The sequence below is a fragment of the Nannocystis sp. RBIL2 genome, from assembly GCF_026626745.1.
GTDB lineage: Bacteria > Myxococcota_A > Polyangia > Nannocystales > Nannocystaceae > Nannocystis.
In genome coordinates this window covers 4,629,950-4,686,724 of record NZ_JAPNJW010000001.1, presented here as the reverse complement: position 1 = coordinate 4,686,724, position 56,775 = coordinate 4,629,950, and the positions used below count along the sequence as shown (strand labels likewise).

Below are 56,775 nucleotides of genomic sequence, written 5' to 3'. Positions count from 1 at the left end.
CCGTCGGTCAGCACGACGACCCGCGCTCCTCGGTGCCGGGCGCCGAGCTGCGCCGGTGTCCGGCGGTTGCCGTCCTCGAGCTCGAGCAGCTCGGGAATCCCCGAGAACATGGCCCGATGGACAGGTAGGCCCGCGCTCGTCAGCGTGCTTTCGATCTCGTCAGCCAGGCGAAGCGCATCGCGCTGAACCCGGCTGCGACGATCGATCCACAGCCATACGCCGCGGTATGCGCGGGCTTGTTCGAAGTGAAGCGACAGGAGTCCCCCACGTTCGGCTGTCGCGGTGACAGTACGCTCGGCGTCGAGGCGATCGGTAAAACTGTCCGAGAGAGCCTTTCCAATCCCCCAGACCAGCGCGTCCTGGTCGGCGCGGCTGAGGATGAGCAGCCCACGGCTCGGCGGCGTCTCGGCGCCCGCTCGCGCATCGCCGCGGACACGCGGGGCGGGGAGGGGCGGCGGGAAGCGGGGGCGCGCGAGCGCGGCGGCGAGGAGGCCGACGGCGAGTCCGACACCGAGGGCGCCGAGCCCGAAGAGCCACCACGGACAGGGCGGCGTCGATTCGGGGGTGGTGGGCCCAGGCTCGGGTGCCTGTTCAGGTTCCGGCTCGTCGAGAACCGGTCCCTGCTCTGGTTCTGGTTCTGGTTCGGGCTCCTGCCCAATTTCCGGGGTACGAGGCCACAGGACCGCGAACAGCCCCATGGTGACGACAAGCGGTGCGAGCACCCGCAGAGATCGTCGCCATGAACGTCCTGCATCCCCGCGCTGCGGGAGCTCCAGGTGCCAGGCCGGCGAGGATCGCGAAGGTGACGGAGCTGCGGGTCGCGGCAACGTGGCGACCCACGCGGTGAAGCCTTCCTCGACCGCGCGCCCCAGCTCCGTTGACTTGGCGAGTAGCGCCCGCATCTGGCGGCGGAGCGTGTCGCGTCGATTCTCGACGAAGGCAGTGAACGCGAACGGCTCGCCTGGAGCCCCGGCTTGCTCGAGCAACCACTCGAGGCGCACACGCTCGAGTACGCCGGTGTCGACGTTCCGCGCCGCCAACAGCGCGTACAACCGCTCGAGCTCGCCGTAGGGCAGATCAGCCAAGGCTCTCCCTCGCACTCGAGTCTTTCACCAGGGCCGAGAGCAGCGGCAGCTCGCGCGTGGGGACCTTCGCCAGGTCCTCGGCGCGCACACTGCAGGCCTGCAGCGCGGCGAGCCAAACCAGGAATTCGGCCGTCGCGGGCGGCTTGTGCTGGTGCGCCAGGAGCTGCCGGCGGACCTCGAGGAAGCGCCTCTGGGCCGTCTCACTCAGGGCCTGCTGTTTCTGTAGTTCGCGCCGCGCCGCGACGGCGTCGCGCAACACTTCCTCGCTGAACTCGATGCGATGCACGACGCAGCGGCGCAGGAACGCGTCGGGCAGGCGCTTTTCGGAGTTACTCGTCACGACGACGACGGGCGGCGGCGCATTGCGATCGGCGGTGATCACCTCGCCTGTCTCCGCGACCCTGAAGCTGTACTGGTCGAGTTCGTGGAGCAGGTCGTTGGGGAAATCGCGCGGGGCCTTGTCGATTTCATCGATCAGCACGATCGCCGGTTTTCCGGAGCGGATCGCCGCGAAGGCGCGCCACAACGGGCCTTTCTCGATGAACGACTGCTTGTCGATGCGCGCGCCGTCGCGTCGCTGTGCCTCGTGAAAGTAAGCGACCGTGTCGAAGCGATAGAGGAGATCGCGGGCGGCGCTGTTCGACTTGACTTCGAGGGTGAAGGGCTGCTCGGGCTGAAGGCCGAACTGCCAGGCGAGGTAGTACGCAAGCTGGGTCTTGCCGGTCCCAGGCTCGCCGGTCAGCAGCAGCGGCGCGCCGACCGCGAGGGCGACGTTGACGGCCTCGGCGAGGTCGTCGTCAATTTGAAAGCACTCGGCAGCGGCAGCGAGGTCATGGAGGCGCCGGGGGACGTTGCGCTGGGCGAGGAAGGCCGGAGGCCGAGGAGGTTGTCCGCGGCGAATCAGGGCGAAGGTCATCGGAATTCCTCGTCGTCGAGAGTTTCAGGAGGGTCGTGGACGCGGGCGCGGGCGAGTCGATCCCAAGTCTGTTCGCGGTGTTCGACCGCCTCGATGCGCTCGACGAGCGCCTCGAAGCGGCCGCCCGTCGCGTGAAGCAGCGCGTCCGCGACCGCACCGATCTGGCAGGAAGGACAGCTCGAGTGATGCTCGAGGTAGTCGACGAGGTCGCTGCGCTGGACAGGGAGAAGCTCGGGTAGCGCCGTGTAACTCGCGGTCGCGGTACGGGCGACGTCGTCCGGTACGCCCCGCTCGAGGAACGCCCCGAGCTTGCGACAACCGGGGGCCGACGCGGCGACGCACAGCGTCGCTACGATCCGACCCTCCGCTGGGCAGTGCGCCCCGAGCCTCTGAACGTGGTAGCGCAGCCACGCGAGCAATTGCGTGCGCTGCAGCGGCTCGTCGGTGCCGACCACGCCCCAGTCGATCCACAAGATCTTGCGGGTCCCGCGATCCGTGTGAATCGACGTGAAGCGGATCGTCAATGCTCCGCCGAGAGTGCCGCCGAGCGAGATGTTGAGGGCGCTACAAACGACGTCGTGGAGGCTGGTCTCGAGGTCGTGTCGCGGTTCGGGCAGGAGCAGGCGGTCGCGGACGACGTGGATCGTCGCCCGCACTTCCTGGTCGCACGCGTCCTCGACGTGCTGTTCGAGCAGGTCAGGGAGCGCGACGATGCCGTGCGGCGCCTCGCCATAGGCGATCACGGCCTCGACTCGGCGGGTCTCGTGGCGCGCGAGGTTCTGCAGGAGGTCTTAGAAGCGCAAGCGCTGATTGCGGCGGTCGACGTGTAGCCGGGCGCGTCCGGTGTAGAGCTCAGCGGGCGCGGGCGTGGTCCTCCACCCGCGGTAGCGCGTCATCGCCTGCATCGTGCCCGCGCGCGCGCTTGCCTGCTCGCGCGTGACGACGTGCAGCGCAGAGACGGGGTCATGACCCTCGCCGAGCAGAGCACGGAGCCACTGGCGCCCTCCGGCCTCCGCTTCGGAGCCGAATCCCGCCGTCCATGGGGCGATCACGGCTTGTGGTCCCGGAAGGTCACACAGCCCCGGCATCAAGGCACCGGTCCTCGGGACGGCGACGTTGAGATGGACGACCTTCGCCGAGGTCTGTAACTCGCGTAGGAACAGATCGAGCCGGACGTCCTCCTGGGCGCCCTTGGGACGATCAAGACGGAGCGTCCACCGCCCGCCGTGGTCGGACGCTTGGGCGCACACATACACGACGTCGGCCCGTGGTGCGAGATCCTGCACTTTGGACCATGTGTTCGCGGTCAGGATATACGAGCCGAGGAGGGGCTGATCGACGACCTTGCGCCACAGATCCGTGAGCAGCGCGACGAGGTCGTCGCGGTGCCGGGCCGGGTTGAAGTTCGCGGTCCGGCCGATGTCGGGGACGATCAGCAGCGTCGTGCAGGGCGCTTGAAGGTGGACCTGCGCATGGTTGCGAGCGACCTCGAAGGCTGCGAACTCGAACAGCCAGCCGTCGTCCGCGAGCCAGTGCCCGTCCTCTGCGAGCAGCGACCATGGCAACGCGCGCAGCTCAGGGTCGGAGAAGCGCAGGCGGCAGCGGACCGGGCGACGCGCGGGGCCGATCCGCAGGGCGGGTTCATCGGGCTGCCGGAACAGACTGCGGAACAGACGGTGATAAGCGGCCTCGCCGGGGAGCCCGAAGAGCAGGGTCGTGAGCGCCTGACCGATGGCGAGCGCGGCGGCGCCGTCGAGCGTCGGCCCACGTTCGCGCACCCGCTGGACGATCGCCGCGATGCCCGGCGCGTCGCGGGAGTGCACGAGCGCGGCGTCGTTGTGGAGGTGGAAGCGGAGGCGAAGGACATCGCCGTCGCGGTCGCCGACGATGTCGAGCTCGGCGCGCTCCTGGTTGGCCACGAAGACCTGCCCCAATGGTCCGGGGAAGGGGGCGAGACGGGGAATGGTGCCAGGCGCGGGCGACGGCCGGGCGGAGGGGCCCGGTGGATGCGAGGACGCGCCCCAGGCCGTAGCGGCGCGGGCGATGTCGTCGCCGCGGCGCGGGAACTTGGTGCGGAGCCGCTCGAAGAAGTAGGCGTCGATGTGTCCGCGGCGGCGCAGGATATCGAGGCCACCGAAGATCGTCGCCGAGGTCGACGCCGTGCCGCTGGGGAACTCGGCGACGAGCTCGGGACCATCGGGCCCGAGGGACATCCACTGGCGAAACGAGTCGCCCGAGGTGAAGAGCGAGAGTAACAGGCGGTGCAGCAGCTCCGCAGGATCGATCCGCACGTCGTCGCGGCCTTCGGAGCGGACCATGATCGCCTTCAGTGCGCCACCGGCCGGGGACGATCAAGGGGGAGAACGGGGTTCGGGAAATTTCGACGAGGTGTGCTTTTCCACCGGTCGTTGCCGGCAGGACGACGACAGATCAGAGCGAAAGCACTTCAAGCGCAGCAAGAACTTCATCGGGATTAAACCCTTGCTGAATCGACGGTCTCAAAGACCTTGACGCGCTCGAGTTCGCCAGGAGACGCAGCGCCAGCCGCTCTGCCGCCGGCACCGTCCAGGTAGCAGCACCTCCATCAGAGAAAGAGGTTGAGCAGGTGCTGAAGGACCCGGCGCAGGAGCGCGGCGGCAGCGAGGTGAGCGACGCGACGGAACCACTTTGCGAGCGTGGGGCGCAGCGATCGGCCAGGTCCGCGAGGAGCCGAGCGGCGGAGGATCTTGGGATGGTGCATGCCGGCAAAGTAGCGCCGTGGGCCCTGTCGTCGACGGTTATCTGTCGGTTGTGCACGGTGCATGCACTGTGCACACTCGTCGCATGGGACGTCTTGCAGCGCACTTCAGCGACCGTTCAGCGGACGCCGTGGCCCTCGAGCTTCACGCACGCTGGCCAGCCGGACTCGGCGAGCGCCCCGCGAACCCGCGTTCACTCGGCAACCGGCTACGCGAGCTCGACCGCGGCGCGAACCTCGAGTGGTGGCGCAAGCGTGGGCCGCTCATGCAGTTGCTCGCGCGGGTGCTCGAGATCGACGAGGGAGAGCTCGAGCCGCTGCTGAACGACGCGACCGGGACGCCAGAGACAGCCCCGAGGTTCGCGGCGATCGGTGAGCTGCGTCCACTGGCGCTCGAGCGCGAGGAGCTGTTCCCGGGGCTCCCGGAGGAGGCGCTGGCACCCGAGCGCTGGACGCGGCACTGGTGGCACCTCTCCGACGGAATCATGCGCGACCTCGTGGCGCGTTGGCACGAGCACCACTCACGCGCCGCGGTGGTGCGCAAGCCGACCTGGGAGGAGGCGCTGCCGGATCTACCGCGCTCCGGACGCGTGCTGCTCGTGCTCGACGCGCCGCCGCGTCTTCCTCTCGGAGTGTCGCCAGAGTCCCCGCTCGCGCACCTGCCGGTCGTCGATCTCGACGCAGAGGACGCGCCCGGGAGCGGCTCCCTGGGAGACCTCCCCGGGCTGTTTCTGTGCGTGCTCGCGCCGTACGACGTGGGCTCCGACATGGGGGTGGCGACCGCCCCGGACGGTTGGCAAATGCTCCACTGGCCGGACCCTGAGCGGTGGATCGAGTCACTCGCCGCGTGGGCCCGAGAGCGTGCACGAAAAGGGGGCGGACTGCGCAAGAAGTCCGCGCGCACGCGGCTTCCCGAAGCCCTGCAGCGTTACGCGCGGTGGTTCGACGGCCCGCGCGAGGCGCTGGAGCTGTGCGCGCTGTTCGACGAGATCGGCTGCAGAGAGCACGACGGCCGCATGCTCGCGCGCCGGTACCTCCAGTCGCTCTGGCGAGTACACGAGGGGGCACTCGGCTCGCGCTACGCGTGGCTACGCGAGCAAGGATTCTCGACGTTGCTCGCGCTGATCGAGGAGGCCATGTTCCGCCACGGCGAGGCATGGCTCAAAGGGCTGCCCCGCGCAGCTTGGGAGGCGCTCGTGCCGGTCGAGGCGCTGGCGCGCGACGTGGACGGGGCGCGCGCGCTGTTGCAGCGGGGCGAGCTGACCGAAGCGCTGCGGAAGCAAGTGCTCGCCAAGCTCGAGCCGAGCACCCGGCGTCTGGTCGAAGACCTGGTCGTTACCGGCACGCTGTGTGCGCGTGCGGGCGGCAGGTGGAAGCTGACGCCGCACTGGCTGGCGATGTGCCTGCGCGAGGCTGTCCTCGAGGACATGTTTTCTGCGTCCTTCGACGTTTGGACCGCGCGGCTTGCCCAGCCCGTGGTCGCCAATCTTGCCGTGCAGGCACTGACGCGATGTCTCGCGGCCGGCGATTTCACACGGCTCGATGAGGTGCTCGCCCGTACGACCGACCTCGAGTACACGCACCTGCTCGCGGTCGACACGTGCGTGCGCGCGGCCGGGCTCGCCCTCCTGCATGGGGCAGAGCTCCCGCGCGAGCGGCTGGCGGCGCTCTGGCGGGCGCTCGGCCGCACGCTGCAGTCCGGCGGGCCCGACGTGCTGCCGCAGCTGCCGTTCTCGGGCACGTCGGACCAAACGAATCTCGGAGACAGGGTGCTGGCGGTCGCCTGCATGCTGATCACCGAGGTCCTCACGGAGGACGAAGCGGGCACGTTCGCGACGCTTTGGCGACCCGACTCGGACCCCCTAATGGCGTGGGCGATCCACGGCCCTGTGGCGGTTTGGTTCGGTGAGTTGTGGAAGCGGCCCCGATCGCAAGCGCTCGACGGCCTGCTTCGCCTCGGCGCGCGGATCCTCGCCCGCTGCGGACCCCCCCGCGCGGAAGTCCGCGTCAACGAGCTCGTGCTCCCGGCGTGGGTCACCCGCGAGCTGCTCACAGACGAGCCGGCAGTCGAAATTTGGCGGTACCTGCGGACCTGGCGCATCGCTTCGGTGCTCCCTGCGCTCATGCAGCGGCACTGCGAGCTCGTCGGGTTGCCGTTTGCACAGGTGATCGAGCGCGCCTGGCAGGCGTGGGATCCATCGGCGCACCATGGCGAGCCGCACCCGTGGTCGAGGTGGGCTCGCGACGCTCTGCGGCAGGCGGCGCTCGTGTGGAAGTACCTCCCGGTAGAGGTCATGCGTGGCCACCTTCGTCCGCATCTGATGGCGCCCCAAACACAGCTCTATCCGAACGCATGGCGACTGTTCGAGCGCGTGCAGTGGGATGCCTGGCTGGAACTCGCCCAGGAGGATCCCGACCTGTCCAACCGAGATGAATGGGTGTCGGCCTGGAAATTTGCGCCGGAGGATCTGGTGGCGTCAGCGCTGGCGAAGGGGCTGTTGGAGGCGTTCCCGCGTGGAGTCTTCGGGATTGCGTGGCAGCGCCTCGGGCAGGTGCTGCCGGGACAGCTCGCCGAACTGAGGCGCGAACGTCCGCGAACCGCCTGGTCGTTGCTGCAGCAGGCGCCGGAGGCCCAACGCGAGGTCTGCCTCGGCTTGCTGCTCGCATGGCTCGACACGCTCGACGTGGACGAGATGGCGCAGGCCGAGTCGTTCTTGCGCAGGATTCTGGCGACCCGCGGTCCGCTCGCTCCGCGGGCGTGGGATGGGCTCCGCAGACTCAGTGCTCGCTCTCGCTGACGCGTCGGCACAGCGACCGGGGATGCGCGCGCCGTGATCCACGTGGGAGGCATGTCGGGGGGCGGCGGCAGACCCGCAGAAGTTGGTGGCCATGGGGTGGCCGTCGACCAGAGTTGAGCGGGCCCTGGCGGCCCGAGCGGGACCGGCCCGTTTCGCTGTCGACGCCCGCTGTTCGGAGATCTCCAGCGTTTCGCGGAGCGGGGGCGTTTTTGGCGAAGCGGGCCGGCGAAATTGCGGCGATCGCCGCGATCGGCTCTAAAGGAGCTCTGCCGGCCGGTTTTGCGGGATGGTGGCCGTTGGTGGCCATTTGGTGGTCATCGTCCCGCGCTTGGCGACGACCGCGGCCGCCCGGCGCGCCATCTCTTCGTCGCGCGTGTGGACGTACCGGAGCGTCGTCTTCATGTCGGCGTGTCGCGCCTGGGCCATGATGGTCCAGACGTCGGCGCCGGCGTCCGCCATGGCGGTGACCCCGCTGTGGCGGAACTTGTGGGGCGTCCACACGGGCAAGCCTGCGCGGGTCTGGACCTGTCCCATGCGCCACATGATGCTCGCCCGCGTGTGGCGCTGGCCGGTCTCGTCGCGGACGAACACGTGGTCGCGAGATCCCCGTCGCGGGAGATCTCGGAGCGCGGCCTCGAGGTCGGGCGTGATGCCGACCGGCTTGACCTTCTTGCCCTTCGGCCGCCAGGGCTCGCCGCCCGAGAAGTTGTGGCGGACGGTGATGAGGCCCCTGGCGAGGTCGACGTCGCCCCAGCGGAGCGCGCAGACCTCGGACACGCGCAGGCAGGTGTCGGTCATGACGAGCACGAGCGCGACGTGCTCGGGGCTGAGGGACCTCGCGGTTGCGACCAGCAGCCCGATCTCCTCGGCCGTGTAGGCCGGGGTCTCCTTGCAGGGCAGCCCCTTCTCGGAGGCGATGCGTGGCGCCTCGGCGAGGTGACCGAGCTCGGCCGCCATGTCGAGGAGCTTGCGGACCTTGGAGATGATGGCGTTGCGGGTCGCGGTGGCGAGCGGCTTGATCTTGCGCCGGAGCTTCAAGACCTCGGGGCGACGGATCGCGTCGAGCGGCAGCTCGCCCAGCACCGGTGCGATGTGGTCGCGCCAGATCTGTCGCCACCCCTTCCGCGAGCCGGGCGCGAGCGTCTCGAGATAGCTCTCGACGTCGTCGAGCCAGAATTCAGCCAGGGTCAGCGCGCTGGAATCCGGGGTCCTTGGGATCGGCTTGGGTTCAGGGGGCGGGGGCTCCTCTCTCGCGGGCGTGGTCGCCATGTGCTCCCGCAGCACGTCATTCAACATCCGATGACCCCACGCGATCGCGGCCGCGCGGTCCATGCCGGCGGGCGCGGTTCTGCGGGGCCGTTTCCGGCTCCCGTCGGTGGAGGGCAGAGTGAAGGTGACCTGCATGCGGTGCTTGTCGCGCGGATGGGGTCGGGCAGTGATCTTCACTTGGCGCTTCGCTTGCTGCGATGCGCTGTGGCTCTCCGCGAGGAAGGAGAGCACGTCTTCGCGCGTCCAGGCAAGCCGGCCGGCCACCCGCCGCGGGGTCGGGAGGGCGCCGCGGTAGACGGCGTTCTTGATCGCCTTCTCGGAGCGGCCGAGAGCGCGGGCGAGATCTGGGATGTAGAGGACGAGTGGGGGCTGGTCCGCTGGGTCCTCGGCGCTCCGCTTCATCGTCCACCTCCCTTCACGCGTCATCCTCCGGGCAGGCGCCATCGCTCGAGCTCGGACGCTCGGAACGGTGGGCCATGACCATGGCCTTTGAGACAGGTTGATTCCTCGCGCTCGAGGTGAGCGCTACGCGTCGGCTGTCATGCGCGCTTCTTCGCCACGCTCAGCGCGGGTGAGCACGCCGTCAGGGCGAGCCTCGTGGCGAGCGTGGTCACCAACTGCGGCGCGGCTCGAGCACCCGGCGGTCCGAGTCGGCTTCGCACGCGTCGGGCTCGAGCGACGCGCGGCTCCTCGCCAGGTTCGATCGGGACTGCGGCGTCGCGACCTGCGCCGACGCGCGTGGGCGTGGGCTCGGCGGTGGTCAGCCTGGTAGGTGCTGCGAGGGCCAGCGAGGTGGTGGGCTCGGCCTGAGGGACGTCGGGTTCGCGCGGGCGCAGCTCGACGTCGACGCGCGTGACTTGCGGGACCTCGGGCTCCTGCGCGCGCAGTTCGACCTGGGCGGAGTCGATCGCGGTCGAGTCCGTCGGGTTGTCCAGGCGCGCCTCCGTTCTCGGTGCGCGACGGCGACGACGGCTCTCGCCTTCTTGCCGCGGACTTTCGACCCGGCGGATGCCCATCAGGTGGTGGCCGGAGAAGGAAGTCGCGGCGACGAACGTGCCCGCGTCCGTCTCGACCTTGACGGTGGGCGGCGACGTGGGCGGCGCGGGCGCGGCCCACCAGCCTGGCGCCGCTGCTCGGTCCTTCGGGGCAGGGTTGTCCTTCGGGACGTGGTCACCAGCGGGTGGCTCGGCGCGAGGGGGTTGCTCCTCCCACCACGGGCGCTCCTTCTGGTCCGGGCCCTTGCCGTCGTTGAACAGGGAGTCATCGACGATCCCCCAGAAGATCCCGCGTAGGATCGCCCAGATCACATCCAACACCTTCACGACGAGGCACCGTAGCACGCCGCTCCGAGAGGCCATACGCGGCCCGAAAGAATTTCAGCAGGCGCGCCGACTGACCATCTTCGGGGCCGGGGACGCTGGCGCTCGTGTTGCTGTCTCGAAGGACATCCGCGGGATTTCTTGGGATGTCCCTTAAGACATCAGTGGATGTCTTTGGGGACATCCAGTGGTGTCCTTTCGGACATCCGGTTGAGCGCTGTCGCCCCTCCGGGCCGGCCGCCTGGTTGGGCGCGCTTCCACGACTGGGCTTAGTCCGCGGCTTCGCGGGGTGCCTTGCCCCGCTCATGGCCGTGCCGAGCGCGCGGGCGATCAAGGTGCTGGCGTGCCGGACCCACCACGACGTGGCGCCGAGGCGCGCGCGGGCAGCCACGGCCAGGCGGCCGACGATCACGCCGACGCTTGCGAGGTCCTGGCCGAGCTCGAGCTGGTGGACCGCCGAGCGCGAGCGGGCAGCGCTGTGCGCACTCTTGAACCGGCGTTTGTCGTGATCACGACAAAGCCCGGCAGGGCGGCCGCGCGCGGGCCCGATCTAAATCTGTCCCCGAGGACAGTCGAGGGCCTCCGCCCGATTTCCATGGCTGTCTCTTGAGACATCCGAGAACAGGGCCGGGATTTCTAATCTGCCCCTCAGACATCCGTGCGGCGCAGAATGGTCGCGGGCGCGCGCGGGGGCCACGTATGCGTGCGAGCCGACGAGGACCCCGCCGTCGTCGCCCGCAGTTTCAGGTCCAGCGGCTTGATCGCGCCGAGGTCGATGAGCTTCACGTGGCCCTCGGGCGAGACCATGCAGTTGGCCGGCTTGATGTCGCGGTGAAGCACACCCGTGCCCAGGGCGGCGACGACACCCGCGCTCACCCCCAGGGCCCACCGCTGTACCGAACACGCGGCGGCCGACCTCGAGGACGTGCTCGCGCCCCTCGAGCGCTGGACGTTCATCCGCCGCCGTTCAAGACCTCGTCCCGCGCGCGTCGCAACGCGCGCGGCCTGCTCCATCTTCGCAACGCTCGCCGACAACAGAGCTCAACGATGCCGCTCCAAACTTCGGTGAGGGCGATGGCTAGCAACACATGGTGCCACCACAGGAAATCGCTGACGCTGACGCCCAGAAGATAGGCGAGCGCCGCGATCAGGCAGATGTAGCCCACCACGCACAACGGCCAGAATGGCGTGAAGAACGCGAGCTCCCAGAATTCCCGGGTCGGCAAGAAACCGAATCGCTGCGGCGGTAGAGGCGCCTTGAGCGGCACTAATTCTGTGCGCCTTCGCATTTGTCCTTGATGTAGCCGAAGACGGATGTGGCGATACCGACCCCAACCTTTTTACACGTCTTGAACTTCTTGAAGAACCACCAGCAGCGGGCGCCGGCGGCTACCCCGATCGACCCGCCACTGAGCCCGCCGGCGACATCGCACAGCACCGAGCGCGAGGGCGCCGCCTCCGCAGCGTCCGCGAGAGCCTGCTCGACCTCCGACGTGGTCCAGACCTGGACGAGGCTGTTGAAGAGAGAGACCGCCTCCTCGTGCCCGAGCGTAGCGAGGTACTCGGTATTTAATGTCTTCCAGGTTTGCTCGGGTAGCTCGGCCAACTCGCCGCCGAAGTCGAGGATGGTGGTGTCGTCCACGAGCAGGATGAAGGTCGCCCACCCGTCGAGCTCACCATGCCCCGCGAGCCTCACGTGCCCCACGCCCTCGAGCTCGTAGGCAATCTCGATGTTCACGCCCTCGGAAAGGTCGACGGCGGCGGTCACCGCATCGGCCGAGAAGTCCACCGGCGCCTGGAGGCTGTCCGAAAACTCGTCCGGCGTGGCGGGCGCGGGACTGGAAGCGGCCGCCGCGAAGAGCGAAACGGCGATGAAGAGTTCGGAGAGCATATCCCGCCATGGCAAAGGCTCGGCAGACCACAAGCGGACGACAACAGATTCCCGGCGGCGAGCGGCGAGCGCGGCGTCGCCGGAAAAGCTCCAAAAAAGCCCCAGCGAGGTTTTAATAAACCCGTCGCGCAGGAGGACGCCGGCCCCGGCGCGCGCCGTCGTGGGGCTCGACCTCGGCCCTCCGGCGGACGCGCCCACGCGCACCGGCGACCCACGAGACCCACGCCCAGGGCGGCGACGACACCCGCGCTCACCCCGGAGGTCGACCGCCGCACCGAACGCGGCGTCGGCGTGGCCGCGGCGCCCTGCGCCGGGACGTCCACGCTTTCAGCGTGACGCTTCGACGTGCCGCCGAGCTTATCCGGCCGAGGACGCGGCAGGAGGTCGAGCAGGAAGGATTCGACTTGCTGAAGGGGCCGAAGCTGCCGCAATCACTGGGTGACGCACTGGGGTTGTTGCCGCTCGCCCCGATGTCGGACGGGACGGGCTCGGCAGAGCCGCCAGGGCCGTCGACCAGCTAAAACTTCGCCAAGCGGTGGTGTGGGGATCGCAGCTCGCCCCGTCCCCGTACTCGCCGTCGCTGGAGCAGCCGCCCACGCAGATCCGCAGCTCCGAGAAGCGGCGCGCCTACCGCGGCAACCCCGCAAGCCGCGGCGGCGAATCCGACCGCTGCTGATGCGGCAACGGGCTGACAGAGCATCGCGGGGCCTCTACGCTTGCCCCGTGCGTGTCGCCACCCTCGCCGTCCTTGCGCTCGCCGCCTGCAACAGCGGCGGCGGGTACAGCCCACCCGAGACCACGCCTGCGCCCGCGCTCCCGACGAAATCTGCGGAGCGTGCGCCCCCCCCGAGGGGGCCCGCCGAGTTCAAGACCGACGCTCCGCAGCGGCTCGACCGCTTTGCGGCACTGCCGCTGAGCTCCGAGGAGAAGTACCGCGAGACCATCATCCCGTTGAAAGATCGCCTTGTCCCGGTTCGAGTCAAGCCCGCGGACCTGCGCCAGCCCGCTCTGTACGGCTTCAACGTGGTCCTCGACGGCAGCAATCGCAGCTTCATCGTCGACGGCGATGAGCAGCTGGGCTACCGCCTATTTGTCGACCTCGACGGCGACGGCGACCTCCAGGATGAACGTCCTCGGCACTTCGTCGCCGACAACGGCCTTCCAACGGTTGTCCTCGAACCGGACCCCGCCGAGCGGGGTAGCGAGCCAGGAACAGCTCCCGCGCCCGTCATCGTGTTCGAGCTCCGCGCACCAAGGCCGAAGGATTCGACGCCTTTCAGCGTGTGGAAGTCCGACCAGACATTGCGGCGAGGCGCTGCGAAGCTCGAAGACCGCGAGTACGCCTTCGCCTTGCTCGGGGACAGCGGCGTCTACGGCCGCGACTACCAGGTAGTGGTCTTCGACGTCGACGGTGACGGTCATCTCGACCTGACCGAAGATCCTCTCTCGCCAGAGCGCTACACCCTGCGGGAGCGTTATGTGCATCTCGGGGGACGCGGTTATGAGCTCGGAGTAGCGAGCGATGGGGCAACGTTGACGCTCACCCCGCTCGCGGAAGAGCGGCCCCCACGACCTGATGTCCGGCCGGGCTTCCCAGCCCCACCGCTGCGCCTCCCCGACCTCACCGGGCGGGCGCGCGAGCTCGCCGAGTTCCGCGGAAAGTGGGTCGTACTCGACTTCTGGGCGCCGTGGTGCCAACCCTGCGTTCGAGCGGCCCCTGAGCTGACGCGAGCTCAGCGCGAGCTCGGTCCGCGAGGCCTCGAGATTGTCGGCGTGCATGATGGCGAGCTCGACGAGGCCGCGCGAAACTTCGTCCACGACCACGCGATGTCATGGTCCCAGCTCATCGACGCCGACAAGGCTGCGCAGTCGCTCTACCGCGTCGATGCCTTGCCCGCGTATGTGCTCATCGATCCCGTGGGGACGATCGTTGCTCGAGAGAGTGCGTGGTCGTCGGTGCGCGCCGTTCTCGACGAACGGCTACCGAGCCAGCCGCGGGGCTAGCAGACCCAACCGGAGTTGGCGATAGAACGCACCTCTTTGGGGCGAGTTTAGCCCTTGAACCGACTTTTGGGCCCGCTACATCTTTGGCCAACCGATGGTGTCCCGCTCCTCCTGATGAGGCGCGAGCATCATCGACAACCAGGATCTGGAAATTCTCATGGCAAACGCTACTGCTGATACTCCCGCTCAATGGCTCGCACTGCTGCGCGATTCCTCAGTCGATCTGATCCGCTCGCAGAGCGACTGGGACAACTTCGTGGCCCTCCCGAGCAATCGGCGGGCCGCCTTCTTCACCGGAACGCCGAATGCGGGGGTCGATCCGCTGGCGAACGCGTCGCCGACGGCAATTCGGGCATTTTCGGCGAGCCTGAAGTTCGCCGGAGGGGGGCTGGGACACGCAGACTACAGCTCGTTCGTCGGGGTGCTGTCTGCTGCGCAGTTCTCTGCGTTGTGGGGCGCCTTCGGCATCTCCAATGTCCTGATCGCCGACTACAATGATCGGTACTGCCGTGAGTCCGGCACCTGCGCAGCGCAGGGCGGAAGCATCTGCACGAGTAACTGCTAGTCGTTGTTGACCAGCCGAGCCATCGCCCGCAGACGACGGGGACCTCATGTCCCTGTCGTCTAGGCTCGCCGCACCAGGCACGCGACTGTCGTCCGGTGCCGCGCCACGCGGGCGTTGGCCGGCGCTCCAGTTCGGCGCCGATGAGGCGCAGTGGGACCTCGGCCCCAGCAGTTCCGCTGGCGCGGGTTGCAAATCGCCGCCCTGGCCGAGCTCGGCGCCACACGGCGCGAAGCGGCTGACTCGCTCGCCGCGCTCGCGCTTGGCGGCGATCGCCGCCCGCGTGCTGCCCCGGATCACATTGCGCTCGTAGACGGCGAACACGTCTTCCGGTGCCGGTGCGCTCCCCCACCGCCGATCGAGCGCAGGCGGCATCGGAGGGCGCGTGCTTGAACCGCCGACCGTCGACCTTGAAGCGCGCTTAAGGTCGAGCGGCTCGTGCTCCAGTCTTCCTGCAAAGCTGCATGGGTCGACGGGGACGGCGAGCTCCTTCGCCCCGCTCACCGACGCCAAGACGCGGCAGTTTGACTTGTTGATCGAGCGATGCGCTCGCCGTCACTACCTTCGCTTGGGCGCGTAGCGGTCGATCAGGGTCTGCGTGTCGTAGCCCTCGGCCTTGAGACGAACGATCTCGCGGACGCGCTCCACGGCTTCGGGTGCCCAGAGCCGGCGGACGCCCCGTCGATCCCCGCCTTGCTTCGTCGAAGCGACACCCTCGAAGAGGCCGAGTCGGCGCCATTCCAGGATGGTGGCCGGCGACACGTTTGCGAGTTTCGCCAGAAACTCCGTCGTGTGGGGGAACACGGCCGGACCGTACACAGCGCTCGGCTTTTGCCGCAAGACCTGTTCTGTAAGCACGCTTACAAAGCCTGCAGTGAGCGCGTCTGCGTGGGATCTCGTTGCGTGGGAGACCTTGAGCTTACGTGCTCTCCGGAACCGCCCGGGCGGCTTGACCGCCGCCTGCGGGGCGGCGATGAGATCGAGGCGGCCTCCTACCAGGCGGCGCGACGTAGTGCCGCGTCGCGGCTGAGCAAGCGGGCTCATCGCGGGGCGCGTTCGCGCCCCATACTGGCTTACCCCACAGAAGCCTGGTATTGCACCGCGAATAGACCGGTGATAAGGCTCGAATGAGCCATGGCGCCCTCGACCGACGCGCGTTTCCGCTGCCACAATGAGGCTCGAATGAGCGCGGACGAACACCCTGACGTGGTCCGGTTCGCCGTGTGGATGACCGGCTCCCGCGAGGCGGGAATGGCGGCGCTGCGCGAGGTTCAGCCCAGCGCGCAGGCACTGTGCCTGCGCATGGCCGAGATGGTGCGCTGGTTCATGGCCCGTGCTCGACGCCGGTTGCCCGTCGATCTGGACGCGATCCTTCGCCAGGAGACGGCGATCCTGGATCTGGATCACCCCGAGATCCGCGGCGACGTCCGGCGGCTCTACGTGCTGCAGCGCGAGCTACAGCGAGCGTGCCTCACGACGACGTTGGTCAACCTGCCAGCGGGGCCGCGCGCTGCCTTTGTCCTGCAAGAACTCCTGGGCTGGCCGGCCGAGCAAGTCGACGCAGTGTTCGACACGCCCGTTGCTGCGCGGACGAACTACCTCCGGGCAGTCCGCGCGCTCACCAACTATCTCGGCGTCCGCTGCGAACACGTGGATCCCGGCAACCCCTGTCGGTGCGAGCGACGCCTTCCCGCCGCCCTGGAGAACGGGTTCTTGACCTGGCCGGACCGCGAAGACCTCGCCGCCGATGCTCCGCTCGTGGGCACCCGGCCGCGCACCATCGAGACTCTGTTCGCAGACGTTCCCGCGCCGGTCTGAGTCATGGAGAGCGCCCTGTCCTCGCCCTCGCAGCCCACGGTCGACATCGACGACGCGCCCGGGCCGCTCACGAGCGACTCGATCGCGGGCCGGTACCAGGTGATCCGCGAGCTCGGCGTGGGTGGCATGGGGGTCGTGCATCTCGCGTACGACAAGACCGCGGCTCGCAACGTCGCGCTCAAGCGCATGCGCTCGGTCGGCTCGGGGTTTCGAGAGCGCTTCCGTCGGGAGTATCGGGCGCTGGCGGCGGTGCGGCACACCGGCGTCCCCGCGATCTACGACATCGGCGAAGACGGCGGCCCGTTCTTCACGATGGAGATGATCGCCGGCGAGACGATCCGCGATCTTTTGAGGCGGGGCCCGCTCAAGCCGGAGCGAGCCGTCGCCCTGGCGATCGAGCTGGGACGCGTGTTGATGGCGGTGCACGCGGTCGGGGTGATCCACCGCGACGTGAAGCCATCGAACATCATCGTCGAGGACGGCGACCGCGTGCGGCTGATCGACTTCGGCGCGTGCCTGCTGACCTCCGAGTACTACAAGCTCCCGCACCTGCGAGACGTGACTGCCGCGGGGAAGCGCTGGCATACGTCCGAACACGAGTACATCGGGTGCGCGCCCTATACCTGCCCGCAGTACTGGTCCGAAGGCCTCGTCGCACCGCAGAGCGATGTTTTTTCGGTGTGCGTGGTGCTGTACGAGATGCTCACGGGGCGGGCCCTGTACAGCGAGGCGGGGGGCTTCCGGAGGATCAGCGCGGATGAATTCCCGCCGAACCTTGCGCCGCTCGTCGCGGAGCTCGAGCGCGGCCTGGCGGAGGCGGACGAGCGGCACGCGACCATGGCGGATCTCGTGCGCGCGCTGGAGATCGTCCGCTCCAGGATGCTCGCGCCCCCGCGTCTTCGCAGCGTGGCTGCGTCTGCGGCGTCGTTCCTGCTCGGGGTCGGGACGGCGGTCTTGATTCTGGCAGGGGAGAGCTGGCGCGCTGCCGAAGCGACGGCCGACGACGCGGCGATGAGCGCCGAGGCGGCTGGTCCTGCCTCGAGGCTCTTCGACGCGAGGAGAGGCGGGGAGGACCAGGCAGCCCGGTCTCCAGGCAAGGGCGATGCCGACGCGACGAGTGTCGACGGGGTGAGCATCGATGCGGTGCCGAGGATCGACGCGATGCCGGGCGCAGAGGCGGCTCCGGACGCAGTGCGAGACGCCCAGGCTATGCCAGGCGCCGAGGCGAGGTCGGGTGCGGATGCGACGCCAAGTGCAGGCGCGAAGCTGGGCGCCGAGGCGACGCCGGGTGTTGGCGCGACCATCTCGACCGCGACGAGGGACACGGCGAAGAAGCGACGGGCCGTACCCCTGTCCTGGGACGAGCGCCTGCGCAAAGCCGAAGCTCGCGCCCGCCGCTGCTTCGAGGATGGCGGCCTCGCGCTGTCGCCTCGCCTCACCACGATTGCCGCCGGCGCTCCGGCCCGTGTCCGCGGCGTCGCGTCCGACTCGGCCGAGGCGCGATGCATCCGCGATGCGCTCGACCGCTTCGAGCTGCGCGTCGCCGAGGGTCAGCGGCAGCACACCTTTTTCGCCGAGTAGGAGCCGTCATGTTTCTGTGCTTCGTCCTCGTGTTGACCATGCTCGCGCCGCCTCCGGAGGATGCCGCGGTCGCGGCCTACAACCGCGGTGAGCTGGACTTGGCGCTCAAGCTGTACCAAGAGCGGGCGGCCGCGCCGGGTGTACACCAGCCTGACGCGCTCTACGGCGTCCACGACGCCCTGCGCGCGCTCCACAGCGCGAACAACGACCTCGTGCGCCTGTGCGAGGCTCATGACCTCGCGCGGGACCTGATCGCCCGCGGGGGCTTCGCCAGCGACGACGAGCGGGCTTCGTGGGTCGAGCTCGAAGCCGAGGACGCGAAGCTCTTGAGCGAAGCGAAAGCCTCGTGCCCCGAGCAAGCGCCCGGTCCCGAGCCGTTGCCCGCGTCGCCCGAGGAGATGTCGAGCGCCGCCGAGGAGATGCCCGACGACGGCGCGAGCAAGCCCGAGGGACCGCTGCCTCTACCTGTCTCGAAAGACAGGTCGACACCGGGCCGGCCGATCAAGCGCATCGCCGGGGGCTCGGCCCTTGTCGTGGTCGGTGCTGGCCTGCTGGGCGGGATGGCTGGCGCTCTTGTCGGCGCATCGCGGGCAGACGGGACGATCGAGGCGATCACGGCGAACGCCCGCGCCGAAGATCGCAACTTCACCTCTGCCGAACAGGCCGAGGCGTACCGCGCGGATCGCAGCCATTACCGGCTCGCGGGCGCGGCGATCGGGCTCGGTGCGGCCGGAGTTGTAAGCCTGGTTACAGGACTTGCAGTCATGCTCGCCCCGGCCCGCGCGGCCTCACGTGAGCGGGTTCGGGCGCGGGGCGCGGGGCTCGTATATTCGTTCTGAGCGCTTCCGCGCTTGGAGGTCTCCATGGTTCGCCGCACCCTCGCCGTCTTCCTGGCCGCGTTCGCCGCCTGTCAAGCGCCGTCGTGGGGCGACTTCGTTGCCCACGACGCGGCCCACGACTCGGACATGTCCGAAGGAACAGGTAGCAGCACGACCCCGGGCGAGCCGACGCCGGATGCCGACGAGAGCACGACCTCGAACGCAACGTCGACGAGCGCCGTGACGGGTGAGCTGCCGGAGGAGACGACCGGCACGAGCGCGAGCCCGGGCTCGACGGGCGCGTTGCTGCTGCAGCCGCGGATCCTGTCGGTCGACATGCCGCCGACGATCCACCTCGCGGGCCCCGTCGACGTGGTGGTGGCTGCCGAGGACGCGACCCTCGTCCGCGCGAAGCTCGACGGGGTCGAGCTCGACGAGTTCGCCGACCAGGGCGGTGGCGTGTTCGCGGGGACGGTGCCGATCTTCGGCTCGGTCGACAACGGCGCGCACGTCCTCGAAGTGATTGCCGCGACTGGCTCGCTCGCTGATCTTCGGCCAGTGAGCTTCGAGGTCGCCGCGCCGCCGGCGGGCGATCAGGCGTGGGCCGTGCAGTACCCGACCGGCTCGACCTCGCGGCGCGTGATCGTCACGGACGAAGGAGACGCGATCGAGGTCGGAGCGGTCGATGTCGACGGCGCTCCGCGCCCGTCGATCCGCAAGCGTGCGGCCAAGAACGGGGCGGAGGTCTGGCCGGAGGGAACCATCATCCTCGACAACCGCGAGGGCTCGGTCGACGCGGCCGCGCTCACGCCCGACGGTAGGATCTGGGTCGCAATGAACGTGCGGCAGGCGGACAGCAAGTGGCGGCCGCGGATCCTCCTGCTCGACGCCGAGGGCCACGAGACCGGCGTCGAAATGCCGACCGAGCCGGGCGCGACCGTGAGGGGGATCGGCGCCGACGAGGCGGGCGGCTTCTTCGCGGTCGGCTTCGCGGGGAGCGGGTTCGGCGACATGGACGTGGCGCTGTGGCGGATGAACGGCGATCACGTGGCCGTCTTCAGCGCAAAGCTCTGGGATTATGTCCCGGAGACGAACAAGGATTGGAAGCATAAATACAGTGACTTGGCGTTTGACGTGGTTCTCAAGGGCAACGCCGCATGGGTCGTCGGTGCTTCCGCGGGCTACCACGAGAAGCAAGATCCCGAGACGCGCGGCTTGCTCGCGCCGATGGACCTGGAGACCGGTGTCCCGCTCGACCCGGTGATCGTCCAGGCTGCGAGCGGCGGCTGGCGGCAAGGGATGTATCTCGGTGCAGCGGCTCACCCGGATGGGGTCGCCGCGGTCGGATACGGCGCCACGCTCGACGGCACGGCGCAGCGGATCGAGCTGGCGATCTACGACGCCATGGGCTCGCGTGTCTGGTTCCAGCCCGAGGCGGTCAAGGATGTCGCCTATGCGACGGCGGTGGCGGTGAGCGCCCACGGCGGCGTCGTCGTCTCCGGCGTCGTGCAAGACGGTGACGTGCTCCGCGGTGTCCTGTTCGGACGCAAGGGGCTCGTGTTCGACTACATGTTCCCCGCGAACGGCTCGCCCTCCGCCGCCACCGACCTCGCGCTCGATGCATGGGATCAAGTCGTCGTGGTCGGCGAGGTAACCTCTGCCGGTGTCCGACACGCCCGGGCGGCGTTCGTGCGGCAGTAAGGGCTTACTGACTACTGCGGGATGAAGTTGCTACACGCCTCATGCACGAGGTCGGCGGCCTGGTCGAAGAAAGGAGCGTAGCTGTCGGCGCAGATATCGCCGTCGAGGTGATAGGGGAAGGTCTCGACGACATCGAGGGAGTAGTTGTTCCCCAGTTCGTCGTAGACGCAGTCGGGGACCGGCTCACCCACGAGCGGCTGCGCGACGACGGCGAGCCCGACGATCGAGTCCTCGTCGCCGCCCTTCGCTGCGACCACCGCGTCGTGTACCTGCTTCACGCTCGAGATCGATTTGATGTCGTTGGTGTCGGTGATGAGCACGAACACGAGCAGCGCGTCGGGACGGAGAAAACCCGCGTTGCAGCCTTTGGGATCGTTGAGAGCGTCGGAGACCGCCGCGACGAGCGTGTCCCCCATCCGAGGGATGTCGCCGAAGGTGCCCACGCGCGCGATGCACTCGAAGTCGTCCGGGTCGGGCTCGATCATGTAGCGGTGGCCGCCGTCGAGCTCACACACGTGGTTGGCCGCATAGGGCCCGGCGTTGTAAAGGAGGCCGGCGCCACGCGTGCGGTCGCACTGGAACACGGTGTCGGCGTGCGAGCCGCAGACGTAGTCCAACGCGTATGGCCCACAGTTGTTGATGCTCAGGCAAAATTCGGGCGACTCGCAGCCGACGCCGCGCCACTCCTTGTCCGTGTTCACTGAGATAATGTGCGTGTCGAAGTCGGCGAACTTGTCGCTGATCGTCGCCATGAACCCCGGGAAGCTCGCCAGCAGTTGATCTTGTTCGTGTTTCATGGTCCCGAGCGCCGAGATCACGAACAGGAAGTCGATCTTGCCCTTGCAGCCCTCGGGCTGTGGGTCGCCGAAGTCCGGCACGTCGACGGGCCCCGCATCGCTGGTGCTGGCGGCGGCGCTGTCCTCGGCGCCGCCCGAGGTCGAGGTCGTCGAGCTCGACCAGGCGGACGTCGAGCCGCCCGAGGTCGTCGACGTGGTCGAGCTGGCCGAAACGGAAGTGACGCCGGGCCCCGTCGAGAACGCGGGCTGGTTCTCGTGGTTGCAAGCGGCGAGGAGAGCCGCGGCGGCGAGCGGGAGGCGGCGCACGGGCGCATGATAGCGCTCCCGCCACCCCGAGTCGACGGCACCGTCGACGAAGCCGACCTCCGTCACGACGGCGTCCTCGACCTTGACGAGGCCAACACCGGCACCTGCATCGTCCGCCGTGCCGCTTCGCCGCGGGCACGCGCATGGCCTACGACGTGGTCGGCGAGACGCGGGTCGAGATCGACTTCGCCTGAGTGAGCGACGGCGTCGACGCCGGCGCGAGCGCCCGGGTCGAGGCCTCGCTCGTGAGCCACGATTCGTGGGCGTCGCAATCGCTCGCGGGTGGACGTGCTCGCCGACGCCGCGCGATCGGCCTTGACGAATCGCGGGGGCCAGCGCCTAGACTTTTAACGAAACTGATGCAGCTCTCCGAAGATCAATTGGCGGCGATCCGTGTCCGGCTCGAGGACGACGGCCCGCGGTTGGCCTTGGCCCAGCGACTGCGCGAGCGCGGCGATCCGCGCGGCGAGTTCATCGAGCTGCAGTGCGCAGCGGCTCGCAGCGACGACGACCACGACGCCCGCGACGAGCTCACCGCGCGGGCCGACGCGCTGTTCGCCGCCCACGAGGACGAGTGGCACCACGAGCTCGGCTTGCGGATCGGCGAGGCGACCTGGGCGCGCGGGTTCGTCGACACCGTGTCGCTGGCGCCGGGTCGGGTCGCTGCGGTCGGCGAGCGGCTCGCCCGCGCCGCTCCGGTCCGCGCGCTGCACCTGCGCGGGCTCGGGAAGGACGCCGGGGCGCTCGCGTCGGTGCTGGGCGACCCGCTGCTGGCGATCGTCACGGCGCTCGACCTGTGCGCCGACAAGAACAACGTCGGTCCCGCCGGCGCACGCGTGCTGGCGAAGGCGACCCACCTGACGCAGCTCCGCGAGCTGCGGCTGCGTAACAACGAGATCTTCGAGGCGGGCGGGCGCGACCTCGCCCGGGCGATGCACTTCTCCGGCCTGACGAAGCTCGACCTGCGAAGTTGTCAGGTCGGCACCGACGGCGTGCGCGCGCTGGCAGCGGCGACGCACCTGGCCGGGCTGCGCGAGCTGTGGCTCGGGGGCTCGTTCTTCGACAACAACAGCAACCCCTGCCGCGACGCGGGCGTGTTTGCGCTGGCCGCGGCGAGCCACTTGAACGGCCTCGTCACCCTCGACCTGCAGTGGAGCGAGGTCCGGCTCCCCGGTGCGCGCGCGCTGGCAGCAGCGCCGCAGTTCGCCGACCTGCGCGAGCTGTGGCTCGGCGCCAGCCACCTCGGCCCGCTCGGTGCGAAGGCGGTGGCGATCGGCCTGCCGAACTTGACCCTGCTCGATCTCTACGACAACGGGATCGGGGCCAAGGGCGTGCGGGCGATCGTCCGGCGGCTGAAGCACCTGCACACCCTCGATCTGAGCCACAACGACATCGGCATCGAAGGTGTGAAGGCGATCGCCGACGCCGAGTCCCTGGCCGGCTTGCGCGAGCTCCGGCTGCCTTACAACAAATTGGGCGACGAGGGGGCCACGGAGCTGTCCCTGGCGGACCAGCTGACGCAGCTCCGGCTCCTCGACCTCCGCGACAGCGGCGTCGGGCCGTCGGGCGTCGAGGATCTGCTCGAGGAGGCGTGGCTGTCCCGGCTCGAGTGCCTGCTGCTCGACGCCAACCGGCTGGGCAATACGGCCTCGGAGGCGCTGGCGAAGGCGACGCACATGACCCGGCTGAAGGAGCTTCGCCTCCGGGGCACGGGCTTCGGGCCGGAAGGGGCGAGGCATCTCGCGTCCGCGCCGCACCTCGCCGGCCTGCGCGAGCTCCTCGTCGACGGCAACCCGATCGGTGACGAAGGCGTCGCCGCGCTGCTGTCGGCGCCCTGGCCCCGGCTCCGGCTGCTCGTCCTCGGGTCCAGCGGAATTACCGACGAGGGGGTGCGTACTCTGGCCCGCTCGCCGCTGCTCGCCGGGCTCGCCGGGCTCGATATCAACCGCAACAAGATCGGTGACGCGGGCATGCGGGCGCTGGCGGCGGGGCGCCTCGACGCCCTGACGGAGCTTTGGTGCATGGGCCACGCCCTCAGTGCGGCTGGTGTCGCTGCGCTCGCGGCGGCGCCGCACCTCCGCCGGCTGACGCGCCTACACCTGGACAGCCAGCAGCTCTCGTCGGAGGAGCTCCGCCCCCTGGCCCGTGCGCCATGGCTGAGCTCGCTTCATCAGCTCCGCTGCGGCGCACGATACGAGCCCGAGGATTTCGAGCCGGCGTTGAGCGAATTGCACGCGGCCGCGCCGGACCTGCAGATCATTTGATGCACCGGTCGCGCGCTATCTGTTGACGGGCCGGGAGCACGAGGCCGTGGTTCGCGAGGTCGTGGACCAGCTCCGCGCGATTCATACGCTGCTCGTCGTCGAGAACCACGGATGAAGGCCGGTGCAGGCCGCACGCATCGGTGGTGATGGGCAACGGCACGGCGACCGTAGCGACTGCGCAGCGGGTCGTGCTGCGCGACGCGCATCAGCCCCGCCGACGAAGTGGCGATCACGGCGGGAGCCCCGCAGAAGTTGGTGGCCATTTGGTGGCCGTCGGCCGGGCCCGAGCGGGCCCCGGCGGGCCCGAGCGGGCCCGGCCCGTTTCGCTCTAAACGCCCGCTGTTTGGAGATCCCCAGCGTTTCGCGGAGCGGGGGCGTTTTTGGCGAAGCGGGCCGGCGAAATTGCGGCGACTTGGCGGGGGCCGCGGCGCTGTGGCATCCTCGCGGCATGGCAGCCACGCCCATCGACAACGACGCCCGCGCGCAGCAGCTCGCCCGAGCGATCGCCTCGGACATCCAGCTCTACAACAAGCAGAAGATCGAAGAGGCGCTGATCAACGACAACTTCTTCGACGCTCTCGGGGAAGAGATCATGGAGGGCCGCGACCTGTTCCGCGGCCGCGTGACGCCCGAGCTGTTCCGCAAGAACTACTACGACCGCGCCATCGTCGACCGCGTCATCAAGCCGATGGCGAGCCTCAAGACCCACATCTGGTAGGCTTCGGGCCTGCGCCTCCACCTCGGAACCGACGCCATCGGGCGTCGCCTCGACCAGGCTCTCGTCGCCGAGCTCGCTCGTCGCGGGAGCCCCTGCACGCGCTCCCAGCTGGCCCGCGCCTTCGCGGCCGGTAAGGTGTGTGCGGCCGGCGGGGGCGCGCTCAAGGCCTCTCGCCTGGTCGACGCCGAGGTCGAGGTCGAGGTCGAGCTGCAGGCGCCCGAGCCGCTGCACGCGACGCCGGAGGCGCTGCCGCTCCAGGTGGTGTTCGAGGACGAACACCTGCTGGTGATCGACAAGCCGGCCGGGATGGTGGTCCACGCCGGTCCCGGCCACTCGCACGGGACGCTGGTCAACGCGGTGCTGCACCACCTGGGGATCGGCGCCGAGGCGCTGCCGGTGCTGCCCGGCAACGACGCGACCCGGCCGGGCATCGTGCATCGCCTCGACCGCGACACGAGCGGGCTGCTGGTGGTCGCCAAGCACATGCAGGCGCAGGAGGGGCTGGCGGCCCAGTTTCGCCGGCACTCGCTGCGCCGCCGCTATCTCGGGGTGGTGCGCGACGCGCCGGCCTTCGCCGAGAAGACGCTGCGCACCGGTCACGGACGTGACCCGATCGATCGCCGCCGCTTCACGTGGGACGCGAGCGACGGCCGCCGCGCAGTGACGCACCTGCGCACGCTGCAGCGGCTGACCGGCGCGGCGCTGCTCGAGTTCCGCCTCGAGACCGGGCGGACGCATCAGATCCGCATGCACTGCCGCATGCTCGGTCACCCGATCGTCGGAGACGCGCTCTACGGCGGGCTCGGCGGACCTCCTGCCATCCGCGCGCTCGCCGAGGGGTTGGGGCGCCACGCGTTGCACGCCGCGGTGCTCGGATTTTCTCACCCGATCTCCGGGGCCGAGCTCGACTTCGAGAGCCGCCTCCCGCCCGAGCTGCAGGGCCTGGTGGCGGCGCTGGGCGGCGCGGAGCCGTGAGCGGTCGCTGCGGACGAGTTCTCGAGGTCATCGGCGTGCGCACCTCGAGATGAGCGGCGGTGTTGGTGACGCTCGGCGGGGTGGACGAGTTATCGAGGTCATCGGTCTGCGGGCCTCTGGATGAGCGGGGTGCTGGTCGCGCTTCGCGAGGTAGGGGTCTTTGCCGAGCTCGGCTTCGAGGCCGACCGCTCTCGCGGCGCGCCATGAATGTTGCGCTCCGCGGCGCGGGACCCTAAGAGGTCGGGGTGCTCGCTCGTGCCGCGCTGTTCGCCTCCTCGCGCCTCGTCCACGGCTTCACCGATCGCACCGGCGGCGTCAGCCGCGGTCGCTTCGAAAGCCTCAACCTCGGTCGTCGCTGGGGCGACGAACCCGGCAACGTCGACGAGAACCTGCGGCGCGTCGCTGCGGCCGGCGACTTCTTGCCCGAGCAGCTGCGACTGGTGCGGCAGGTCCACGGGGCGGCGGCCTGGCGGGCGTCGGCGCTGACGCCGGGCGCAGAGGGCGACGCGCTGTGGGCCCGCGCGAGCGATGGGCCGGTGGTGGTCGGGGTGATGACGGCCGACTGCGTGCCGGTGCTGCTGGCCGACCGGGCGGCGTCGGCGGTCGCGGCGATCCACAGCGGCTGGCGCGGGACGGTGGCGAACGTGGTCGGAGCGACGGTCGCGGCGCTGGCCGACGATGGCGTGGACCCGTCGCAGCTGGTCGCGGCGATCGGTCCGTGCATCGAGGTCGAGGCGTTCGAGGTCGGCGAGGAGGTCGCCGAGCATTTCGCGGCGGAGCACGTACGCCGAGAGCCCGGGGCGCGGCCACACGTCGATCTGGTGGCGGCGGTCCGGGCTCAGCTGGTGGCGGCAGGTGTCCCGAAGGACAGCATCGAGCGCGTCGGCGGGTGCACCTGCCGGCACCCGGAGCAGTACTTCAGCTATCGTCGCGACGGCGCGGGCATCGGTCAGATGCTCGCGTTCATCGGGATTCGCGGCGCCTGAGCGCCGGGCTCACTCGGCAGCGGGAGCGGCGGGCGCGGCTTCCTTCTTCTTGCCGTCGACCGTCAGGTTGCCGTACTGGTCGGCGAGGCTCTCGCGCTTGGACCCGAAGATGCCCTGGAAGGTGAACAGCATCATCCAGGCGAACATCAGGGTGAAGGCCCCGACCACGATGATCTGCAGGATGCCTCCGACGTCGGAGACAGGGGGCTTGGAAGCTTGGAGCTCCCACTTGTTGTCGGCGATTTCAGAAGCGGACATGGCTGCTCTCCAGGCGCCCGTGGGCGAGCACGCAGCAACCTAGCACGAGCGGCGTCGGCGAAACAAGCCGAGCGCACGGCTCAGGGCCGGCGGAGCCCGCGCCCCGGCGCTCCCGGCGGCCCCGGCCGGAGATCTCGCCTCGCCGCCCGCCTGGCGCTTGCTACACGAGGCCCGGCCGCTCGGGGCGTCCTGGTCCATTGCGGAGGGGCGCTGCGCGGACTCGCCAGTGCTCACGCGCGGCGGGCCGACCGAGGGGCCGGTGGGCCGGGGAATGATATGTCCTTTGGGACAGGCCTTTCGCGCTGCTCCTCTGCGAGCACCCTCCTCGACGGCGCCGGCAATGGTCGGCGCGCGAGGAGCTGCGCGTGGGCGGTACCGGCCACGAGCGAGGCTCGACGTCGGGCGCGACCTCGGCGGCAACCGTCGCGTCAGCGGTACTTGCCCGCGGGTGAGGCTCGAAGTCGGTGAAGCCGGCGGCAGCGGTACTTGCTGCGGTGAGGCTCGACGACGGGCGCGGCTCGGCGGCGACGGTCGCGTCAGTGGTGCTTACTGCGGCGAGGCTCGGCGTCGGGTGCTGCTCCGCGGCAGCGAACCGGCGTAGCGCGCAGCGAGTCAGCGGTACTTGCGGCGGGTGATGCTCGACGTCGGGCGTGGCATCGCGGCAGCCATCCGGCACGAGGCGGTGCCGCGTCGCGGCGGCCTGCGTCAGCGGTACTTGCCGCCGGTGGGGCTCGACGACTGGCGCGCTCCGGCGGCGCCGCTCAGCTCGAGGCCGTAGGACGGGAGCAGCTGGCCGGTGAGGGTCTGCAGCTCGACGGTCGCGCGGAGGAAGTCGATCTGGGCCGAGAGCGCGTTGAACTGGGCCAGCGCGAGCTCGTCCTGGCGGAACAGCACGTCGTAGCTGGTCGAGCGGCCGACGCGGAAGCGGGCCTCCTCGGCGCGCAGGTTCGACTCGGCCAGGCGCACTGCCTCGCTCGTGATCGTGAGGCGCGCGCTGGCGGTGCGCATGGCGTTGGCCGAGCGGATGACGGCGATCGAGATCTGCTGCTGCGACTTCTGCAGGTTGTACTCGGCCTTGCGGATCTCGAGGATCACGCGCTCGTGGTTGGCCTTCGGCGTGCGGCCCTGGATGTCGAAGTTGAAGTTGAGCGAGCCGCTGATGTTGAAGTCGGCGAACGGGCCGGTGTTGAAGTTCACCTTGGCGACGTCGGTCGCGGTGAAGAAGTTCTGGAACGCCTCCGGCCACGAGGCGCGCTTGGCCGGGATGCCGGTGTCGTTGACCGCGATCTGGTCGATGCTGCGGCCCTGCGGGGCGAACTGGAACCGGAAGTCGAGGATCGGCAGGCGGGCGTTGGCCGCCACGAGCTCGTCGACGCGGCGGCTGGCGATGCCGATCTCGAGCGAGCGCAGCTGCGGGTTGGCCTGGAACGCCTTCTTGATCTCGGCCTCGAGATCGATCTCCCGCGGCGCGAGCGCCTGCGGGTCGGTCTGCGGCAGCACGCCGAGGACCTTGCGGTTCGAGAAGTCCTGGCCCATGAACTGTCGCAGCGTCAGGCTGCGGTCGAGCAGGGTGTTCTCGGCCAGCACGACCTCGTTCTCGCGCGCGACGAGCGACTGGTAGATGGTGTCGAGGTCGAGCTGCGACTTGCGGCCGGCCGCGACCTCGGCCTTGACCCGGCGGTGCTGCTCGGACGTGGTGGCGGCGCTGCGGCGCTTGTTCTCGAGGTCGCGCGAGGCGAACAGGACGTCCCAGTAGGCGAGGATGATGTCGTGGATCGCCGTCTGCGCCATCTGCAGCTGGTTGGCTTCCATCTGCGTGCGCGCGATCCGGGCCCGGTCGATGTCGGCCCGGTTGACCCGCACGCCGGCGTTGCGCAAGAGCGGGTGCGTCAGCGTCAGGCTCGGCGAGACGAAATACGCGTTCAGCGAGCGGACGCCGGCCGCCGCGTTCTGGATGTTGAGCGGCTGCAGCGTCGAGCTGCGCGTGGTCGTGACGGTGAAGTTGATCGTACCGCCCGACTCGAGCTTGCGCTCGAAGCCGAAGTTGCCGGACAACTGCTGCTGGCCGACGTTGAAGGTCAGCTGCGAACCACGCTGCGGGGTGACGGCCTTGCTGGCGGTCACGCCGGCGAGGAAGAACACGTCGTAGGCGCCGAGCGCCGCGGTGATCTGCTTCTCGGTGATGGCGATGTCGATCGCGCTGTTGCGCAGGTCGATGTTGCCGTCGAGCGCGCTCTTCAACACGTCGCTGAGCGACAGCTCCTCGGCCGCGAACGACAGCGGGTAGAGGGTGGCGGGATCAGGGGCCGGGGCGCTCGGGGCGAGCTGGTCCGAAGGACCTGTCCCGGGGGACGTGGCCGAAGGGGCAGCATCGGGCCGCGGTCGCATCAGCGGGGTACGCGGCGCGGTGGGATCGGAGGGGCTCGGAGGACGCGTCGCCGGCGGCGTGACGCTGGTGGGCGACTGGCCGAAGTTGACGCCCGGCGCTGGACGGGCCTCCACCGGCGGCGGATTGGCCCGCTGCTGCACGTCGACCGGCATGCCGGTCGTCGGGTCGAGGGTGCCCGGCGCGGGGGCGGCGAGCAGGGCGGCGAGCAGGGTTACGGTGAGGCCCAGCACGGATCCAGAGGGCTACTAACGCCGGGGGCCGGCGGGGTCAAGCGGCACCTCCCGGGTGTGCGGCCAGGCCGGGAGCCGGCGCAGCCGGTGGTGCCCGGCCGGGCAGGGACGCACCGGCGGGGCGGGGCTCGGGGCTGCCTTACAGGCTGAAACTATCGGGGCTGACCGGGGGTCGGCCCGACCACGTGAGCCAGGTCCGGCCGAAAACCCGTCGATCGCGGCGGCACAGGCCCGGACGGCGCTCTTTGCGGGGCCGCGAGGCGGGCTCACCCCGACCCCGGAGCCGACCTCGGTGGAACCCGCCGGTACCTGTCTTCGCGGACAGAATCAGGGCTCGACCTCGACCTCGAGCCACCACCAGTCGACGCCGAGACGGCTGTCCCTGAGGACATAGAACAGGGTGGCGCGGCCGTCGGGCGGGAGCTCGTCCGCGTCCTGCTCGCCCTTGCGCATGGTCCATTGATTGAAGGCCTCGCGGTCGTCGCTGCCGCCGGACAGCAGGCGGCCCCAGGTGCGGTACCACGAGCCGTCGATGCGCTCGGTCTGGAGCTCGTTGCCCGTGCCGCCGATGCCGTTGTTGATCGGCACGGGGTAGGTCTGGAGGTCGTGGGCCGGGGTCTCGGTGTCGATCTCGAGGGTCTGGCCGCGCTTGACCTTGACCACGGCGCCGCGCGGCAGCTCGCCGAGCTCGAGCGCCTCGTCAGCCTCGGGGTCGAGGACCGTGACGCGGAAGCTGGAGATCCGCGGGTTGCGGTCGCCGTCCGGGATGTCCTCGGGGTCAGGTACCTCGCCGAGCTCCGGCGGCAGGTCGAAGCCGAACATGCCGGCGAACGACAGCAGCTTCTCGATCGGCCCGACCGAGACGCGCGTGACGGCGTAGATGCAGTCGTTCGGCAGGTCGGAGGCCTTGCTCAGCATGGCCTCGGCGCAGTCGCGGGTGCTCGGCGAGCCGGGACCCTGGCTGATCATCGTCAGCTCGATGTCGCCGCCGAGCAGCAGGTTGGCGGCGAACGGGGCGACGAAGTCGAGGCGGCCGTCGTCGCTGCCGTCGTCGGGCAGGCGACACGGGCTCGGATACTCCGGCAGCCCCATGGCGCTCGGGTCGATGTCGGTGAAGCTCGGGACCGGGCACTCCTCGAGCTCGTCCAGCTCGAGCGGGACAGCGGCGCGCAGGCAGGCGAACAGGCCCTGGCCCGGGCCGAGGCCGCAGGCGATCCAGATCGGGTCGAAGTCGGGGCCGGCGATGTCGAGGACGCCGGTCGGCTCGACCATGAACGGGGTGACGCGCACCGTCTCGAACGGCAGGGCCTCGCAGCGAGCGCCGGCGTCGGCCGGCTCGTCGCCCGGGAACAGGGGGACGATGACGTCGCTGCGCAGGGCGAGGATCCGCGCGTCGGCGATCCGCTGGCTCACGGGCAGGTCGGGGGCGCAGGCCAGTCCGAAGAGACATGTCCCGAGAGACAGAGAGCAGGCGAGCGACGCGCGGCGGGCCGAAGCGGACGGACCGGGGTCGTGAGGACGGAGCGCGCGCGGCACGGCGGCCCGGACGATAGCCTCGATCGGCGGCGGGGGGCAAACGCGCGCCCGCACGCGCCCGGGGCCGCCGAGCCTCACTGCACGCCGACGAACTCGTACTCGTAGCGGATCGTGTGGGCGACGGGGCGGCCGTCGGTGGCGATTGCGGGGAGGAACGCGCCCTCGCGCAGGGCGGCCGCGGCGATCTCTCCGCAGCCGCCGCCGATGTCGTGATCGATGTGGACCAACTCGACCCGGCCGCCGAGGCCGACCTGCACGGACAGGACGACGGTGCCGTGGACCGCTCCGTCCGTCACCGCGGGGCAGGTCACCTGCGGCACGGAGATGGTCACCGGCAGCTGGCTGATCCCGGACGGGAGCTTCGCGGCGCAGGCGAAGAGCAACAGCACGAGCGACAGCAGGACGCCGGCGAGCATCGTCAGTCGCCGAGCTGGAACTCGTACTCGTAGCGCAGTTCGAAGTCGGCGGGCTGGCCGTTGGTGGCGATGGCGGGCCGGAACTTGGCCTTGCGCAGGGCCTTGGCGGCGATCTTGCCGCAGCCGTGGCCGATGTCCTTGGCGATCTTCACGTCCTTGACGGTGCCGTCGCGGCGGACCTGCACGGTGAGGATGACGACGCCCTCGATGCCGAGCTCCTGTACCGCAGGACATTGCTCTTGGGGCACGTTGACGACGGCCGGGAGCTCGCGGATGTAGAGCTCGCCGCGCGGCTCCCAGGTGGGGCCGCCGTCGCCGGTGCCGCCGGGCGTGCCCTTGGGGCTGCCGCCCTTGCCCTTCGATTCGGGGCTGCCGGTGCCGCCGGGCGTGCCGCCGGGGGTGCCGACGCCGATCTTCACCCCGCTGTTGCCGGAGGAGGTGGTCTGACTGGCGTCCATGCGCAGCGGCGGCGGGGCCTCGTCGGGCTCGGCCTGCGGCGTCTCGGCCTTGGCCTTGGGCCGCGGCTTGGGCGGGGGCTCGTTCTTGCGGACCTCCGGCACCGGCTGCGGCTCGGGCGGGGTCTCCTGCGGCTTCTCGGGCTCCGGTTCGGGCTCGGGCTCCGGTTCGGGCTCGGGCTCCGGTTCGGGGATCTCGAACTCCACGAGGTCGATCTGCGGCTCCTCGGGCTTCGGCGGCTCGACCGACAGGTACGACAGCAGCACTGCGAGCACCGCGTGGAGCCCGAGCGAGCCGAACGCCCCGGTGCCGGATCGAGAGAGAAAGCTGCCGCCGAGGCGCATCGCAGATCTCGCTCAGCTCGGCGCAGGGGTGGCCTTGGGCTTCTCCGTGGCGATCGCGTACTTCTTGACGCCGGCGTCCCGCAGCAGGTCGACGAGGTGGATCATCGACTTGACCTGGGCCTCCTCGTCGCACTGGATGACGCCCTGGAGGTCACGGCCCTCTGCGAGCTTGCGCGTGATCGCTTCCTTGATCGCGGCGTCGCCGTCGACCGGCTTGTGGTCGACCTCGAGCTTGCCGTCCTTCGCGCAGGTCAGCAGGATGTGGTGCTGCTTGGGCTCGAGCTTCTGGCCGGTCTGCGCGTCGGGCTTGTCGATCGCCAGCGCCTCGGACTCCTGGATCTTCGTGGTCGTGACCATGAAGATGATCAGCAGCACGAGCATGACGTCGACCAGCGGGGTGACGTTGATGCTGTTGATGCCCTCTTCGTCGTCCTGATTGGTGTCGGCGGCCACGGCGTCGATCCCCTTGCGCAGGCCGGCGGCTCAGTGCGCGGCGTCCTGGTTGCCCGAGCTCGACAGCGACAGCACCATGTTGGTGAGCGCGTCGGCCTCGCCGAGCAGCGCCTTGACGCGGCGCTGGAAGAAGTTGAAGGCGATGACGGCCGGGATGGCGACGATGAGGCCGACGGCGGTGGCGACCAGCGCCTCGTAGATGCCGGCCATGACCGCGTTCGAGTACTCGGCGCTGCCCATGACGCCCGAGCGCTCGATGGCGCGGAAGGTCTCGATGATGCCGAGCACCGTGCCGAGGAGGCCGATGAACGGCGAGTTCGAGCCGACGGTGCCGAGGAAGTTGAGGTTGCGCTCGAGCCGGAGCTTCTCACCGGGGCGCAGCGCGGCCATGATCGCGGCCATCGAGCTCGCGCCGCGCTGGCTGGTCTCCAGCATCTGCGCGGCGATCCGCGCCCCGGGGCTGGTGGCGCCGCGCAGGATCTCCTGAGCCTTGGCGATGTCGCGGTCGGCCAGCGCGGCGTGCAGCGCCCGGACCAGCGCCGCGTCGCGCCCCTGGACGCCCGAGTAGAAGATCAGGCGCTCGATCATCACGGCCACGCTCACGACGGAGAGCCCGACGAGGATCCAGAGGATCCACTCCGAGCCGACCGCCGAGAGCTCGAGGAATTTTTCCGAGAGCTTCATTGGTGGGCCCGCGAACCGTAGCCCAGCCGGCGCGAAACGGCCAGTGTTCGCCGGCGACGCGGGCGCACGGCTGCTCAGGCAGGGCGCTGAAGCTCGCGCAGGAGGGCCGTCGCGTAGCTCCCGGAGGGCAGCTCGAAGCTGAGGGAGACCCCGGGGCCGAAGTCGTCGTGCACGGCTTCCATGTCGACCGCGAGCGGCGCGATCTGCAGCGGCCGCCGCGTCCCCTCGAGGGTGTGACCTAAGCCTTGCAGGGTCGCGAGGTCGATCTCCGCGCGCGCCAGGATCTCCGCTTCCAGCGCCCCCGAGGGGGTGTCCGGACCCGGCGCCCGCATCTTGCTGCCGAACATCGGCCCGGTGATGCCGAGTTCTCCGGCATCGAGCCGGGCCTTGTCGGTGACCGGGTCGGTGCACTCGAAGAGGCCGCCCGTGGCCGTCTTCTTCAGGATGTCGCCGAGCAGCACCTCGCGCATGAGGCCGCGGGCGCGGCGCTCGAGCAGGTAGAGGTTGAACAGCGCCGACTGCCCGGCGCTGAGCAGGAAGTCGGCCCGGCCGCGCCGGCGCGCGCGCGCCAGAGCGGCGAGGCCTCGCGTCAAATTGTCACTGCCGAACCGCTGTTCGCCGTAAAGATTGTCGAGCCCGCCGAGCGCGCGCAGGCGCTCGACCTTGGCGCGGCAGCGGGCCAGCGACTCGTCGACCGCCACGACCAGGTCGCGCACGACGATCGTGAAGCGATTGCCGCGCAGGTGGCCGCGGCGCAGCTTGTTGCCGTGGGGGTGAGCTGTCCCGAGGGATATGTCCGAATGGACAAATTGCCCGAGGCGCGCGGCCGCGGCGGCGGGCAGCGAGATCCACTGCTCGGTGACCGCGTCCTTGTCCTTGAGGCCGGCGAGCCCGACCTCGGCGCGCGGGATGGCGAGCTGGCGCGCGACCTCGGCGACCGCGTCCTCGCTGCCGACGCCGCGCTTCGTCAGCACCAGCAGGACGTGGGCGTTCGGTCGGCCGTCGGGGTCGTAGGCCGGGACCTCGCGGACGCGAAAGTCCTCCGGACGGCTGCGGATGGCGCCGCCGACGCCAGGCAGGTCGGCGGTCTGCAGCGGGGGCTCGCGCAGGCGCTCGAGGTCGGCGGCCGACAGGCCGCGGCGCGCCCGGGCGTCCGCGGCGCCGTGGCGCCTGTCCGTTCGGTCAGGTGTGTCCTCCGTCGCCGAGGGGCTGTCCTCGGAGACAGGTGGGCTGTCCTCGGAGACAGCCGCCTCGGGGCTGTCCGCGGGGACAGGTGCCTCGTCGTCCTGGCGGTCGCGGCTCACAGCGAACCCGTGCGGCCCTCGAGGGCGGCCTTCGGCTTGCCGCCCTTGGCCTCCGTGTCGTCGACCTGCTTGGGGCGCGGCGGGGCGACCGGGCGCGGCGGGCTGCGGTCGGGGCGCTTGCGGCTGGCGTCGGCCGGGCCGTAGGTTTCCTGGATGTACTTGAGGTAGAGGCGAGCCTGGCGGCCGTGGTGGTGCTTCGGGTGCTGCGCCTGCAGCTCGGCGAAGGTCGTCCGCGACAGCTCGATCTCGTCCATCTTCAGGTACGTCAGCGCCAGCAGGAACAGCACCTCGGCGTCGAGGCCGATGCCCGAGTACGACTTGTGGGCCGTCTCGAGCCGGCCGATCGCGGCCTCGGGGCGGTCGCGGTCGAGGTAGAACTTGGCGACGTAGAGCTCGTGCTCGAGCAGGCGGCGGCGGACCTCGTCCTGCAGCTTGATCGCCAGCGGGTGCATCGGGCTGCTCGGGTAGTGGTCGAAGAAGTAGGCCAGCTCGACCAGGGCGTCCTGCAGCTGGTCCTGGTCGCGCTGGTAGTGCGGGGGCATCAGGAAGAAGCCCTCGGGCGCGTTCATGTAGGCCGAGACCGCCGCCATGTACGCGCACCAGCCGTTCAGCACGTGCTTGTGCGTCGGGTGCAGCTTGTAGAACTGCTTGAACTGGTCCTGCGAGGTCGTGTAGTTGCCCTGGGCGAACTCGGCGCGGGCGATCAGCAGCTCGGCCTCGACGGCGTAGCGGCTGAACGGGAACCGGATCCGCACGAAGTCGGCGTACTGGATCGCCTCTTCGTAGTCCTTGTCGGTGAACTCACCGATCGCCAGCTCGTAGTTCTCGCGCGCGGTCTGGCCGTAGTCCGTGCTGAGGTTGGGACCCGTCTTGCAGGCTGCAAGGCTGAGCCCCACCGCCAGCGCCGCGCTGCACAGCCGCCGCATGCCGGCCGCGAAGCTAGCCGCGGCCCGGCCCGCTGTCAAAGGCCAAAGTTCCTCGCGCGCCGGTTATCTGCGGGCGGCTCGCGCGGCGACTCCGGTTTCTTGCGTCCGGCCGCCCGGACTCCGATCATCGGTTAGGCTGCCCCGGATGGAGACGCGACACCTCGGCCGCTGGGCGGCGCAAGCGCTGGTCGCGGGCTCGATGCTCGGCATCGGCATCTTCATCGCCCCGCCGGTGGTCGCCACGCACGTGCAGAGCCCGTTGTGGTTCCTGCTGCTGTGGGTCGCTGGCGGCCTGGCCGCGCTGTGCGGGGCGCTGTGCGTGGCGGAGCTCGGGGCCATGATGCCGCGGGCCGGCGGCGAGTATCCCTACCTGCGCGCGGCTTACGGGCCGGGCATCGCCTTCGCTACAGGTTGGCTGCAGCTGCTGGCGACCTTCCCCGGCTCGCTCGCGACCATGGCCGTCGGGACAGCCGCGTTTCAGCTGCCGGTGCTGCTCGGGCCGAGCTTCGCCGCGCCGATCGACCTCGGCCTTTTGACGGTCGAGGGCCCGACGTTCTGGGCGATCGCGCTGGTGGTCGCGCTCACGGGGCTCAATCACGTCGGCATCGTGCTCTCCGGGCGCGTGCAGCTGGTGCTGACGGTGGTGCCGCTGGCGGTGCTGCTGGCGGTGAGTCTGTTCGTGGTCGGCGACATCGGCACGGTCGAGGTCTCGCGCGAGGCCCTGCGGGTCGGGCTGGACCCCGGACCGTCGGGGTTCGCCGTCGCCCAGGCATACCTGTCGATCTACTTCGCTTATTCCGGGTGGAACGCGGCGATCTACATCGGCGGGGAGATCGCGGACCCCGGGCGCAACCTGCCGCGGGCGGTGGTCGGCGGGACCCTCATGGTCGCGATCCTCTACTTCGTGCTGTGCGCCGGCTATCTCTCGGTGTTCGACATCGACAAGCTGGCCGGCGTCGGCGAGGCCGGCACCGCGGCCGCGGGCGCGCTGTTCGGCCACGCCGGCGTGATCGTCGTGACTCTGATGATCTTGCTGGCCATGCTCGGCTCGATCAACGGCACGGTCATGGCCGGCTCGCGGATCGCCTACGCCATGGCCGAGCAGGGCCACTGCATCCCCGCGGCCGGGCGGCTGTCGGAGCGCTTCGGCACCCCGGTGGTCGCGCTGTGGCTGCAGGCGGCGCTGGCGATCGCGCTGATCCTCAGCCACCGCTTCGAGCAGCTGATGGACTACGCGGCCGCGGCGATGCTGATCTCGGGCTCGCTCGCGGTCGCCTGCGTGATCGTCCTGCGGCGCAAGGATCCAGAGCATCCGAGGCCGTACCGCCTCGGCTTCTACCCGTGGGCGCCGCTCGTCTACATCGGCTCGAGCGTGTTCGTGCTGGGCGCGCTGGGTGCCAAGGGCGACCTCTCGGTGCTCATGGCGGCGGGGTGGTTCGCGCTGGCGCTGCTGCTGCACGCCCTCGTCGTCGCGCCGCGGCTGCGCTAAGGTTCGCGCCATGAACCGGCCCTTCACGCTGCTGACGTGGAACGTCAACGGGATCCGCGCGCGCCTCGACGACGTGCTCAGCTTCCTCGCCGAGAAGAGCCCCGACGTCGCCTGCCTGCAGGAGACCAAGTGCGAGGACAAGGTGTTCCCGCGCGTGCCGTTCGCGGAGCTCGGCTACACCGTGCACATCCACGGGGCCAAGGGCTACGCCGGCGTGGCCACGCTGTCGAAGGTCAAGCCGACCGAGGTCGTCACCGGCTTCCGCGGCGGCGACGCCGACTCGCACTGCCGGATCTTGAACACCGAGATCGACGGCCTCCGCCTCTACAACCTCTACGTCCCCAACGGCACCGCGCTCGGCACCGAGGCCTTCACCTACAAGCTCGCCTGGCTGGCCCGCCTCAAGGCCGAGCTCGCCCAGCACTACTCGCCGGACACGCCGGTCATCCTGTGCGGCGACTTCAACATCGCCCCCGACGAGCGCGACGTCGTCGACCCGCGCGCGCTCGAGGGCTGCACCCACTTCTCGCCGCAGGAGCACGCGGCCCTGCGCGAGCTGCTGGCGTTCGGCCTGCAGGACTGCTTCCGCAAGCACGACGACCGGCCCGGCCAGTACACCTGGTGGGACTACCGCCGCGGCGACTTCGACCGCAACCGCGGCATGCGCATCGACCACGTCTACGCCAGCGCCCCGCTGTACGCCCGCTGCGAGTCGGTGGTCCACGACAAGACCCCGCGCGGCTGGGACGCGCCGTCCGACCACATCCCGGTGATCGCGACCTTCGGCGGGCCGTGACGCTTGACGGCCGCCGCGCCGCGCGGTGAACTCGTGCGCGTGTCGCCCGGCCGCGTCGTGTCGCTGGTCTTGATGCTGTCTCTCGGGACAGGTTGCGAGCGCAGCCCACAGCCCGCGGTCGCTGCGCCGTCGCCGGCCTCGCCGCCCGAACCGCCGCCGCCGGACGTCGACCCGGCGGCGCTGCCGGTGTGCGGCAAGGACATGTCCCAAGAGCCACTGGCGGCGATCTGCGCGCTGTCGCGACCGGCTCGCGACCTGGCGATCGGCTGCGCCGAGCCGGAGGAGATCATGTGGTGCTCCTCCACCAAGCCCGGCTACACCAAGTGGGGCTGCCAGTTCCCGCTGCAGGAGCTGCCGCCGACGGTGATCTTGCTGCAGACGGCGACGGAGGGCGAGGCGCCGCGGCCGAACACGATCATCGAGCCGAAGCCGATCTCCGGCACCGTGGCCGCCGCGGAGGTCAGCGTCGCCGCGGCCGACGAGGCCGCCGGGGTCGCGCTGGTGGCCGGCTGGCGCGCGCAACTGGAGAAGTGGGGCTGCGTCGCGGCCGGCGACCCGGAGCCGGCGTGGGTCGAGCTGCAGTGCGGCCGCTTCGAGGTGCTTCTCGACTACCTCGACGTCACCGACCGCGCCTACGTGAAGGTGATGTCTCCCGGCGTGGCCGCCTGCTGGCAGTGAAGCCGACGCGATGAGGACGGCTGCGTCGGGGCCTTGCCGATGAGGCCGGCCGCGGGGCCGGTCGCGCGTATGCGTGCGTTCGCCGCGAGCTCGGCCGGGCCGCCCGCTGGGCCGGCTGCGGTCGGCGTGGTCGGGACAGCCACGCTGCGGCCCTCCGCGGTACTCTAGTCGTTGCGCTTCCAATGACTGGGACCGACGCACTGGAGATGCTCGGGGCGCGCGACCTGCTGGAGGCGCTGCCGCACGCGACTTATGTCTGCGACCTGCACGGTCGGGTCGTCGCGTACAACGCCGACGCCGCGGCGCTGCTACGCCTGCCTTCCGCCGCCTCGCCGCCGTACTGCCCCGCGGACGAGCTCGCCACCCTGTCGGGAGCGCCGCTGCGGCGCGAGGACTCGGCGGTGGCGGTCGCGCTGCGGACGCAGGCGCGGACCTCGCCCTACAGCTACGCGCTCAGCTGGCGCGACGGGCGGCAGCTCCGCGTACGCGAGAGCGCGAGGCCGGTGCTCGCGGCCGACGGCAGCTTGCTCGGGGCCGTGTGCGTGGTCGAGAACCTGCGCGAGACCGCGGTCTACGAGGCCGCCAAGGCCGGCGGCCTCGCCCAACTGGTCGGCATCTTCGTCAGCGACATGCACGGCGAGCTGGTCGAGGCCACCGACGAGTACTTGCGGATCCTCGGCTACACCCGCGACGAGCTCGAGCAGGGCACCTTCCGCTGGGACCGCTGCACCACGCCCGAGCACCTGATGCGCGACCACCAGGGCATCGAGGAGGCGCTGCGCACCGGCCGGTGCCGGCCCTACGAGAAGGACTACGTGCGCAAGGACGGCAGCCGCGTGCCGGTGCTGATCGGCTACGCGCTGGTCCGGCCGCAGCTCAACCAGTTCATCGGCTACGTCGTCGACCTCAGCACGCGCCTGCGCGAGTACACCTCCGTGAACGAGGTGATGCGCGCAGCGGAGACGGGGATCTGGGACTGGGACACGCGCACCGGCCAGGTCATCTGGTCCGACACGACCAAGACCCTGCTCGGCATGTCGCCCGAGTATCAGCCGCACGACGTCCACGACTTCATCAAGCTGCTGCACCCGGAGGACCGCGACCGCGTCGGCCAGGCGCTGCAGGCCGCGATCGCCACCCGCACCACCTTCCGCTCCGACTTCCGCCTGCGCGACCCCGACTTCCCCGACCGCTGGCTGTTCTCGCAGGGCGGCGTGTTCTGCGACTACGGCGGCGAGGCCGTGCGCATGTCCGGCACCCTCGTCGACATCTCCGCGCGCAAGCAGGCCGAGCAGGTCCTGCGCGACGCGATCGCCGTGCGCGACGAGTTCCTGTCGGTCGCCAGCCACGAGCTCCGCACCCCGATCACCTCGATCCTGCTGCGCGCCGAGTCGCTGCTGCGCCGGCTGCCCGCGCCGCCCGACCCCTCGATCAAGGAGCCGCTGGTCGCCGCGCTGCAGCTCATCATCCGCCAGGCGCGCAAGATCGACTCGCTGGTCGGCGACATGCTCGACGCCACCCGGCTGTCGCACAAGAAGCTGTTCCTCGAGCCGCAGGACGCCGACGTCGTCGAGCTGCTCACGACCTTCTGCTCGCAGCTGTGCGAGCACGACGCCCGCGCGCGCACGCGGCTGCACCTCGAGCTGCCGCAGCGCGGCGAGGCGCCGGTGGTGGCCGCGTGGGATCGGCGGCGCATCGAGCAGGTCCTCGACAACCTGGTCAGCAACGCCTTCAAGTACGGCGCCGATCACCCGGTCACGCTGCGGCTGACCCTGCCGCGGCCGGACACCGCCCGCATCGAGGTCGAGGACCACGGCATCGGCATCGCCCCCGAGGCCCGCGCCAAGTTGTTCCAGCCGTTCGAGCGGGCCCACCGCGTCGGCTCCTTCAGCGGGCTCGGGCTCGGCCTCTACATCGCCCGCGAGATCGTCCAGGCCCACCACGGCTCGATCACCCTCGAGTCCGAGCCGGGCGTCGGCACGACCTTCCGCGTCGACCTGCCGCTCGCGCCGGCGACGGCGTAGCTGGCCGGGTCCACGACGTCGAAGCGGGGGCACCTGGGCCCCCGCTGCGCGTCGGCGACGGGCGTCGCCGGTTTACTTCATCTCGCCGCGGGCGAAGATCGAGGCGACGTAGGTGAGCACGTCGGACGCGCTGATCTCGTCGTAGCCGTAGTTGCGGATGAGCCGCTGCTTGACCACGTCGATCTTCTCCTGGGCCTCGCGGTCGACCACCTGGGAGACCAGGCTGGTGAGCTTGATGCTGTCCTTCTGGTCCTCGAACAGCTTGAGCTCGAGCGCCTTGTAGAGCCGCTCGTTGGTGCGGTAGTCGAACTGCTTGCCCTCGATGGCGAGCGCGCCGATGTAGTTCATGATCTCGCGGCGGAAGTCGTCCTTGCGCGACTCGGGGATGTCGATCTTGGTCTCGATCGACCGCATCAGCCGCTCGTCGGGCTCCTCGTCCTGGCCGGTGTACGGGTTCTTGACCTTCTCGCGCTGGGTGTACGCCTTGACGTTGTCGATGTAGTTGCCGCAAAGGCGCGCGATGGCGTCGGCGTCGGCGCTGATGGCCCGCTGGACCTCGTTCTTGACGATGTCCTCGTACTCCTGTTTGACGACCGCGAGCAGCTCGGTGTAGCGCTTGCGCTGGTCGTCGTTGTTGATGAGGCTGTGGCTGCGCAGGCCGCCCTCGAGCTCGTTGAGGACCATGAACGGGTTGATGCTCATCTGCCCGCGCTCGGACACCAGGCAGTTGGCGATCTTGTCCTGGATGTAGCGCGGCGAGATGCCCTCCATGCCCTCGCGGATGGCCTCCTTGCGCAGCTCCTTGACCGAGTCCTGGGTGAACCCGGGCAGGGTCTTGCCGTCGAACAGCTTGAGCTTCTGCAGCAGCGACAGCTGGTGCTTCTTCGGGTCCTCGAGGCGGGTGAGGATGGCCCACATCGCCGCCATCTCGAGCGTGTGCGGGGCGATGAAGCGGCCGCGGACCTTCTTCGGGTTGTAGTCCTTGGCGTAGATCTTGATCTCTTCGCTGAGCTTCGTGATGTACGGGACGTCGATCTTCACCGTACGGTCGCGCAGCGCCTCCATGAACTTGTTCTCGAGCAGGCGGTTGTACTCGGCCTCGTTGGTGTGGCCGATGATGACCTCGTCGATGTCCGTCTGCGCGAACTTCTTCGGCTTGATCTTCTGCTCCTGCGTGGCGCCGAGCAGGTCGTAGAGGAAGGCGACGTCGAGTTTGAGGATCTCGACGAACTCGATCACGCCGCGGTTGGCGACGTTGAACTCGCCGTCGAAGTTGAAGGCGCGCGGGTCGGTGTCGCTGCCGTACTCGGCGATCCGGCGGTAGTTGATGTCGCCGGTCAGCTCGGTCGAGTCCTGGTTCTTCTCGTCCTTCGGCTGGAAGGTGCCGATGCCGATGCGGTCCTCCTCGGACAGCAGCAGCCGCTTGACCCGCACGTGGCGCACGACCTTCGACCAGTCGCCCTTGTAGTGCAGCATCAGCTCGCGGAAGATGAAGCGGCACGCGGGGTTGAGGTTGCCGCGGATGTACGGGCGGAAGCCGTCGCGCTCGAGGCCCAGCGAGGTGATCGCCTGCTCGCGGACGTCGGACGGGATCAGCTTCAGCGGCTCCTCGTTCATCGGCGACGAGAAGCTCTCCTGACCGGCCGTCAGGTAGCGCAGCCCCTCGGGCAGCGTCCACTCGTAGGTGTAGAGCGCGCCCTCGGGCGAGCGGCTGTACTCCTCGATGCCTTTCTTCAAGAGGCGCGCGATCGTGCTCTTCGACGAGCCGACCGGGCCGTGAAGAAGGATGATGCGCCGCTCGGTCCCGTAGCGCAGCGCCGCGGCCTTGAGCACGCTGACGAGCCGCATCAGCGGGATGTCGAGGCCGAAGATCGCGTCGCGTCCCTCGTGGACCTCGTCCTGGAAGAACCGGTAGCGCGTGATCTTCTTCTTGCTGTCGACGTACTCCTCGGTGCCGTGCGACAGCACCATGTCGTACAGGCGCTCGTAGGCCGTCCGCGCGACCCGGGGGTTGCGCCGCACGAGGTCGAGGTACTCCTCGAACGTGCCGCTCCAGTGCAGGTCTTCGTAGCGCTTTTGGTCCTGAAGGGCGGCGACGCGGTCGACGAGCGAGACGGATGACATCGTACCTGTCATGGTACACGAGGGTCGCGGAAGCGGCCACCGCGGAAGCGACGCGCCCGCAGGCACGCCGGCGCGCACCGCGGAGAAACTCGCATTAGCGCCGCCGGGCGCGCGTGCCCTTGCATCCGCCTCGCATCTGCCGCGCACCTCGCATACTCTGATTATCCATGATTTCGCGCATCGAGCAGGACCACAGCCGCTTCCGAGAGATCATTCGCGGCAAAATTCGGCAGAACTTGCGCAAATACATCTCGCGCGGCGACATGGTCGCCCCCAAGGGGCAGGGCACGGTGGCCATCCCGATGCCGCAGATCAACATCCCGCGGTTCGTCCACGGCGACAACAGCGGCCAGGGCGTCGGCCAGGGCGACGGCGAGCCCGGCGACCCGGTCGGCGGCAGCGGCAAGGACGGCCAGGGCGGCGCGGGCAAGGCCGGCGAGCAGGAGGGTGGCAAGGCGCTCGAGGTGGAGGTCACCCTCGAAGAGCTCGCTCAAATCATGGGGGAAGAGCTCGGTCTGCCGAACATCCAGCCGAAGGGGACGCACTCGCTCGAGACCCGCAAGGACCGCTACGTCGGCCTGCGCAACACCGGCCCCGAGAGCCTGCGCAACTTCAAGGCGACCTACAAGCGCGCGCTCCGCCGCCAGGTGGCGATGGGCTCGTACGACCCGGCGCGCCCGGTGATCGTGCCCATCCGCGAGGACCGCCGCTACCGCTCGTGGCGCACCGACCCGCGCCCGCAGACCAACGCGGTGATCATCTACATGATGGACGTGTCCGGCTCGATGGGCGACGAGCAGAAGGAGATCGTCCGCATCGAGTCGTTCTGGATCGATACGTGGCTGCGCAGCCAGTACAAGGGCCTCGAGTCGCGCTACATCATCCACGACGCGACGGCGCGGGTGGTCGAGCGCGACGTCTTCTTCCGCACCCGCGAGTCGGGCGGGACGATGATCAGCTCGGCCTACAAGCTGTGTGCGGAGCTCATCGACGCCGAGTTCAGCCCCGAGCAGTGGAACATCTACGCGTTCCACTTCAGCGACGGCGACAACTGGTCGGTCGACGACACCGCGACGTGCATCCAGCTGGTCAAGCACCAGCTGCTGCCGAAGTGCAACCAGTTCGGCTACGGCCAGGTCGAGTCGCCCTACGGCTCGGGCCAGTTCATCAAGGACCTCCGGTCCGCGTTCGCCAAGAACATCGCCCTCGTCACCAGCGAGATCAAGAGCAAGGACGACATCATGGACTCGATCCGCGAATTCCTGAAGGGGGGCCGCTAGCCGTGTCGAAGTCGCTCTACAGCCCCTCCAGCCAGCTGCCGCCCGCGCTCCGCGACCTGCAAGAGGAGATCAAGTCGTACGCCGACGAGTTCGGCCTCGACACCTTCCCGGTCGTGTTCGAGACCATCGACTACCGCCACATGTGCGAGATCGCGGCGTACGGCGGCTTCCCGGTCCGTTACCCCCACTGGCGCTTCGGCATGGAGTACGACCACATGCTCAAGAGCCACACGTACGGGCTCTCGAAGATCTACGAGCTCGTGATCAACACCAACCCCTGCTACGCGTACCTGCTCGAGGGCAACTCGTTCGTCGACCAGAAGCTGGTGATGGCCCACGTCTACGGCCACTGCGACTTCTTCAAGAACAACTACTTCTTCTCGCACACCGACCGCCGCATGATCGACGGGATGGCCAACAACGCCTCCCGCGTGCGCCGCTACATGGACCGCCAGGGCGTGTCCAACGTCGAGACCTTCGTCGACACCTGCCTGTCCGTCGACAACCTCATCGACCCGTGGCTGCCGTTCCGCCGCAAGGAGAGCCGCCGCGCCGCCGAGCCCGCCGCCCCCGAAGCCGCGGCCACCGGCGAGGCGAACGGCCCCGAGCCCGGCCGCCTCCACAACACCCGCAGCTACCTCGAGGGCTACATCAACCCGCCCGAGCTGCTGGCCGCGCAGAAGGCCAAGAAGAAGCAGGCCGACGAGGCCCAGAAGCGCAAGAACCCGCCCCACCCCGAGCGCGACGTGCTCGGCTTCCTCATGCAGTACGCGCCGCTCGAGGCGTGGGAGGCCGACGTGCTCGGCATCATCCGCGAGGAGGCCTACTACTTCCTGCCGCAGATGCAGACGAAGATCATGAACGAGGGCTGGGCCACGTACTGGCACTCGCGCATCATGACGACCCGGGCGCTGCGCGACGACGAGCTCATCGACTACGCCGACGCCGCCAGCGGCGTGACCGCGATGGGCCCCGGCCAGCTGAACCCGTACAAGCTCGGCGTCGAGCTCTACCGCCACATCGAAGACCGCTGGAACACCGGCCGCTTCGGCAAGGAGTACGACGAGTGCACCTCGCTGTCGCAGCGCGCGGCGTGGGACAAGAAGCTCGGCCTCGGGCGCCAGAAGCTCTACGAGGTCCGACGCATGCACAACGACGTCACCTTCCTCGACGAGTTCTTCACCGAAGACTTCTGCCGCGAGCAGAAATTCTTCACCTACAAGGAGAACCGCCGCACCGGTCGGCTCGAGATCGAAGGCCGCGAGTTCAGCAAGATCAAGCAGCAGATCCTCCAGCAGCTGTCGAACTTCGGCCAGCCGTTCATCTACGTCGTCGACGCCAACTACCTCAACCGCAGCGAGCTGCTGCTCGGCCACCGCCACGAGGGCGTCGACCTGAAGATGGATTACGCCCGCGACACCCTCCGCAACGTCGAGCGGATCTGGCGGCGCCCGGTCTCCATCCTCACGGTCCTCGACGACAAGCCCAAGCGGATCCGCTTCGACGGCGCGGAGATCTCCATGTCCGACGAGCCGGCGGCCTTCCGCGTGTGATTCGGGCGCCCAGGCGCCCACAGACCCACCTGGCCTCAAAGACCGGCTCCGCCGCCGCGCCGCCCGCCGACGCGGCCCGGAGCCGTCGGTTTACTCACGCGCTCGCAGCGCCCCTGTGTCTGCACCGGCGGCCCGTCTCGCCCGCACGAAGGCCGCGCGAGATGGGTCTCGATTCGCAGCCGCACGTGGTATCGTCCAGGTTGTGCGCTTGATCGCGTGGGCATCCACCGACGTCGGCCGCGTCCGCATGGCGAACGAGGACAGCTTCCTCGTCGACAGCTCGCTCGGGCTGTACCTCGTCGCCGACGGCATGGGTGGCCACGCCGGCGGAGCCCATGCCAGTGCCATGTGCGCCGACGTCGTGAACAAGGTCGTGCGCCGCGGGATGGCGCGCTTGCATGGCATGCCGCAACAGGCGTGGTCGGAGGCGATCGCGGAGATCTTGCAAGCCTCGGCGAGCGAGGCGAGCGCGCGGATCTACGATCAAGCCCAGCAGGACCGCTCGCTGCACGGGATGGGAACCACGCTGACGGGGATCCTGTTCCACGGCGACCGCGGCTACGTGGTCCACGTCGGGGACAGCCGCGCGTACCTGCTGCGCTCGGCGATGGCCTGTCAGCTGACCACCGACCACTCCTGGCTCAACGAGCAGGTGCTCGCCGGCCTCATCACCGAGGAAGAGGCGCAGGAGTCCGACCTCAAGCACATCATCACCCGCTCGGTCGGGTTCGAGCGGCTGGTCGAGGCCGACATCGTGCCGGTCAACGTCAACCTCGGCGACGTGTACCTGCTGTGTTCGGACGGCTTCGCCAACTACGTGTCGCTCGACGAGCTGGCGGCGCTGGCCCGCGACAACCTGTACTCGGAGCTGCCGCAGGTCTGTACCGAGCTGGCGCTCGAGCGCGGCGGCGACGACAACATCACAGTGGTGGTGGTGCTCGCCTGCAACGACCACGACGAGCGTCACGCGGTCCGTCAGCTCAGCAAGACGGCGACCGATACGCTGCCGTCGCTGCCCTGACGCGGGCCGCGCCGCGCCCCCGCTCGGCCCGGCGCTTGGCCGCAGGTCGCCCGCGTGCTACACCGCCCGCGGGAGAAGGAGCGGCCGAGGGGGACAAGGCGTTCGCGGGTGAGTAGCCCTCACGGGCGAGAGCACTCGAGGAAAGTCCGGGCTCCGCAGGGCAGGGTGCTGGCGCAGGCCAGTCGGGGCGACCCGAAGGAAAGTGCCACAGAGAATCAGACCGCCCGCGTCCGCGCGGGTAAGGGTGAAAAGGTGCGGTAAGAGCGCACCGGGGACCTGGCGACAGGGACCGCACGGTAAACCCCACCCGGAGCAAGGCCAAACAGGGACACGGTGGCTCTCCGCAAGGAAGTCACCAGGGGCTGCCCGTCCCGTCCCGGGTAGTGCCGCGTAGAAGAATGACCGCCACCTGGGGGAGGCGACGAACCCAGGGACAAAACCCGGCTTACGACCCCGCTCGTCCGCTCCTCCTCCCGCTTTTTTTGGATGGAAAGGACATGTTCGCAGGGACATGTCCGCCCGGGCATGGTCCGAAGGACCTGTCCGAAGTTGCAGTTCGTCAGCCGGCTCGACGCGTCCGGGTCACTTCGCGGTCGAAGCGCGGGGCGGCCCGGTGGGCCTTGCTCGCGCCGGCGCTCGAGCACCTGCGCCGCTACCGGGCGGCGGCGGAAGAGCTGAGACCGGATGTCCCGAGAGACATGTGACTGGCCCTCCCGACAGGTACGAATGCACCTGCCCTTGCGGACGGGTCACTTCCGGCGCTTGCTCTCGAGGTCGCTGTAGAGCGCGTCGTAGCGGCCGGCCATCTGAGTCAGCGAGAACTCGCGGGCGGCCAGGGCGGCCGCGTGTTCGGACCAGGAGGCGACGGTGTCGCCGTGCACGACCTCGGCGATCGCGCGGGCGAACGCGTCGGGCTCGGCGGGGGCGGCCAGACCGGCGCGCAGACCGGCGTCGTGGCCGACGTGCAGCAGCTCGGCGGCCGGCGAGACGTCGACGATCGCGGCCGGGACCCCGCGCGCCAGGCCCTCGAGCAGCGCCAGCGGCAGGTCGACCTTCTTGCGCGTGTGCGTGGCGGCGAACAGTTGCAGCGCGCTGCGGCGGTACAGCGCGTCCATGTCGGCGACCTCGGCCAGCAGCTCGACCCGGCCGGAGGCGAGGTCGCCGGCGAGATCTCGCTGCAGACCGGCGCGCGCCTCGGCGTCGCCCTCGGCCTTGGGCCGGCAGGCGATCGTCAGCGACCACCCGCTCGGGGCGGTGGCGCGGGCGAGCGCGACCAGGCGGGCGGCGATCTCCCCGTCCAGGTCGCCGGCGTACAGGAGGCGCTTGCGCCCGGCGACCTCGCTCGGGTGATCGGCGGCGGTGGCCGCGACCGCCGGACGGATGGTGGCGATCTTGCTCTCGGGCACGCCGGCGTCGCGCAGGCGCCGGGCTGTCCCGTGGGACAGGGCGACCACCGCGTCGAGCGGGCGCAGCAGGGGGGTCCAGGCCTCGGCCCCGTGCGACGACATCAAGCTCTGCACGAACAGTCGCCGCGGCTGCAGCCGGCGCAGCAGCGACACGACCGTGGCCGTGGCCTTGCCTGGCGTGAAGGACAGGTGGACCGGCATGCCAGGGTGGCGCAGCATGGCGGCCAGCGCCCGCAGCTTGTCGGTCATCGTCGGCGCGTAGCCGGCCGGCGGCGCGCCGATCACCCGGTCGCCGGCGGGCCGCAGCGGCGCCGCCGGGTCGCCGAGGTAGGCCAGGGACCGGCTCTCCGGCATGTGCTGCACCAGGTCGCGCAGCAGCACGGTGCTGCCGTCGCGGAACGGCGGCCGCAGCGGCTTGGAGATGATGAGCCAGGGTCTTTGGGACATGTCCTAAGGAGCACGCTTCTTGCGGAGCTCGCGGAGCTCGGCCGGCGTGACGGCGCGAGTGACTGCGGCGGTGCCGAGGAAGACCGCGGCGAGCAGCGCCAGCTTGACGATGATGAGGAGCTTGCTGGTCGGGGCGAACGCGCGCGAGGCGGCCTCGACCAGGGCGACCGCGGCCAGCAGCTTGAGCAGGTAGACCGGCGACAGGGCGGCGCCGAGGCTGCGGGCCAGCGCGATCAGGCTGGCGACCGCGCCGGCGGCCCCGCCGATCGCCACCGCCGTGGCCGCGCCGGAGGTGAAGCTCTGCGGGACCAGCACGAAGCCGGCCGCGCCGACGACCACCAGCGGCACCGCGATCAGCAGCAGCGCCAGCTGCGAGCGGCGGGTGCTGTTGAAGATCCACGCCGCGGTGACGGTGAGCGAGTAGCCCGACATGCCCCACACCAGGAGCCGCAGCTCGCCGGCGGCCTCGCCGTAAGCGGCCGGGAACAGCAGCCGCTGGACCTCCGCCGCCGCGCCGGCGCCGACGCTGCTCATGAAGCACAGCAGGAACACGCTGACCTTGGCCGTCGCCGTGACGTAGCGCTGGACCTGCGAGCGGTCGCTCTGCGCGTGCATCGTAGCGATGAGCGGGAACATCACCAGGCTGACCGCGTTCATCATGCTGTAGGGCACGCGCGCGACCAGGTTGGCGCTCGAGTAGAAGCCGACAGCGTCCTTTTGCGCCTGCGAGGCGGCGAACTGCTTGAGCAGCACCAGGTCGAGCGCCTGCAGCAGGTTGACGCCGGCGGTGAACACCAACAAGAGGCCGGTGAACTCGGCCATCGCCGGCAACGGGCCGTTGCCGCTCCCGGCGGTGCGCGGCCGACAACGGCTGACGAACAGGATCGACAGGCCGAGCGCCATCAGCGACGCGAAGGTGAAGCCGCCGAGGATCTCGGCCAGCCCGAAGCCCATGGCCGCGGCGCCGATGATCAGCGTCGTCTTCGTCATCGCCATGAAGATGTCGAGGCCGGCCTGGAACTGGAACTTGCGGACGGCGTTGAGCGTGCCGACGTTGACCGCGTAGGCGGCGTAGATCAGCGGGATGATGCCGACCACCCGCAGCGCGCCGGCCAGCGACGGATCCTTGAGCGCGTAGGTCGCTAGCGGGTCGGCGCCGAGGATGAAGACCACGGCGACGAGGCCGCCGAGCAGGCCGGCGAGGCGGAAGCCGCGCCGACGCAGGTCGTCGTAGGACGGCAGGCCGGCGTCGTACTCGGCCGACATCGGACGACTGACCGCGAACAGCAGCGTCTGGATCAGCACCATGTTGGGAATGGCGATGATCTGGCTTACGACCGTGTAATCACCGAACGTGCCTGGAGGCACGAGGCGGGTGAGGGCGATCGAGACGGCGTAGCCGGCGAGCAAAAAGAAGAGCTTGGCAAAGCCGAGAGAAAGGCCGCCCTTGCTGAGTTCGCTGGCGTCTGTGGCCACGGGTCGCGCACACTAGCACGATGCACCGAGTAGCCCCAGCGCGGGCCCCCGAGGCCGTCGTCGCAGGCAGCGGAAGGCGCGCCTGCGGCGTTTGCGCGACGCCGCCGAGTTTGACGTCCCCGCCCTCCGTTACCTACTCTGGACATGACGATCCCCCAGCGTCGCACGGGCCCATAGCTCAGTCGGTCAGAGCGGCCGGCTCATAACCGGTTGGTCCCTGGTTCAAGCCCAGGTGGGCCCACCCACAGGCGTCCCCATGACAGATATCCACCCGCAAATCCCCGCCCTTCGTACGCTCCAGCGACAGGACCGTCGCCTCACCCTGATGGAGCGGCGCTTGAGGGAGATCCCCAGCCGGATCACCACCCTCGACACCGACCTGCACAAGCTCGAGCAGATGCTCTCGGCCGAGCGCAACAAGCTCGACGACACGCGGTCGTTCCAGCAGCGGCAGGAGATGCAGCTCCACGACGAGGAGGACCAGATCCGCAGCAGCAAGGCCAAGCTGGGCGCGATCAAGACCGCCCGCGAGCTCAACGCGCAGCAGCGCGAGCTCGAGACCACCCGTCGCATGGTCCAGACCCGGACGGGCGAGATCGGCAAGCTGCAGGAGGCGGTCAACAAGACCGAGGCGCAGATCGCCAAGATGGACACGGCGCTGCAGGCGTTGCGCCAGACCGCAGAGGCCGAGAAGGCCAAGCTCGGCGAGGAGCAGGGCCGCCTGAACGAGTCGATCGACAAGGCCAAGAAGGTCCGCGCCCGCCTGGTCAAGGACATCGACCGCGAGACGCTCGCGTCCTACGAGCGGATCCGCAAGCGGCTCGGCGGCGTGGCGTTCGTCGCCGCCCACCGCGAGCGCTGCACCGCCTGCAAGATGGTCATCCCGCACATCATGTACACCCGGCTGCTCAAGGGCCGGGAGATCCCCGCCTGCGAGTCCTGCGGCCGCCTGCTCTACTGGTCGGGCCACTTCCCCGAAGACCACAACACCTTCGAGTCGAAGAAGGACGACGACAACAGCAAGCCGAAGCCCGCCGAGGACGTCATCCCCGGCGTGCGCGAGTTCTGAACGCGAGCCGCGCTCGTCTGTCCGAAGAGACAGACGGGCGCGTGCGCGTGCCGGGGAAGAAGCTGTCGGCGCAGTCAGGCTGGCCGCCGCGCGCCGAGTAACCCTGTCGGGGCGGACAGGGGCGAGCCGAGCTGTCGCGATGCGACCCTCGACCTCGGCGCCGAGGCCGTCGCGACCCGGTACGGCGCGTTGGGCATCCTGCTGCGCCCGCGTCGTCCATGCGGGGACGGGCGTGCGACGATCTGCGAAGCTTGCGACCGGCCCGCGCTCGCTATAATGGACGAAGGGACAGGTGCCAGAGGACCTGTCCCTTCAAACATGTGATTCACACGTAGCGGGTCGGGTCGGGCACGCCGGCGGCGGCGAAGCCGTCGCGGCGCAGGCGGCAGCTGTCGCAGCGGCCGCAGGCGCGGGGGCGATCGTCGGCCACGACGGGGTCGTAGCAGGACACGGTGTCGGCGTAGTCGACGCCGGCGGCCAGGCCGGCCTGGACGATCTGTCCCTTCGACCAGCTGATCAGCGGCGCGCGCACGTGCAGCGGCTTGCCCTCGACCCCGGCGCGGGTGGCCTCGGCGGCCAGGCGCTCGAACGCCGCCAGGAACTGCGGGCGGCAGTCGGGGTAGCCGGAGTAGTCGACTGCGTTGACGCCGACCCAGATCTCGCCGGCGCCGAGGACCTCGGCCCAGCCGAGCGCGTAGGCGAGGAACAGGGTGTTGCGCGCGGGCACGTAGGTGCTGGGGATCTCTCCTTCACCCGTAGTGCTGTCCTTGGGGACAGCTTCGCTGCTGGCCCGCAGCAGCGAGGTGCCGGCGGCGACCAGGCGGCCGAGGTGGGCCAGGTCGACGACCTCGTGGGCGCGGGCGCCGAAGCGCGCCGCCTGGCGCGCGGCGCTGGCGAGCTCGACCTCGTGGCGCTGGCCGTAGCGGAAGCTGAGAGCGTAGGTCTCGCGGCCCTCGGCTGCGGCGAGCGCGAGCACTGTGGTCGAGTCGAGGCCGCCGCTGAGGAGGACGACGGCGCGCATGGGCTCGGTCATGACGACCTCGGAGGTTGAAGACGGGCTCGGCGAGCCCGGAAAGAAGGGCGGAGCTCGTGAGCCCCGAAGTGAAGGATGAAACTGGGAGGCGCGCCCCGGAGGTCGGTCGGCTCAGGGAGCGAGCGCGAAAGCTGAAGAGCCCGACGAAGCGGGCTCTGAAGGTCGAGGCGGAAGCCGAGCCCGGAGGCTGACGAGCCCGGCGAGTTCCGAAAATCGAGGCGGGCTCGCGGAGGCCGAGCCCGGGCGAGAGGAAACGCGCCTCGACTGTCGCGGCCGTTCGCGGGACCGGTCGAGGCCGCTGCGCTCAGGCGGGCGTGAAGGCCGAGTCGATGGTGTTGACGATCTCGATCGCCATCTGCCCCGCGGAGATGTTGGTGGTCGACGACGAGGTGCGGCGGACGGGCAGCTGTTCGTCGAGGTTGAACAGGACGGTGCCCTCGGCGGCGACGTCGAGGGTGATCATCTGCTTGCCCTGCTCGACCGCCCCGGACGACTCCGACTCGTACTTGACCTCGGCGACCCGCTTGCCCGAGGAGCTGTCGATCTTGACCAGCGTGAACTTGCTGGTGGTGTCGACCGGGATCACCAGGCCCTGCAGGTTCTCGTCCTTGCGCTCGGTCGTCTCGATGGTCTTGCCCTCGACCAGCGCGGCTTTCGGCAGCTCGGGCAGGCCGAGCACGCCGGTGGCGAAGCCGGCCACCGCGGCCTCGACGCCCTTCTTCTCCTTGGCGGCCGCCGTCTCCGGCAGGGCCTTGGTGCCGGCCTCGTCGAGCTCGCCGCGCAGGTCGGCGACGAAAGCGCCGGTGAAGCCCTGGACCGCGGCCTTGGGGTCGACCGGGGTCTCGCCCTCCTTGGGGGGCGGCAGCATGTCCTTGCCGAGGACGAACTCGCGGACCTCGGCGACCGACAGGCCGACCTTGATCTTGCCGCCGCCGGCGTCGGTCACGTCGAGCAGGCCCGAGAGGTCGCCCGAGGCCTCGTTGACGCCCTGCGGCGAGGTGGCCTTGAAGCTGAACTTGACGTCGGCCCGCAGCTTGTACGCGCTGGCCTTGTAGCGCAGCTCGGTGCCCGCGGCCTGGTCGGCGGAGCCGCCCGCGGCGTCGGGACCGGCCGTGTCGGCGCCCTTCTTGCAGGCGAGCGGGGACGAGGCCAGGGCGACGAACAGGGCGAACACCGCAGAACGGCGGAGCAGGTGGCGTGGGGTCGACATCGGCGGCAACGCTAACCGCGCGAGCCAGGCGGTGCAACCGGGCCGCAGGCGCACGCCCGTGAAAAAGCTCTGCCCCTCTGCTAAGAAGTCGCCGCCTCATGGTCCTGGCTCTCTTCAAGCGGCTCCTCGGACGCCGGCCGAAAATGCCGCGCGACCAGATCACCCGCATCCCGCGGGCAGTTCGCAAGGCCACCGAGCCGCAAGTCGCGGCCATCCAGGCCGCGCTCGACGAGATCGCCGCGCTGCCGGGGCTCGCCGACATCGCCCTGAACAAGCGCGCCCCCAAGGGCTTCTACGCCGCCGCCGCCCGCTTCGTCGCCGCTTACGACGCCTACGTCGAGGCTGTCGCGAAGCACATGAACTTGGGGTCAGCCGCGCGCCCCGGCACGCCCGAGGGGTTCCGCTGCTGCTACGAGCAGCCGGTCGGCGTCAGCGGCGTCGAGGCGCTGCTGATCTACCGCACGATCCGCCCGTGGCGCGACTTCGCCGACGTCGCCAAGCGCCTGGCCGAGCTCGGTGAGGCGCAGTTCAAGGAGATCCAGCAGCGCCACACCGGCAAGGACCCGGAGAAGATCGCGATGACCGACGCCGCGGTCGAGGACGGCCGGGTGGCGTTCGCCAAACGCGGCGAGCTGTGCCCGCTGCTCGACCCGCAGACCCACCGCTGCCGCGTCTGGGAGGTGCGCCCCAACGTGTGCCGCATGCACTTCGTGGTCAGCGACCCGACCGGCTCCGACGCGCGCGAGCCGGGCTTCGCCAAGGTGGTGGCCCGCAACATCCGCCTTCCGGGGCGCCAGCAAGTGGCGTTGATGCAGATCGAGAAGCGGATGATGCTGGGCGTGGCGCCGTTCCTCAACGCCGGCCAGCTGCAGATGCTGCAGTTCTGCGAGGGGCAGACGATCCCCGAGGTCGGCGAGTCGCCGCCGCGCTTCGCCGCCGACGGCCAGCCAGCCCCCAAGGCCAACCGCAACAACCCCGCCGCCAAGAAATTTCAGAAGGAGCGCGCGCGAGAGCAGCGGCGCGCGACCCACAAGAAGAAGTGAGGCCCGCGGGCCGACCTCCCCGAGGCAGGTCGACCGCGGGCTCGCGCCGCGATGCGAGGCATGTCGCCCTCGCGCGCTGTGATGCGGGGCAGGTCGACTCTCGCGCGCCGTGATGCGGGGCGGGTCGGCCTCGTGCGCCGTGATGCGGGGCCCGGTCGGCCCGTCGCGCGCCGTGATGCGAGGCAGGTCGCCCTCGCGCGGCGTGATGCGAGGGCCGGTCGCCCCCCGCCCGTGACGAGCAGGTCGGCCCTCGCTCGCGCTGCGGTGGCATCGTCTCGCGACGAGAACCTGCACGAGCCCGGGGGCAGGTCCTTCGTTCGCGGCGGATGCGGGGCAGGTCGGCCGTCGCGCGGTGCGAAATCCGCCGGCGCTCTCGCCGTGACGCTAACGACCGGCGAGCCACGCGGCCGGCGAGGTGAGGCGTGAAGCAGAATCAGGGGGAGCGAGTGGAACCCCCTGCTCGGCCCTATGGCGCGGCCGGCGGAGGTTGCGTCCAGCGGTAGCTGACGAAGGCGGTGAGCGTGCCGTTGGCCTCGCCGCACATGAACATCACGTGCTGGTCGGAGGTGTCGCCGGTCAGCGTCACGCGCCCGTCCTTCTCCTCGCGCTGCACCGTGGGCACGATCTTGGCCAGCGCCGCGGCCAAAGGATCGACGCAGTCTTTCAAGGTGGCGCCGGCCGGAAACGCGAACAGAATCTGAGCCGTGAAGCGGCCCTGGTCATCGGTGGGCGAGCGCCCCTTCTTCGTCACCGACGTGCCCGGCAGCAGCGCCGGCGAGAACCATGACGGGTCGGGTACCGACGACGCCGGCGCATTGGTCGAGAACTGCTGTCCCTCCGACGGTGCCGTCGGCGCCGGAGTCGGTGCTGCCGCGGGCGTAGCCGACTTCACAGACTCGGCTGTCGGCTTCGCCTTCGACGCTTCAGGCGACGGACCGCAGGCGACGAGCGCGAGGGTCAGGACGGACAGGGCGCATGGGACAGAGCGCAGGGGCATGCGCGAAAGTGTAGCGGAATCTGTTAGAAGGGAGCCGGTATGAGCGGGCCGTCGGTCAGTGCCACTTCGACGTCGTCATCGCCTCGCGAACAGGCGCAGCCGGTCCGGAACGGGGTCGTCATCGCCTACAGCCACCGGGAGCGCGATCTGCTGGGCGAGCTGCAGGTCCACCTGAAGCCGCTGCAGAAGGCGTGGATGCTCGACCTCTGGGACGACCTGCGCGTGGCCGGAGCCGCCCACGAGCTGCGCCGGGCCCTCGCGGGCGCGCGCGTGACGGTGCTGCTGATCTCACCGGGCTTCCTCGCGTCGGCGTTCATCACCGAGCACCGCCTGCCGGCCGTGCTCGCCGCGCAACAGCACCCGCGCGCCGCCGTGCAGTGCCTCTACATGCGCCCGGCGATGGACGCGTTCGTCGAGTACCAGTTCGCCGACCCGAACGGCCTGCAGCCCAAGAGCGTGCGGATCTCGAGCTTCTACGGGCTCAACGACCCGATGAAGCCGTTGGCCGCGTTCGACCGCCGCGGCCGCGCCGAGATCCTCGCCGCCGCCGCCGACGAGATCATCCGCGCCGCCCACCGCGCCCCGGTGATGAGCGTCGGCGCCTGAGATTCTTGCGCTCGAGCGAGGGGGTCCCGGACTGCGCCGGCATCCTGTGCGCGTGGAGGTTCGGCGCATCGCGTTCGCGCTCGGGCTCAATCCGCCGCGCCCGCTGGCTGCGTCGCCTCTCGCTGCCCGGCAGACAACCACTGTACCGGCCCGCGCTGTCGACCCGCGTTCACCTGTCCCCGGGGACAGGATCGCAGCCCGCATTCCCCGGGCGGCGCCGGCGAACCGCGCGACGCGTGGGTTCGCTCGCGGGGGTGTCGTCGTACGGCGCGGCTTGTGTCGCCTGCGGGCGGCGATCTATCCTCGCGTCGCCGCGTCCGTCTGCGCGCTTCCGCGCGGCAGCTCCTTCCGCATGTTGACCTCGCTGGCGACCTCGTGTTCGCGCGCCCGCTGGTGCGGGGTGGTCGTCGCCGCGGCGCTGGCGGGGCCGATGCGGGTCGCGGCGGCCCCCGAGCCGGCGCCGATCTCCGAGGCCGCCCAGAGCGCCTACGACCGCGGCCTGGCCGAGCGCGACGCCGGCCGCTTTCCTGCGGCCGCGCGCGAGTTCGCGGCCGCCTACGCCCAGATCTCCGTCAGCCAGCGCGAGCTGCGGGCGGCGGTGCTGTTCGACCTGGTCGACGCCCACCGCGGCGCCTACACGGCCGGCGGCGAGCGCCGCGGCAACGAGCACCCGGCCGCGCACCTGTGCGCCGCCGACCGGGCCCTGGCCGACTTCATCGAGACCGAGCAGGAGCGCAAGCGCGGCCGCAAATCGCCCGACATGGTCAAGGCGACCGGGCTGCGCGAGGAGGTCCGGAAGGACTTCATGACGGCCAAGGCCCGCGAGGCCGACCTCGACTGCGCCGCGCTCGAGCTGCCGCGCGTGCTCGAGAAGGAGGAGCCGCCGCCGGCGCCGCCGGCCGATGGCCCGAGCAAGCCGCGCGACCCGAACAAGCTGCTGATCGCCGGCGGCGTGACTGCCGGGGTGGGGCTGGCGCTGGTC

52 protein-coding genes, 1 tRNA gene and 1 other RNA gene (2 of these 54 only partly in view) are annotated in these 56,775 nt (G+C 70.0%); 25 read left to right on the top strand and 29 right to left on the bottom strand.

Features of this window, described 5'->3' with window-relative positions; genetic code table 11:
* The 5 genes from OV090_RS18445 to OV090_RS18425 all read right to left on the bottom strand — a co-directional run.
* Positions 1-1,085: the start of an SUMF1/EgtB/PvdO family nonheme iron enzyme gene (locus OV090_RS18445; protein ID WP_267705068.1), read on the bottom strand. It extends 2,083 nt beyond the left edge of the window; the window shows 1,085 of its 3,168 coding nt (coding positions 1-1,085); the start codon lies at positions 1,083-1,085; its stop codon lies off the left edge, out of view.
* Positions 1,078-2,001: a MoxR family ATPase gene (locus tag OV090_RS18440; RefSeq protein ID WP_267705066.1), complete on the bottom strand. Its 924-nt coding sequence runs from the start codon at positions 1,999-2,001 to the stop codon at positions 1,078-1,080. Before OV090_RS18440 ends, OV090_RS18445 begins: the two co-directional genes overlap by 8 nt.
* Positions 1,998-2,744, bottom strand: a complete 747-nt coding sequence (locus OV090_RS18435; protein ID WP_267705064.1) for a hypothetical protein — start codon at positions 2,742-2,744, stop codon at positions 1,998-2,000. The genes OV090_RS18440 and OV090_RS18435 overlap by 4 nt, the downstream gene beginning before the upstream one ends.
* Positions 2,745-2,792: 48 nt before the next feature.
* Entirely contained in the window at positions 2,793-4,319 is a 1,527-nt protein-coding gene (locus OV090_RS18430) for a hypothetical protein (protein WP_267705062.1), read from the bottom strand.
* A 266-nt stretch (positions 4,320-4,585) separates the two neighbouring features.
* A complete protein-coding gene (locus tag OV090_RS18425; RefSeq protein WP_267705060.1) occupies positions 4,586-4,741 on the bottom strand; it encodes a hypothetical protein in 156 nt (51 codons plus the stop codon).
* Between the two features lie 83 nt (positions 4,742-4,824).
* On the opposite strand from OV090_RS18425, the gene OV090_RS18420 reads away from it, so the two are divergent.
* On the top strand, positions 4,825-7,536 hold the full coding sequence (locus tag OV090_RS18420; protein WP_267705058.1) for a hypothetical protein: 2,712 nt from the start codon (positions 4,825-4,827) through the stop codon (positions 7,534-7,536).
* 255 nt (positions 7,537-7,791) lie between these two features.
* On the opposite strand, the gene OV090_RS18415 is transcribed toward OV090_RS18420, so the two are convergent.
* The 5 genes from OV090_RS18415 to OV090_RS18395 form a co-directional block, all read right to left on the bottom strand.
* Positions 7,792-9,207 (bottom strand): site-specific integrase, encoded by a 1,416-nt coding sequence (locus tag OV090_RS18415; protein WP_267705057.1) that lies wholly within the window; start codon positions 9,205-9,207, stop codon positions 7,792-7,794.
* 137 nt (positions 9,208-9,344) lie between these two features.
* The gene (locus tag OV090_RS18410) at positions 9,345-10,127 is read right to left on the bottom strand and encodes a hypothetical protein (RefSeq protein WP_267705055.1); all 783 of its coding nucleotides are present in this window, start codon (positions 10,125-10,127) and stop codon (positions 9,345-9,347) included.
* 645 nt (positions 10,128-10,772) lie between these two features.
* The gene (locus OV090_RS18405; protein WP_267705052.1) at positions 10,773-11,081 is read right to left on the bottom strand and encodes a hypothetical protein; all 309 of its coding nucleotides are present in this window, start codon (positions 11,079-11,081) and stop codon (positions 10,773-10,775) included.
* Positions 11,078-11,392: a hypothetical protein gene (locus OV090_RS18400; RefSeq protein ID WP_267705051.1), complete on the bottom strand. Its 315-nt coding sequence runs from the start codon at positions 11,390-11,392 to the stop codon at positions 11,078-11,080. Before OV090_RS18400 ends, OV090_RS18405 begins: the two co-directional genes overlap by 4 nt.
* Positions 11,392-12,015 carry a hypothetical protein gene (locus OV090_RS18395; RefSeq protein ID WP_267705049.1) on the bottom strand — a complete coding sequence of 208 codons (624 nt, stop codon included), beginning with the start codon at positions 12,013-12,015 and terminating at the stop codon, positions 11,392-11,394. The genes OV090_RS18400 and OV090_RS18395 overlap by 1 nt, the downstream gene beginning before the upstream one ends.
* A 535-nt stretch (positions 12,016-12,550) precedes the next feature.
* On the opposite strand from OV090_RS18395, the gene OV090_RS18390 reads away from it, so the two are divergent.
* From OV090_RS18390 to OV090_RS18380, 3 genes are all read left to right on the top strand, one after another.
* Positions 12,551-12,691, top strand: coding sequence for a hypothetical protein (locus OV090_RS18390; RefSeq protein WP_267705046.1), 141 nt, complete (start codon positions 12,551-12,553; stop codon positions 12,689-12,691).
* A 47-nt stretch (positions 12,692-12,738) separates the two neighbouring features.
* Positions 12,739-14,019 carry a TlpA disulfide reductase family protein gene (locus tag OV090_RS18385; RefSeq protein WP_267705044.1) on the top strand — a complete coding sequence of 427 codons (1,281 nt, stop codon included), beginning with the start codon at positions 12,739-12,741 and terminating at the stop codon, positions 14,017-14,019.
* Positions 14,020-14,176: 157 nt separating this feature from the next.
* Positions 14,177-14,584 carry a hypothetical protein gene (locus OV090_RS18380; protein WP_267705042.1) on the top strand — a complete coding sequence of 136 codons (408 nt, stop codon included), beginning with the start codon at positions 14,177-14,179 and terminating at the stop codon, positions 14,582-14,584.
* A 555-nt stretch (positions 14,585-15,139) separates the two neighbouring features.
* Here OV090_RS18380 and OV090_RS18375 read toward each other — a convergent pair.
* Positions 15,140-15,385 (bottom strand): MerR family transcriptional regulator, encoded by a 246-nt coding sequence (locus tag OV090_RS18375; protein ID WP_267705041.1) that lies wholly within the window; start codon positions 15,383-15,385, stop codon positions 15,140-15,142.
* Between the two features lie 330 nt (positions 15,386-15,715).
* Here OV090_RS18375 and OV090_RS18370 point away from each other — a divergent pair, with 330 nt between their 5' ends.
* The 3 genes from OV090_RS18370 to OV090_RS18360 are packed head-to-tail and all read left to right on the top strand — an operon-like array spanning position 15,716 to position 18,819.
* Entirely contained in the window at positions 15,716-16,399 is a 684-nt protein-coding gene (locus tag OV090_RS18370; RefSeq protein ID WP_267705040.1) for a hypothetical protein, read from the top strand.
* 3 nt (positions 16,400-16,402) lie between these two features.
* On the top strand, positions 16,403-17,980 hold the full coding sequence (locus OV090_RS18365; protein WP_267705038.1) for a protein kinase: 1,578 nt from the start codon (positions 16,403-16,405) through the stop codon (positions 17,978-17,980).
* A gap of 8 nt (positions 17,981-17,988) precedes the next feature.
* Positions 17,989-18,819 carry a hypothetical protein gene (locus OV090_RS18360; RefSeq protein ID WP_267705036.1) on the top strand — a complete coding sequence of 277 codons (831 nt, stop codon included), beginning with the start codon at positions 17,989-17,991 and terminating at the stop codon, positions 18,817-18,819.
* Positions 18,820-18,890: 71 nt separating this feature from the next.
* On the opposite strand, the gene OV090_RS18355 is transcribed toward OV090_RS18360, so the two are convergent.
* On the bottom strand, positions 18,891-19,136 hold the full coding sequence (locus OV090_RS18355; protein WP_267705035.1) for a hypothetical protein: 246 nt from the start codon (positions 19,134-19,136) through the stop codon (positions 18,891-18,893).
* Between OV090_RS18355 and OV090_RS18350 the strand changes: the two genes are divergently transcribed.
* Positions 19,135-20,499, top strand: a complete 1,365-nt coding sequence (locus tag OV090_RS18350; protein WP_267705034.1) for a hypothetical protein — start codon at positions 19,135-19,137, stop codon at positions 20,497-20,499. The two genes, OV090_RS18355 and OV090_RS18350, sit on opposite strands and share 2 nt — an antisense overlap.
* An 11-nt stretch (positions 20,500-20,510) precedes the next feature.
* On the opposite strand, the gene OV090_RS18345 is transcribed toward OV090_RS18350, so the two are convergent.
* A complete protein-coding gene (locus tag OV090_RS18345) occupies positions 20,511-21,602 on the bottom strand; it encodes a hypothetical protein (RefSeq protein WP_267705033.1) in 1,092 nt (363 codons plus the stop codon).
* A 359-nt stretch (positions 21,603-21,961) separates the two neighbouring features.
* On the opposite strand from OV090_RS18345, the gene OV090_RS18340 reads away from it, so the two are divergent.
* Positions 21,962-23,866, top strand: coding sequence for a hypothetical protein (locus OV090_RS18340; protein WP_267705032.1), 1,905 nt, complete (start codon positions 21,962-21,964; stop codon positions 23,864-23,866).
* Here the strand turns inward: OV090_RS18340 and OV090_RS18335 are convergent.
* The gene (locus tag OV090_RS18335; protein ID WP_267705030.1) at positions 23,859-24,026 is read right to left on the bottom strand and encodes a hypothetical protein; all 168 of its coding nucleotides are present in this window, start codon (positions 24,024-24,026) and stop codon (positions 23,859-23,861) included. The genes OV090_RS18340 and OV090_RS18335 overlap by 8 nt on opposite strands.
* Positions 24,027-24,314: 288 nt before the next feature.
* Between OV090_RS18335 and OV090_RS18330 the strand changes: the two genes are divergently transcribed.
* The 3 genes from OV090_RS18330 to pgeF all read left to right on the top strand — a co-directional run bounded on the left by OV090_RS18330 (position 24,315) and on the right by pgeF (position 26,545).
* On the top strand, positions 24,315-24,584 hold the full coding sequence (locus OV090_RS18330; RefSeq protein WP_096328116.1) for a hypothetical protein: 270 nt from the start codon (positions 24,315-24,317) through the stop codon (positions 24,582-24,584).
* A gap of 9 nt (positions 24,585-24,593) precedes the next feature.
* On the top strand, positions 24,594-25,559 hold the full coding sequence (locus OV090_RS18325) for an RluA family pseudouridine synthase (protein WP_276604693.1): 966 nt from the start codon (positions 24,594-24,596) through the stop codon (positions 25,557-25,559).
* A 245-nt stretch (positions 25,560-25,804) separates the two neighbouring features.
* Entirely contained in the window at positions 25,805-26,545 is a 741-nt protein-coding gene (gene pgeF, locus OV090_RS18320) for a peptidoglycan editing factor PgeF (protein WP_267705027.1), read from the top strand.
* 9 nt (positions 26,546-26,554) lie between these two features.
* On the opposite strand, the gene OV090_RS18315 is transcribed toward pgeF, so the two are convergent.
* From OV090_RS18315 to bamD, 9 genes are all read right to left on the bottom strand, one after another.
* Positions 26,555-26,803 carry a hypothetical protein gene (locus OV090_RS18315; protein ID WP_267705025.1) on the bottom strand — a complete coding sequence of 83 codons (249 nt, stop codon included), beginning with the start codon at positions 26,801-26,803 and terminating at the stop codon, positions 26,555-26,557.
* A 705-nt stretch (positions 26,804-27,508) separates the two neighbouring features.
* Positions 27,509-29,422 (bottom strand): TolC family protein, encoded by a 1,914-nt coding sequence (locus OV090_RS18310; RefSeq protein WP_267705023.1) that lies wholly within the window; start codon positions 29,420-29,422, stop codon positions 27,509-27,511.
* Between the two features lie 327 nt (positions 29,423-29,749).
* Positions 29,750-30,958: a hypothetical protein gene (locus OV090_RS18305; protein ID WP_267705021.1), complete on the bottom strand. Its 1,209-nt coding sequence runs from the start codon at positions 30,956-30,958 to the stop codon at positions 29,750-29,752.
* A gap of 74 nt (positions 30,959-31,032) precedes the next feature.
* Entirely contained in the window at positions 31,033-31,374 is a 342-nt protein-coding gene (locus OV090_RS18300; protein WP_267705018.1) for a hypothetical protein, read from the bottom strand.
* Between the two features lie 2 nt (positions 31,375-31,376).
* Positions 31,377-32,174 carry an energy transducer TonB gene (locus tag OV090_RS18295; protein WP_267705016.1) on the bottom strand — a complete coding sequence of 266 codons (798 nt, stop codon included), beginning with the start codon at positions 32,172-32,174 and terminating at the stop codon, positions 31,377-31,379.
* A 12-nt stretch (positions 32,175-32,186) separates the two neighbouring features.
* Positions 32,187-32,627 carry a biopolymer transporter ExbD gene (locus OV090_RS18290; protein ID WP_267705014.1) on the bottom strand — a complete coding sequence of 147 codons (441 nt, stop codon included), beginning with the start codon at positions 32,625-32,627 and terminating at the stop codon, positions 32,187-32,189.
* A gap of 30 nt (positions 32,628-32,657) precedes the next feature.
* Entirely contained in the window at positions 32,658-33,311 is a 654-nt protein-coding gene (locus OV090_RS18285; protein ID WP_267705012.1) for a MotA/TolQ/ExbB proton channel family protein, read from the bottom strand.
* Positions 33,312-33,385: 74 nt separating this feature from the next.
* Positions 33,386-34,615 carry a tRNA pseudouridine(13) synthase TruD gene (locus OV090_RS18280; protein ID WP_267705010.1) on the bottom strand — a complete coding sequence of 410 codons (1,230 nt, stop codon included), beginning with the start codon at positions 34,613-34,615 and terminating at the stop codon, positions 33,386-33,388.
* Positions 34,612-35,541 carry an outer membrane protein assembly factor BamD gene (gene bamD / locus OV090_RS18275; protein WP_267705008.1) on the bottom strand — a complete coding sequence of 310 codons (930 nt, stop codon included), beginning with the start codon at positions 35,539-35,541 and terminating at the stop codon, positions 34,612-34,614. The genes OV090_RS18280 and bamD overlap by 4 nt, the downstream gene beginning before the upstream one ends.
* Before the next feature lie 145 nt (positions 35,542-35,686).
* Between bamD and OV090_RS18270 the strand changes: the two genes are divergently transcribed.
* From OV090_RS18270 to OV090_RS18255, 4 genes are all read left to right on the top strand, one after another.
* The gene (locus OV090_RS18270) at positions 35,687-37,030 is read left to right on the top strand and encodes an amino acid permease (protein WP_267705007.1); all 1,344 of its coding nucleotides are present in this window, start codon (positions 35,687-35,689) and stop codon (positions 37,028-37,030) included.
* Between the two features lie 10 nt (positions 37,031-37,040).
* On the top strand, positions 37,041-37,826 hold the full coding sequence (gene xth, locus OV090_RS18265) for an exodeoxyribonuclease III (protein ID WP_267705006.1): 786 nt from the start codon (positions 37,041-37,043) through the stop codon (positions 37,824-37,826).
* A 39-nt stretch (positions 37,827-37,865) separates the two neighbouring features.
* Positions 37,866-38,504 carry a hypothetical protein gene (locus tag OV090_RS18260; RefSeq protein ID WP_267705005.1) on the top strand — a complete coding sequence of 213 codons (639 nt, stop codon included), beginning with the start codon at positions 37,866-37,868 and terminating at the stop codon, positions 38,502-38,504.
* Between the two features lie 182 nt (positions 38,505-38,686).
* Positions 38,687-40,528 (top strand): ATP-binding protein, encoded by a 1,842-nt coding sequence (locus OV090_RS18255; protein WP_267705004.1) that lies wholly within the window; start codon positions 38,687-38,689, stop codon positions 40,526-40,528.
* A 72-nt stretch (positions 40,529-40,600) separates the two neighbouring features.
* Here the strand turns inward: OV090_RS18255 and OV090_RS18250 are convergent, their stop codons facing one another.
* Positions 40,601-42,652: a serine protein kinase gene (locus OV090_RS18250; protein WP_267705003.1), complete on the bottom strand. Its 2,052-nt coding sequence runs from the start codon at positions 42,650-42,652 to the stop codon at positions 40,601-40,603.
* A 167-nt stretch (positions 42,653-42,819) separates the two neighbouring features.
* On the opposite strand from OV090_RS18250, the gene OV090_RS18245 reads away from it, so the two are divergent.
* The 4 genes from OV090_RS18245 to rnpB all read left to right on the top strand — a co-directional run bounded on the left by OV090_RS18245 (position 42,820) and on the right by rnpB (position 46,970).
* Entirely contained in the window at positions 42,820-43,932 is a 1,113-nt protein-coding gene (locus OV090_RS18245; protein WP_267705002.1) for a DUF444 family protein, read from the top strand.
* A gap of 2 nt (positions 43,933-43,934) precedes the next feature.
* A complete protein-coding gene (locus tag OV090_RS18240) occupies positions 43,935-45,485 on the top strand; it encodes a SpoVR family protein (RefSeq protein WP_267705001.1) in 1,551 nt (516 codons plus the stop codon).
* 202 nt (positions 45,486-45,687) lie between these two features.
* Positions 45,688-46,506 (top strand): protein phosphatase 2C domain-containing protein, encoded by an 819-nt coding sequence (locus OV090_RS18235; protein ID WP_096328098.1) that lies wholly within the window; start codon positions 45,688-45,690, stop codon positions 46,504-46,506.
* An 85-nt stretch (positions 46,507-46,591) separates the two neighbouring features.
* Positions 46,592-46,970, top strand: an RNA gene (rnpB, locus tag OV090_RS18230) — RNase P RNA component class A.
* A gap of 285 nt (positions 46,971-47,255) precedes the next feature.
* On the opposite strand, the gene OV090_RS18225 is transcribed toward rnpB, so the two are convergent.
* Together OV090_RS18225 and OV090_RS18220 are read right to left on the bottom strand one after the other, a co-directional pair.
* The gene (locus OV090_RS18225) at positions 47,256-48,359 is read right to left on the bottom strand and encodes a glycosyltransferase (RefSeq protein ID WP_267705000.1); all 1,104 of its coding nucleotides are present in this window, start codon (positions 48,357-48,359) and stop codon (positions 47,256-47,258) included.
* Between the two features lie 3 nt (positions 48,360-48,362).
* On the bottom strand, positions 48,363-49,835 hold the full coding sequence (locus tag OV090_RS18220) for an oligosaccharide flippase family protein (protein ID WP_267704998.1): 1,473 nt from the start codon (positions 49,833-49,835) through the stop codon (positions 48,363-48,365).
* 167 nt (positions 49,836-50,002) lie between these two features.
* On the opposite strand from OV090_RS18220, the gene OV090_RS18215 reads away from it, so the two are divergent.
* Both OV090_RS18215 and OV090_RS18210 read left to right on the top strand, forming a co-directional pair.
* Positions 50,003-50,076 (top strand) — tRNA-Ile (locus OV090_RS18215).
* 15 nt (positions 50,077-50,091) lie between these two features.
* A complete protein-coding gene (locus OV090_RS18210) occupies positions 50,092-50,904 on the top strand; it encodes a C4-type zinc ribbon domain-containing protein (RefSeq protein WP_267704996.1) in 813 nt (270 codons plus the stop codon).
* A 325-nt stretch (positions 50,905-51,229) separates the two neighbouring features.
* Here OV090_RS18210 and queC read toward each other — a convergent pair whose 3' ends face one another.
* Positions 51,230-51,937: a 7-cyano-7-deazaguanine synthase QueC gene (queC, locus tag OV090_RS18205; protein WP_267704993.1), complete on the bottom strand. Its 708-nt coding sequence runs from the start codon at positions 51,935-51,937 to the stop codon at positions 51,230-51,232.
* Between the two features lie 304 nt (positions 51,938-52,241).
* Positions 52,242-53,147, bottom strand: coding sequence for a hypothetical protein (locus OV090_RS18200; RefSeq protein ID WP_267704992.1), 906 nt, complete (start codon positions 53,145-53,147; stop codon positions 52,242-52,244).
* Positions 53,148-53,245: 98 nt separating this feature from the next.
* Between OV090_RS18200 and OV090_RS18195 the strand changes: the two genes are divergently transcribed.
* Complete coding sequence (locus OV090_RS18195) at positions 53,246-54,190, top strand: YkgJ family cysteine cluster protein (RefSeq protein ID WP_267704991.1); 945 nt, start codon at positions 53,246-53,248, stop codon at positions 54,188-54,190.
* 466 nt (positions 54,191-54,656) lie between these two features.
* Here OV090_RS18195 and OV090_RS18190 read toward each other — a convergent pair whose 3' ends face one another.
* A complete protein-coding gene (locus tag OV090_RS18190) occupies positions 54,657-55,187 on the bottom strand; it encodes a hypothetical protein (protein ID WP_267704990.1) in 531 nt (176 codons plus the stop codon).
* A gap of 39 nt (positions 55,188-55,226) precedes the next feature.
* On the opposite strand from OV090_RS18190, the gene OV090_RS18185 reads away from it, so the two are divergent.
* Both OV090_RS18185 and OV090_RS18180 read left to right on the top strand, forming a co-directional pair.
* Entirely contained in the window at positions 55,227-55,793 is a 567-nt protein-coding gene (locus OV090_RS18185; protein ID WP_267704989.1) for a hypothetical protein, read from the top strand.
* A 352-nt stretch (positions 55,794-56,145) separates the two neighbouring features.
* Positions 56,146-56,775 carry the 5' portion of a hypothetical protein gene (locus OV090_RS18180; RefSeq protein ID WP_267704988.1) on the top strand. It continues 321 nt past the right edge of the window, so 630 of the gene's 951 nt are visible here — the first part of the coding sequence; the start codon lies at positions 56,146-56,148; its stop codon lies beyond the right edge, outside the window.

Coding starts and splice junctions, on each gene's coding strand:
- OV090_RS18440 (WP_267705066.1), bottom strand. CDS start 2,001: ATGACCTTCGCCCTGATTCGCCGCGGACAACCTCCTCGGCCTCCGGCC.
- OV090_RS18430 (WP_267705062.1), bottom strand. CDS start 4,319: ATGGTCCGCTCCGAAGGCCGCGACGACGTGCGGATCGATCCTGCGGAG.
- OV090_RS18425 (WP_267705060.1), bottom strand. CDS start 4,741: ATGCACCATCCCAAGATCCTCCGCCGCTCGGCTCCTCGCGGACCTGGC.
- OV090_RS18420 (WP_267705058.1), top strand. CDS start 4,825: ATGGGACGTCTTGCAGCGCACTTCAGCGACCGTTCAGCGGACGCCGTG.
- OV090_RS18415 (WP_267705057.1), bottom strand. CDS start 9,207: ATGAAGCGGAGCGCCGAGGACCCAGCGGACCAGCCCCCACTCGTCCTC.
- OV090_RS18405 (WP_267705052.1), bottom strand. CDS start 11,081: ATGAACGTCCAGCGCTCGAGGGGCGCGAGCACGTCCTCGAGGTCGGCC.
- OV090_RS18395 (WP_267705049.1), bottom strand. CDS start 12,015: ATGCTCTCCGAACTCTTCATCGCCGTTTCGCTCTTCGCGGCGGCCGCT.
- OV090_RS18380 (WP_267705042.1), top strand. CDS start 14,177: ATGGCAAACGCTACTGCTGATACTCCCGCTCAATGGCTCGCACTGCTG.
- OV090_RS18370 (WP_267705040.1), top strand. CDS start 15,716: ATGGCGCCCTCGACCGACGCGCGTTTCCGCTGCCACAATGAGGCTCGA.
- OV090_RS18365 (WP_267705038.1), top strand. CDS start 16,403: ATGGAGAGCGCCCTGTCCTCGCCCTCGCAGCCCACGGTCGACATCGAC.
- OV090_RS18360 (WP_267705036.1), top strand. CDS start 17,989: ATGTTTCTGTGCTTCGTCCTCGTGTTGACCATGCTCGCGCCGCCTCCG.
- OV090_RS18350 (WP_267705034.1), top strand. CDS start 19,135: ATGCCGCCGACGATCCACCTCGCGGGCCCCGTCGACGTGGTGGTGGCT.
- OV090_RS18355 (WP_267705035.1), bottom strand. CDS start 19,136: ATGTCGACCGACAGGATCCGCGGCTGCAGCAGCAACGCGCCCGTCGAG.
- OV090_RS18340 (WP_267705032.1), top strand. CDS start 21,962: ATGCAGCTCTCCGAAGATCAATTGGCGGCGATCCGTGTCCGGCTCGAG.
- OV090_RS18330 (WP_096328116.1), top strand. CDS start 24,315: ATGGCAGCCACGCCCATCGACAACGACGCCCGCGCGCAGCAGCTCGCC.
- OV090_RS18315 (WP_267705025.1), bottom strand. CDS start 26,803: ATGTCCGCTTCTGAAATCGCCGACAACAAGTGGGAGCTCCAAGCTTCC.
- OV090_RS18300 (WP_267705018.1), bottom strand. CDS start 31,374: ATGCTCGCCGGCGTCCTGCTGTCGCTCGTGCTGTTGCTCTTCGCCTGC.
- OV090_RS18295 (WP_267705016.1), bottom strand. CDS start 32,174: ATGCGCCTCGGCGGCAGCTTTCTCTCTCGATCCGGCACCGGGGCGTTC.
- OV090_RS18285 (WP_267705012.1), bottom strand. CDS start 33,311: ATGAAGCTCTCGGAAAAATTCCTCGAGCTCTCGGCGGTCGGCTCGGAG.
- bamD (WP_267705008.1), bottom strand. CDS start 35,541: ATGCGGCGGCTGTGCAGCGCGGCGCTGGCGGTGGGGCTCAGCCTTGCA.
- OV090_RS18270 (WP_267705007.1), top strand. CDS start 35,687: ATGGAGACGCGACACCTCGGCCGCTGGGCGGCGCAAGCGCTGGTCGCG.
- xth (WP_267705006.1), top strand. CDS start 37,041: ATGAACCGGCCCTTCACGCTGCTGACGTGGAACGTCAACGGGATCCGC.
- OV090_RS18255 (WP_267705004.1), top strand. CDS start 38,687: ATGACTGGGACCGACGCACTGGAGATGCTCGGGGCGCGCGACCTGCTG.
- OV090_RS18250 (WP_267705003.1), bottom strand. CDS start 42,652: ATGTCATCCGTCTCGCTCGTCGACCGCGTCGCCGCCCTTCAGGACCAA.
- OV090_RS18245 (WP_267705002.1), top strand. CDS start 42,820: ATGATTTCGCGCATCGAGCAGGACCACAGCCGCTTCCGAGAGATCATT.
- OV090_RS18225 (WP_267705000.1), bottom strand. CDS start 48,359: ATGTCCCAAAGACCCTGGCTCATCATCTCCAAGCCGCTGCGGCCGCCG.
- OV090_RS18210 (WP_267704996.1), top strand. CDS start 50,092: ATGACAGATATCCACCCGCAAATCCCCGCCCTTCGTACGCTCCAGCGA.
- queC (WP_267704993.1), bottom strand. CDS start 51,937: ATGACCGAGCCCATGCGCGCCGTCGTCCTCCTCAGCGGCGGCCTCGAC.
- OV090_RS18200 (WP_267704992.1), bottom strand. CDS start 53,147: ATGTCGACCCCACGCCACCTGCTCCGCCGTTCTGCGGTGTTCGCCCTG.
- OV090_RS18195 (WP_267704991.1), top strand. CDS start 53,246: ATGGTCCTGGCTCTCTTCAAGCGGCTCCTCGGACGCCGGCCGAAAATG.
- OV090_RS18190 (WP_267704990.1), bottom strand. CDS start 55,187: ATGCCCCTGCGCTCTGTCCCATGCGCCCTGTCCGTCCTGACCCTCGCG.
- OV090_RS18185 (WP_267704989.1), top strand. CDS start 55,227: ATGAGCGGGCCGTCGGTCAGTGCCACTTCGACGTCGTCATCGCCTCGC.